We start from the raw sequence: 57,671 nt of genomic DNA on the forward strand, positions 1-57,671 counted from the left end.
CCTCTTTCGACGACTTGATTATTTTAACATGTTCAACTTTATCTGTCAAACACTTTTTTGAAGTTTTTAAAATCTTTCGATTTCTTTTGTTTGTCTTCTTTCGACGACTTGATTATTCTACCATGTTCAAGTTTTTTTTGTCAAACACTTTTTTTATTTTTTAAAAAATTTCTTTTCATTTATTTTAGTGTCTTAAATATTTTATCACTTAGTACTATTTACGTTTTTGCATTACCAATTGTAATAGTGAGTATGATAAACAACAAATCACAATCTTTGTTATAGAATAAAGTTACACGTAAGCTTCTTAACACGGATCTCATTTATGAATTATCATCTCAAAATATTTATTCTTGATTTTGAAAACAATACTCAAAGAGATGATACATTAAAATAACAAAAACATTGAACATTCAGCACGAATATTTTGTTACTATCCAAAACTATTTAAATCTAACTCAGTTCTAGAATAAATTTGTTATATCAGATTAAACACATTATCTCATTAAAAACAATTCATACTTAGATTTACGATGAAATAATTTTCTTGGTTTCTTTAAAAGAAAAGGAAACCCGCAAAAACCTCAAAAAATATGTAGCTACTTTAATTCATTATCATTCAAAGGAGTCTTTCAGACACTGGAGACACAATCATTCCATTCGTGACAAAGTAAAGGTTATTGAATACATTTCTATATTATTAAAATAAAAAAGGAACCACAATAGTGGTTCCAAAGAAAAATTAACGTTTTGAGAACTGTGGAGCACGACGAGCTGCTTTAAGTCCGTATTTTTTACGTTCTTTAGCACGTGAGTCACGAGTTAATAAACCTACTGGTTTTAATGTTGGACGGTATTCAGCATCAACTTGTAATAAAGCACGAGCGATTCCTAAACGAATTGCTCCAGCTTGACCTGTTAATCCTCCACCTTGTACATTAACTAATACATCATATTGGTTAGCTGTTTCAGTTAATGATAATGGTTGCATGATATCTAAACGAGTTGCTGCAGAAGGAATATAATCTTCAAATTCGCGACCGTTGATAATTACTTTTCCAGTTCCAGGTACTAAACGTACACGAGCAACTGAACTTTTACGACGACCAGTTCCTAAGTATTGTACTGTCATATCTTGTTACCTCCCTCTTAATTATCCGCGAAGTTCGTAAACTTCTGGTTTTTGTGCTGCATGTGGATGTTCTGCTCCAGCATATACAAATAATTTTTTACCAGTTGCACGTCCTAAACGTCCTTTTGGTAACATACCTTTGATAGCTAATTCTAACATACGTTCTGGTTGAGTATCACGCATTTGTTGAGCTGTACGAACAGTTAATCCACCTTGATATCCTGAATGACGGTAGTAGCATTTGTCAGCTAATTTATTTCCTGTTAAATTGATTTTTTCAGCATTGATTACGATTACATAATCTCCACAGTCTACATGTGGTGTGAATGTTGGTTTATGTTTTCCACGTAAAAGTGTTGCTACTTCTGTAGATAAGCGCCCTAAAGTTTTATCTGCAGCATCAACAACGAACCATTTACGATCTACTTCATGAGATTTTTGCATAAATGTTGTACGCATAGTCCTGCCTCCTACTTCTTAACTTATAAATTATTTTTTTTAATCCAATGAAAATTCGCTGGGGCTCAAATTTTCTCTCGAAAATAAAGAAAATGTACCGTTAACTATTTTACCCCAAATAAACTCTTTTTTCAAGTATTTTTAGAAAAAAATATTCTATTTTTTCTCTTATTTTATGTTTTTTGAAACAACACTTTTATGGTATTTCAAAAGAAAAAAAGAAAGAATATTTTCACTTCCTTCGTATTTGATTATAACATGGACGCTCTTATATATGAATCATCAAATTTTGGTTAGATTTCAGTATAAAAATGGATAGTAAGCGATTATGCCTACTATCCATTTTTATACTAAAACTATTTTAGTTAAAACATAAACTAATATAAATCCCGGAATGCCAAGAGTTCCCGTTATAAAAGAAGTAATATAATTTAAAGGAATCGATACATTAAAGTATACTCCGATTATATTAAAAAGATATAAGGCAAATACTCCAATTATGAATCTTTTAACTAACCATCCTACTGTCTTCATATTATTTTTGTTATTGAAATACTATCATTCCAATAACAAAACACCTCCCTTCCTAAAATCTATCATATGCAATTAAAAATGTTGATATAACTAAGTTTTATATTAGGAGGAAAGATTAAATTATTAAAATATCCCGCTTCTAAAATATACCCAAGCAATGGTTAAAGCTTAAATACGAAGCTATGATGAAATTCTAACGAATATTTTATACTAACATCAATGCTCTCCTTAGAGTAACACTAATGGTAATCCTAATTGTCAAGATTACGTACTCAATTCTTTCTGAAATTACAGTTAAAATGTTGTATTCATACTGGTTATAGAATGCCTTAGCTAAAACTAAGGTGATCAAGTACACCTAACATAATAATAAGAAAATAATTGTAATTAGCGCAATCTCAAAGGATAGGATTAGTTCACGATTGTACCATCGCTCAAATATTAAATTTTATAAAGTAAATTAGATAATAAATAACCTAATTCTATTTCGTAATATTCATTTTTCTTATATAAATTCATAAACTAAGCATCTTTTTAATTTCTCACAAAAAGTAAAAAAATATCACTTCATCTCTTAAATCTATAAAAAATAGCCATCGTTATATGATTTTACGATGGCTATTACATTATTAAAATAGTTCACGACGTCCTTCTAATGCACGAATTAAAGTAACTTCATCTGCATACTCGATTGAGCGCCCCATTTCAAGACCTCTTGCAATTCGCGTTACTTTAACATCTGTATTTTTTAATAACTTAGCAATGTATTGTGAAGTAGCATCCCCTTCAAGAGTTGCACTTAAAGCTAATATTAATTCTTTTACATTCTCATCTTTTAAACGTTCGATTAATGCCGGAATCCCGATATCTTCAGGTCCCATGCCATCAAGTGGAGACAGTACTCCATTTAATACATGGTATAACCCTTTAAACCCACGCATGCGTTCTATAGCGATCACATCTTTCGGATCTTGTACAACCGCAATCAATGAACGATCACGATGTGAATCTGAACAGATTGAACATGGGTCAGTATCTGTAATATGCCCACAAATTGGGCATTTAAATAACTGACGTTTGCTATCGATTAAAGCTTTAGCAAATGTTGTTACATCATCCTCTTTCATAGAACTTATAACATAAAAAGCAAGACGTTCCGCAGTTTTATTTCCTATACCTGGAAGTTTACTTAAGCTTTCAATTAATTTTGTAATAGGTTGTGGATATTGCATAATATCTCCTTAGAATAATCCAGGAATATTCATTCCTTTTGTGAATTGTCCCATTGTTGATTCAGTTTTTTCATCAACTTGGCGGAATGCATCATTTAATGCTAATAAAATAACATCTTCTAACATTTCTACATCTTCTGGGTCAACAACTGATGGATTAATGTTTACTTTGTTAATTTCTTTTGTACCTTTAACCTCAATTGTTACCATTCCACCTGCAGCAGAACCTGTGAATACTGATTCTTCAATATCCTTTTGTGCTTTTAACATATCTTTTTGCATTTTTTGAATTTTTTTCATCATCATTGGATTCATAATCATCACTACTCCTACTCGTCTATTATATTCACTAAGTCAGCCCCATATAAATTGACAATATTATCAATAAAATCATCTTTCTTAGACTGAACTTCCTCATTATAATTTATCACATTTTTAATATCCTGACTATATTGTTTTAGTCTAGGTTCAATACCTTGTTTCTTTTGTTCTAAATAACTTTGTCTTTGTTCAAGCCAAAAAGACTCTGGCATGACATTAAAAGCATACGGACGACCAAATAGATAAGCCACAATTTGTTCAGCAATTTTTTTATTATCTTCTCTTAGTAATCGTCTACATCCCGGTTCATGTTTGTAAGTTAAAATAAATCCTTCATCTGAAGCTGCGACAACACTACCATCTTGTAATAAGACAATAACATCTTTGTACTCAGGCATTTTAATGGGATTTAACTGGGACCATTTTTCTAAGACATTATCTCTTGCTTGTTTACTTGCATGAGATAAAACTTGTTCAATGGTTAACATTTCTGGTGTGATATGTTCAGGTAAGATAATATGGTCTTCTGTGGCTGGAAGTTTGAAATCTGATACTTTAGTGTCTTCTTGAAATAAATTCATTTTAAATTGAGAATCATCTTGGTTAATGATTTTTGTATGATTAGATGCAACTGTAGTTGGTATACTCTCAACTTTTTTAACTAATCTTTTTAATACCTCAATTTCTTTTTTCAAATCATTGATTTCTATCTCATAGTCTGCCTTATTCCCTGTCATTTCTGAGTCAGTTTCAGTTAAACTTAATAGCCCAACTTCGAGCATTAATTCAGGATGATTCGCAAATCTCATTTCATTCTGTAATTTATTTAATTTAAATAAATATTGTACAATTTGTGCAGAACGTAATTCTTCCGTTAATGGGATAAATAGTTCGTCAGAGATTAGTAAATTAGAGATGTTAGAAGAATTTCCTATTTTTTGATACATCAATAAATCTCTATAAACATTAATTAATCCATCTATAATACGGATTGCTTCTTTTCCTTGGTCAATCATATCCTGGATTAAATCAATGATTGTTGAAAAATCTAAATCCTTTATTCCTCTAATAATTTGTAACAACTGATGATTTGCAATTGTTCCACTTAAAGCATGAACATCATCGATGAGAATCTTATCGTACGAATATGAAATAACCTGATCAAGTAAACTTAAGGCATCACGCATTCCACCTTCAGCTAATTCAGCAACTAATTGAACAGCATCTTCTTCAAACTCAATGTTTTGACTAGTTAAAATTTCTGATAAATGTTGTGTGATTTCTTTAGTAGAAATCTGTTTAAAATCAAAGCGTTGACAACGAGAAATAATAGTAGGTGGGATTTTATGTGGCTCTGTTGTAGCTAAAATAAAAATAACATGTTTAGGGGGTTCTTCTAACGTTTTTAAAAGTGCATTAAAAGCCCCTGTGGATAACATGTGCACCTCATCGATGATATATACTTTATATCGCCCCATTGTCGGTGCATATTTAACTTTATCTCTAATTTCACGGATTTCATCTACACCATTATTACTAGCTGCATCAATTTCAAATACATCTGAATTAGAGCCGTTTGTAATGGTTGTACAATTAACACACTCATTACAAGGTTCATCGGTTGGATAATTCACACAGTTTACAGCTTTTGCGATAATTTTAGCAATTGATGTCTTTCCGGTTCCGCGTGGTCCACAAAATAAATACGCATGTGATAAACGTTCATGTTTAAGTGCATTTTGAATCGTTCTAACGATATGAACTTGTCCCACTACATCGCTAAATTTTTGGGGACGATGAGCACGATATAATGCATTGTATGACATAAAAGATTTCCTACTCTCTAGTTTCAAAGTTAATTTGATTATAACATAAAAACTTTAGATAGATTTATTGGTTTTCACATTTATTTTCATTTTATAATCATTTTTAAATCAATTGATTAATATTCCAAATTGTGTAAAATATTATAAATAGACATTAAACTGAGCTAAAGGTTTAAAAACAATCAGATTTTAAATTTTACTATGAGGGATAAGATATGATGGAGAAAAAAACTAATTTGATGACTGAGGGAGTTATTTGGAAGCAACTTTTATTATTTTCGATTCCCTTATTAGTCGGGAACCTATTTCAACAGCTCTATAATACAGTTGATTCAATTATTGTCGGAAACTATGTCGGAAGCCAAGCTCTGGCAGCAGTTGGGGCAAGTACCCCAATTATTAATTTATTAGTGGGATTTTTTATGGGAATTGCAACAGGTGCTGGAATTATTATTTCCCAATTTTACGGAGCGAAAGATGAGAAGCGTTTAAGAGAATCTGTTCATACGGCGCTAGCACTTAGCATTTTAGCCGGTATTTTTTTAACGGTTGTGGGGATGATGTTTTCTCCATGGATTTTAAGAATTATGGGAACACCTGATGAGGTGTTGCAAGATTCGGTGTTGTATTTGAGGTTGTATTTTGTTGGGAGTTTGTTTTTGCTTGTTTATAATATGGGCGCTGGAATTTTGAGGGCAGTTGGAGATTCGAGGCGACCTTTATATTATTTATGTATTTCATCTGTAATAAACATTGTACTTGATTTATTATTTGTAGTTGGATTCAAGATGGGAGTTGCAGGCGTAGCTCTGGCAACGTTACTTGCTCAAGGTGTTTCGGCTATTTTACTAGCGATTCATCTGATAAAGACGTCTGAGAGCTATCGTCTTGTTATTAAAGAAATCCGTGTTCATAAGCTTGTATTTCAGGAGATTGTGATGGTTGGAATTCCAACAGGCTTGCAGTCAGTTATTGTTTCATTATCTAATGCCATTGTCCAAAGTAGTATTAATGGTTTCGGAGCGGCGGCTATTGCGGGATGTAGCGCCTATATCAAATTAGATGGTTTTATGATTTTGCCAATTATGAGTTTTGGGATGGCGTCTACTACCTTTATTGGTCAAAATTTAGGGGCACGTCAGTATGATCGTATGAAACAAGGGTTGAAGACAACATTGTGGATGACTTCGATTTACACAATCATTGTATCTTTATTAATGTATGCATTTGGTAGTGAGGCACTAAAAATCTTCTCTCAAGAACCTGATGTTCTCAAATATGGGCGTAGTATGTTACAGTGTCTGATTCCCGCGTACATCATGTTAGCAGTTATGCAGTCGTTAGTTGGATCGGTGCGTGGAGCTGGGAAAACAATGATTACTATGATGATTTCGATTGTTAGTTTATGTGTGGTAAGGGTTTTATGGATTATGGGTGTTTTGGCATTTAATCCGAGTATTGAAGGGGTGTTTCTTGGATATCCTATTTCTTGGACGATAGGCGCTATTTTGATGATTATTTATACGGTAAAAGGAAAATGGATACCTCTTGATTAGAGATATCCATTTTTTCTATTGACTTGGAGTTAACTCCAAGGGGTATGTTAGTATGGAGGGAGGGATTTTGATGAGGGTTTTAATTTTATCGGGTAGTCCAAGAAGACATGGAAATTCAGATTTGTTATGTGATGAGTTTATGCGGGGAGCAATTGATGCTGGACATGAGGTTTTGAAGGTTTTTTTAAGAGATAAGCAGATTAATTATTGTATGGCTTGCGATGGTTGTCGAGGAAATGGTGGACGTTGTGTGATTAAAGATGACATGGCGGATATTTTGACTCAGATGATTTTGTCTGATGTGATTGTGATGGCTTCTCCTGTTTATTTTTATTCGATGGATGCCCAGATGAAGACATTGATTGATCGAACAGTAGCTAAATATATTAAGATTATTGATAAAGATTTCTATTTTATTGTGACGGCTGCTGATAGTAACCCACAAGCATTAAAACCGACAGTTGAAGGGTTCCGAGGTTTTATAGACTGCTTAGAGGGAGCTAAGGAAAAAGGTGTTCTTTATGGGACTGGGGTTTGGCAAAAAGGCGATGCTTTAAAAACTGATTTGATGATACAAGCTTACGAAATGGGAAAAAGTTTATAAGATAGCATATATTTCATTAGATAATAACTATTAATAAGGACTTTTATTGGAGGATTTAGCAATGAATATTAAAGAGGTTAGCGAGCGACTTGGGTTATCGGCGGATACGCTACGTTATTATGAACGGATTGGGTTGATTCCTCCAGTACAACGAAATAAGAATGGGATTAGAAATTATTCTGAAGATGATTGTACATGGATTGAATTTATTAAGTGTATGCGTGCTTCTGGGCTGCCTATTGAGGTTTTAATTGAGTATGTGACATTATTCCAACAAGGTGAGGAAACAAGCTCTGCCCGCAAGGAAATACTAATTGAGCAGCGCGATGTATTACTTGAGAAGATTGCAGAGTTACAAAAGACAGTTACACGATTAAATGGCAAGATTGAATTTTATGAGCAACATGTGATTCCAAGAGAAGAATCGTTTAGAAGAAAAAAATAAAAGCTCCCGGTTGGGAGCTTTTTAATTTAAGTGATAACGGCGACCTTTTAATGCGTATAATACTTCTTCTGCAATATTTGTGACGTGGTCCCCTGCACGTTCGATATACTTATTAATTAGAATAGCATAAGCTGTTCCGAATACTTTGCCATCAACAACTTGGATATGTGTAATTAAAGAAGCTAATAGTTCTTGATAGATTTCATCTACTTGTTTATCCATATCAGCTGCTTCTTTAACTTTTGTTTTATCTTCTGTTCTTAATCCTTCGATGACAAGTTTTAACATATTAATTACAATTTCTAACATTTTTACTAACTTATCTACATTTTTCTGATAATGCTCAATTGATTCATTCTGTTTAATTAAGATGATGTATTCAGCTAGGTTTTTCGTATAGTCTGCAATACGTTCATACTCATTGGCTAATCGCATAATCATTAAGATTTTACGTAAATCACTAGCGACTGGTTGTTGACGAACAATTAAAATTGTTGCTTCTTCTTGAATTTCTTCTTGTAAGTCATCAATGTTTTGGTCGCTTTTTATAATTTGTAAAGCAATTTCAACATCTAATGTTTTTAAAGCATTTAATGTGTTTTGGTATGCTTCTACTGTTAGTGATGAAAGTTTGCTAATTTCACCAAGTAGAGCATCATAATCTGATTCTAACTTTGTTTTTTTCATTCCATGTCACCCTCTTTTTTATCCGAAACGTCCTGTAATATAGTCTTCAGTACGCTTGTCTTTTGGATTTGTAAAGATTTTATCTGTATCATCAAACTCAATTAGTTCTCCCATTAGGAAGAAAGCAGTTTTATCAGAGATACGAGCCGCTTGTTGCATTGAGTGTGTTACGATAACGATTGTATATTTCTCTTTTAGTTCTTCCATTAATTCTTCAACTTTTTGAGTTGCAATTGGATCAAGTGCTGATGTTGGTTCGTCCATCAGAATAACTTCTGGTTCCATTGCAATGGCACGAGCAATACATAAACGTTGTTGTTGTCCACCTGATAATCCTAATGCTGATTTATTTAAACGATCTTTTACTTCATCCCATAATGCAGCACCACGTAATGATTTTTCAACAATTTCTTCTAATTTCTTTTTATCTTTAATCCCTTGGCAGCGTGGTCCGTAAGCAATGTTATCAAAAATACTCATTGGAAATGGATTTGGTTTTTGGAATACCATTCCAACGCGTGTTCTTAATTTCATCACATCGATATCAGAATAGATATCCTCCCCGTCTAATTTTACAGATCCAGTAATTTTAACTGTTTCAATTAAGTCATTCATACGATTTAAGGTACGTAAAAACGTTGACTTTCCACACCCTGAAGGTCCAATAAATGCAGTTACTTTACGTTCTGGAATTTCGATATTGATATGATGGAGAGCCTGGAAGCTTCCATAAAATAAGTTTAAATCATTAACCTGAAATTTGTTTGACATCTTCGTCACTCTCCTAGTAATTTGCCTTACTGAATTTTCTTGAAATTAGTCGTGAAACTAAATTTAATGTGAATACGATCACTAAAATGACAATTCCAATTGCAGCCGCCATCTGAATATTACCTGATTCTTTTACTTCCACATAAGCACGGACTGTTAATGAAGTTCCTGTTTCAAATAATGATAATGTCCCACTGCTTGGATTAACCGGTAATTTTGCAAATGTTCCAATTGTAAATAATAAGGCTGCTGATTCCCCGATTGTACGTCCGATTGATAAGATAACTCCGACCAAGATACCAGGAATAGCACTTGGTAATACAACTTTTGATAGTGTTTGAATTTTGTTAGCTCCAAGTCCATAGGAAGCTTCACGGTAACTCATCGGCACTGATTTTAAAGCCTCTTCCGTCGTTCTCATCATCGTTGGCAATAAAAGAATCATCAATGTTAATCCACCCGATAAAATAGACATTCCTAATTTAAAGGTATTAACGAAGATCAACATCCCAAAAAGTCCAAATACGACTGATGGAATTCCTGAAAGAACTTCTGTTGCAAAACGAATCATGTTAACAAGTTTACCTGGTTTAGCGTACTCAACCATGTAAATTGCAGCCAAAATTCCGATTGGTGCAGCAAATAATAAAGCAACTGCGATTAGCATTAAAGTTGAAACAATCATTGGGAATATTCCGCCACCTGGTGATGTTACTTTTAACATTAATTCATTGCTGCTGTTTAGTGTATTGATAATATCTTCTGCCGGTGTATTAGCTTTAATTTTTAAATTTCCACCGTCTCCATTGATTTGTGATAATTCATATCCTACTTTGACTGGGAATGCTTCATCAGCGTTATTGATTGCATGTTTTACTGGAGAAGCATCATCTACATAGACGATTTCATACCCTTCTTCTGTCTGTTCAATAGCAATACCTAAATTTTCAGAGAAATATTCATCACTTGAAAGGTTTGTTGGTGCTATAAATGTTTTATCTGTCACCACATTTACATATTGTGTCTGTGATTCATAATCGTTAGTTAAGAAATCCCAACTAATTAAAGACCATCCATTTGAGAAAATAAAGTAAACGATTGAAACTAAAAGTCCCACCGATACTGCTGCAGATAACCAAATTAATCCGTTTAATAAGTTATCTTTTACTTTACGACTAACCATTAACGGTCACCTGCCTTTGCTTGAATTCTAGATAATACTAGATTGATAATCATGATAAAGATAAATAAGATAACAGCTGTTGAGAATAACATTTGTTCATGAAGTTCTGCTGCATATCCCTGTTCTAATGCAATATTTGTTGTTAATAGACGAACACGATCGAAAATTGTTTGTGGAATGCCTGATTCCGGATTTCCCGCTACTAAGATAACAGCCATTGTTTCCCCAATCGCGCGCCCTACTCCAAGAATGACCCCTGTTAAAATTCCTGATTTGGCAGCAGGTAAGATGACTTTGAAAATAGTTTGCATTTTTGAGGCTCCAAGCGCAAGAGATCCTTCTTTATAACTAGACGGAACTGCTCTAATAGCTGTTTCAACAACGGCAACAATTGTTGGCAAAATCATAATTGTTAAAACGATAATAACAGCTAATAATGAATCCCCTGTTGGATAAGGAGAAATTGATTTAACCATGGGTGTAATGACAGCAAACCCAAAGACCCCATATAATACAGACGGAATGGCAGCTAATAATTCCACCGCAGGACGCACGATGTTTGCTAACCATTTTGGCGCAACTTCTGCAATAAAAATTGAAGTTAATAAAGCAATTGGAACTCCAATAACGATAGCACCTAATGTGGCTACAATCGAGCTAACAATCATATATCCAATTCCATAATCTCCTATTTTAGGCTTCCACTGTAAGCCGGTGATAAAGTCGATAAAGTTATAGGTTCCGAATTTATTATTTGGGAAAAACGTAGCCAACCCTTTACCAAAAATAAAGATAATAATTAATGCAACACTGATGACCGCAAATAGCGCAGCTACTAGGAATACGATATGAAAGAATCGTTCTAGAAAGACGCGTTTACGATTAATAGCCATATCCTTTTTCAATCTCAACACCTCATTTTTAAATTTAAAAAGCTGAATCGAGCGCTTAGCTCATCGTAGAAATGAAGAGAAAGTGATCGAAGTGGTTTTTGCTCCAATCAACTTTATCGAATTTCATAGAGGAGCTGCTCGATGAAGCTAGATTACACCAAAAGCTGAGATAAACGTTTAACCCCGAACAAAAATGAAGAAAAAACGAAAGGAGTGTTTTTTTACTCCTGTAGATTTTTTCGAATTTTGTGGAGGAGTGGTTCATCGAAGCTAGATTACACAAAAAGCTGAGAATAGCGATTTTTCACTACTCTAAATATAAATTACTCTCAGTTATACGTCGTTATTGTAGCATCCTTTATATAAAAAATTAGCTTTCTTAACAGAAAGTTAACGGTTGTTAACAAAAACTTAACAATTCTAAAACATCCCTATATTATGTTTAAAAAAAAAGAAGAACATAGTTATAAAAAAGCGAAAAACAGCGGTTAACCTTCTCGTAAAAGTCGTACTCGATTGTCGATGACATGTTTTTGTCAACGTACAATTGAGCGACTTTATAGAGAGATTGCTGTTTGGAGCTAGATTACACAAAAAAGCTGAAGCGAGCGCTTAGCTCATCGTAGAAATGAAGAGAAAGTGATCGAAGCGGTCTGGGCTCCAATCAACTTTATCGAATTTCATAGAGGAGCTGCTCGATAAAGATACGTTACCTAAATGGATTTACAATTGTTTTGATACTAAAAATACAAATATTTCTTTTCATTAAATTTATATCTATTTAAAAGCATAAAAAAAACGAGACTCTCGTTGTCTCGTTTTTTTGTTGTTATTTTACTTCATTCCAGTCAGTAATTTTTCCTGTGTATACTTCTCGAATTTGTTCTAGTGTGATATCGTTTGTTGAGTTTTCTTTATTAACAACAACTGCGATTCCATCCATACATAATGTTGAGTATGCTAAACCACTTTCGATTTCTGATTCTTTTAATTCACGAGATGCGAATCCTAATGTGTAAGTTCCATCTTGTGCATTTTTAACACCTGTTCCAGATCCTGTTCCATCATAAGTGTAAGTTACTTTTGGGAATAATGCTGTGAATTCATCCGCTGCAGCTTTTACTGCTTTTTCAGTTGAGGTTGATCCACCTAATGTCATATTTCCTGTTAAGTTATCATATTTAGACATATCAAAATCTTCTGCATTGGCAGTATCAACAATTGTTCCCGTTGACTCTAAGACTTCTAATCCATCTTTTGAAGCTAAGAAGTCGATGAATGCACGTTCAACATCTGTTAGGTTTTCATCCTTATATACCATCATAAATGGACGAGACACACCGTAAGTTCCTTCTAATACATTGGCAGCTGTTGGTTCAACTCCATCAACTGTTAATCCTTTTAATTCTGATGCTTTTTCTTCTAATGTTACGAATGATACGTATCCGATTGCTGATTCGTTTCCAGCTACATATGTTGCAACTACACCGTTTCCATCTTTGATTGTTGCATTACTAGTCATTGGATCTTCACCGTCTACGTTAAATCCGATAATTTCTTCGAATGCGCTACGAGTCCCTGAACCTTCTTCACGGCTCACAACATCGATGACACCTAGGCTTGTTGTTTCAGTATTAGAACCTTCTGTTGATGTTTGCGGCTGTTCTGATGTTTCAGTTTTTGATCCACATGCAGCTAGTGAAAAAGTTAAAGCTGCCGCCGCCATAATAGACATTAATTTCTTCATTATGTTCATTCCTCCATTTTTTAAATCTGTTTCCTTATGTTGTTATTGTAATATAAATCTGTTTTAGAAATATTAATTTTCTGTTAAGAAACGGTTAAGATAAAATTAACTAATGTAGAAACAGAAGTCTGGTATATATTTTTTAATTAGTCATTCTTGGTCCTGCTAAGATTTTTAAAAATCTATCTCAATTACAAGGGATTATCTAGTTTTATTCTGTATCTAACCATGTTCTTCATGCATAAAAAAAGAAGTAGTTTATTTTAAACTACTTCTTTTTCTTAGGTAAAGAAACGGTAAATGTTGTTCCTACATTTAGTTCACTGTTAACCATTATACGGCCTTTATGTGCTTCAATAATAGACTGAACAATCGATAATCCAAGTCCAGTCCCCCCCGTATGACGAGATCTTGCTCTATCCACACGATAAAATCGTTCAAAAATATGAGGTAAATCTGCGCTTGGAATCCCGATGCCTTGATCAATAACTTGAATTTGATAATATTCCCCTACTGCTTTGGCTTTAACAGTAATCGTTGTATTTTCACCTGAATAATGAATAGCATTTGTTAACAAATTAAGAAAACAATGTTTAAGTTGAATGTAATCTCCTTCTATTTGATATTGCTCCGGTGCTTCAAGTTTAATTTTTTGGTGTTTTAACTTCGCAACATTTAAAGGTTGAACAATACAATCGGTCAACAATTCATTTAAACAAAATACTTCAGTTTTCATTTTAATCTGATCAAATTCATATCGATTAATCAATAATAAATCTTTAACAAGTTGTTCCATTCGATTATTCTCATCTGAAATCATCGTTAAAAATTCATCTAATGCCGCCGGGTCATTTTTCGCTCCATTTAATAGAATTTCTGTACATCCCTTAATTGCACTAATTGGAGTTTTTAATTCATGAGAAACATTTCCGAAAAATTCTTTTTGAAGATTTTGATATTTTTGAAGATCAGTAATATCATGAAAAATAATAACCGATCCATTAAAATCATCATGTTCGTTGTAAATTGGATTAGCAGTAGAAATATAAAATTTTTGATCAATTTCTAATGTTTTTTTTCGTGTTGTTTCACAAATTAATGCATCTTCTAATACTTTACGAAGTTCTGGTTGTTTAACTTCATTAAACGAAACAGTTTTTAATGCGGATAAATCAACCCATTTTTTGAATCGATTATTGGCATACTCAAGTTCACCACTAATGTTTAAAATAACCATCGGATCCTCAATGCTATTTGTAATAATACTAATAATTTGCATATTTCGACGATTTCGATATTCCTGTTGTTGAATAAATCGCATCAACTTATTATATTTAATTCCTAAAACCTCTTGCTGTTCAATCACAAGAGGCGCAACCATACTCCATTTTTTTTGAGACTGAATACTTTCAGCTACTTTATCATATTTTCTTAGTTGCTCTAAATATTTCATAGCTCGGCGATATTGCATAAACATTAGGATCAATAGCACTAATAAAAAAACAACTGTCACTGGAAAACTTGGTTCACTATGAACATTAACTATGAGTAAGGTAATAAAAACAATGAAGAGGGCCAGTAATTCGTGGCGACTACTAATCATGGACTTCATCCTCTAGCATATAGCCAATTCCACGAATCGTTTTAATTTTAATTCCATAATCTTTTAATTTTTCACGAATCTTAAAAATGTGAACGTCAACGATTCGCGTATCCCCATCGTATTCAAATCCCCATAGGCGATCAAGTAACACATCCCGAGACATGGCTTGCCCTTTATGTTGAATTAAAAACTCTAACAATTCATATTCTTTCAACGTAAAATCGATAACTTGCCCATTTACTAATACTTCAAAGCGACTATTATCTAATTTAATACTTCCGTATCCTAAATAATTTTTATTTTTTTCACTAGATAAGACTTCTTTACGGCGAATAATGGCTTTAATTTTTGAAACCACTTCTCTTGATGAGAATGGTTTTGTCATATAATCATCTGCTCCAAAATCAAGTCCTGATACACGGTCCAATTCATCATCACGTGCTGAAAGCATGACGATGTACGTTGAAATATTTTGGGCTCGTAACTCTTTACAAACTGCAAATCCATCTTTTTTAGGCAACATGATATCGAGTAAAATGACATCATAATCATTAACCAGCGCCTTTTTTAATCCTTCCTCACCATCACTAGCTAAGTCAACTAAAAAACCTGATTGTGTTAAATCGTATTGTAAAATTCGTTGAATAGAAAACTCATCCTCAACAACCAATATTCTCTTGCTCATGTATTCAACCCTCCAAAACCATCTAATTATGCTCATTTTATCATATTTAAATCTTTGGGTTTGTTAAAATTCTGTTAAGGAATAAAAAAAACTCCCCTTTGGTACCCTTACCCACATAAAACTAATTGCTTAAGGCTGCTACATTCCTGTCCTGACCTGGTTCACAACGTCCTATTGAATAAGGGTACCAAAAGAGAGTTTCAATTGATACACATTTAGTATATCAATTTGAAGTCTCATTGTCAACACGCTGCTGCTTTTTTTTCTGGCGTAAATTTCTGAAAAAATCTGACAAAAGTTGTCCACATTCTTCTTCTAAAACACCGGATACTAGCTCACAACGATGATTAAATTTCGACTCATCAAGTAAATTATAAATAGTTCCGCAGCATCCACCTTTAGGATCATGGGCTCCGAATACCACGGTTGGAATTCGCGATTGTACGATTGCACCTGCACACATTGGACAAGGTTCAAGTGTAACATATAGTGTACAATCTTCAAGACGCCAGGAACCAACCATTTCATTAGCCTTTGCAATAGCAATCATTTCAGCATGGGCATTTGAAAGTTGACTTGTTTCTCGCAAGTTATAACCTCTAGCGATGATTTCTCCATCTTTGACGATAACAGCTCCAATAGGAACTTCACCAAGGTTTTGCGCTTTTTTAGCTTCTTCTATTGCTGCTTGCATATATGTTATGTGCTTCATAAGTCACCACCTTGTTAGTTTATTCTTTTCTTAACGACTTTATTCTCTTTAGATAATCTTTAATCAAAGTCATTAAATTTTTTCGTACAAAAATGAATGATTCTCATCTATTCTATGATAAAATATTACTGTTATCAAGACTAAATCTTAAGAAAGTCTGAGGTGAGGATGATGGTTAAAACGTTCATGATTAACGTTGAAAATTTAAAAACGGATGAGGATGTTAAAAAAATCGAGAGTTATTTTGAAACAAATTTAGATGGGGTTGAAAAATTAGATATTAATCTTTCTCTTAAACTAGTATCAGTTCGTTACAACGATAGTATCGGTTCGCCAAAATATATTTTAGATGCATTTAATCGTTTAGGATACACAGTTCGATAATTCGAACTTCTTTTTTTTATCGTAGCAGGAGTGACAGATATGAAGAACAAACCTTATTTTATAGCCATTGAAGGTCCTATCGGAATTGGGAAAACCTCTTTAGCGACCTTACTTTCAAAGCATTATAATTATCATCTTTTAAAAGAAATTGTTTATGAAAATCCTTTTTTAGATAAATTTTATGATGATATTGATTCTTGGGCATTTCAAACAGAAATGTTTTTCTTAACGAATCGTTATAAACAGTTAACAGATATTCAAAAAGATTTTTTAGATAATCAGAAATCTGTTGTATCTGATTATCATTTATTTAAAAATGTGATTTTTAGTAAGATGACGCTCGACGTTAATAATTTTAATAAGTATCAAAAAATTTATCATATTCTAGAGGAAGATCTTCCTAAGCCAAATGTTATTATTATTGTAAATGCGACGCTTGAAACGATTATGAAGCGTATTAAAATGAGAAACCGTCATTTTGAACAAAATATTGATCCCAATTATCTTCAGACTTTAATCGATTCTTATCATGAATATACAGCATTGTTAAAAGAAAATCATGAGGAAATTAAGGTTATTGAACTGAATGGTGATGAGCTTGATTATGTAAATAATCCAAAGCACTTACAACAAGTTATCAAGAAAATCGATGAAATGATTGGTCAGGAGGATTAAGAATGTACGAGGCATGTGAAAAATACGGAATTCCACGCGATGCGATTATTACGATTGCAGGAACTGTTGGAGTTGGTAAATCAACGTTAACAAAAAAATTAGCAGAAACTCTAGATTTTAGAACTTCTTTTGAAAAGGTAGATGGAAACCCTTATCTTGAAAAGTATTACCAAGATTTTAATCGTTGGTCTTTCCACTTACAAATTTATTTTTTAGCAGAGCGTTTTAAGGAACAAAAAAGAATGTTTCAATACGGTGGTGGATTTATTCAGGACCGTTCAATTTATGAAGATACTGCAATTTTTGCTCAAATGAATTACGATAATGGGAGTATGAGTAAGGAAGATTTCGATACTTATAACTCATTATTTAACGCTATGGTGATGACTCCGTACTTTCCTCATCCTAATTTAATTATTTACCTTGAAGGAGATATCGATGAAATTGTAGGACGTATTGGAACACGTGGACGCCAAATGGAAATCGATACACCTGTTGAATATTGGTACAACCTACACCGTCGTTACGAAGACTGGATTGAAAACTTTACATCCGCACCAGTCCTTCGTCTAAATATTAATGAATACGACCTCGTAAACGACGAAAAATCAATCGACTACATCCTAGCAAAAATCGGAAGAGTATTAAACACAAAAAGCTGAAAGAGGCGATTAACATCCGCTGAAATTTGATGAGAGTCCGTAGTGGCATAGCCACAAGTGACTATCGAGAATTTGCCAGGATGTTGCCCCTTGAAGCTAGATTACACAAAAAGCTGAAAGAGGCGATTAACATCCGCTGAAATTTGATGAGAGTCCGTAGTGGCGTAGCCACAAGTGACTATCGAAAATTTACCAGGATGTTGCCCCTTGAAGCTAGATTACACAAAAAGCTGAAAGAGGCGATTAACATCCGCTGAAATTTGATGAGAGTCCGTAGTGGCGTAGCCACAAGTGACTATCGAGAATTTGCCAGGATGTTGCCCCTTGAAGCTAGATTACACAAAAAGTTGAAAGAGGCGATTAACATCCGCTGAAATTTGATGAGAGTCCGTAGTGGCATAGCCACAAGTGACTATCGAAAAATTACCAGGATGTTGCCCCTTGAAGCTAGATTACACAAAAAGCTGAAAGAGGCGATTAACATCCGCTGAAATTTGATGAGAGTTCGTTGTGGTGTAGCCACAAGTGACTATCGAAAAATTACCAGGATGTTGCCCCTTGAAGCTAGATTACACAAAAAGCTGAAAGAGGCGATTAACATCCGCTGAAATTTGATGAGAGTTCGTTGTGGTGTAGCCACAAGTGACTATCGAAAATTTACCAGGATGTTGCCCCTTGAAGCTAGATTACACAAACCTACATTGATTATTTCTAATTCTCACATTCATTCAAATAGAAATATTAATAATTTAGAATAAAATGCTCTAAAAATTCGCAAGCTCAGTTAGAGAGATTTAAAAGGCTAAGAGTTACCTAAATAAATAAAAAAAGGAGTTGATTCTACTTTGAATCGACTCCTTTTTTTGTGATTTGTTTAATGCGTTCAAATGTTTCAGGACTGATAACATGTTCAATACGACAAGCATCTTTATCAGCCAGATCTTCATCGATATTTAAGGTCATCATTAAAAATTCTTTTATTAAGCAATGGCGTTCAAAAATTTCTGTTGCTTTTTGATGTCCAGATTGTGTGAGTTTAATTTGTCCACTCTTCTCTATTGTAATAAGCTCTGCATTTTTTAAAATTCCCATTGCACGGCTAATACTCGCTTTTGAAAAGTTGAGTTCATTCGCAATATCTATAGAGCGTACAACCCCATTTCTTTGTTCGAGAATTAAAATGGTTTCTAAGTAGTTTTCTCCTGACTCTTGTAGCTTCATAGGTATCCCCTTTTTCATTTTATAATCATGATATAAATATAGTTAATCTTAACATATTGAGGTCATTTAATTCAACTTTGATACTTTTTTCTCAAAATTGAATTGACATCATTATCCAAACATGGCATACTACTATTATCAGTTAGCAAAAGCTAACTTGTTTTTTTCACGCGAGTTAGCATAGACTTACTTAAAGAGGGGGACTTATGATGCCACTTACGATGGCGGATATTGGAACACAATTATTGATTAAAAAGATTAATGGTCGTGATGATACGAAGCGATTTTTAGAAAGTTTAGGTTTTGTAACAGGAAGTCAGGTTATGGTTATCTCTAAGTTTGGTGGGAATTTCATTGTTAATGTAAAAGATACACGCGTTGCAATCGATGAATCGATGGCTAAACGTATTTTTGTTTAAGGGGGATGAAATAATGAGAACATTAAAATCAGCTACAATTGGTGAAACCGTCAAAGTTTTAAAGTTTAATGGTGAAGGTGCAACGAAGCGTCGTCTTATGGATATGGGAATTACAAAAGGAACATCTATTTATGTTCGTAAAGTTGCCCCACTTGGTGATCCAATCGAGGTAACGGTTCGTGGGTATGAGCTATCCCTTAGAAAATCTGATGCTGAAAATATTTTAATTGATTAATTTTTTTATAACGCAGTTAGTTTAGGCTAACTAATATAGGGGGACTAATGATGAGTTTAACTGTTGCACTTATAGGAAATCCAAACTGTGGGAAAACAACTACATTTAATGCTTTAACAGGAAGTAATCAATATGTTGGAAATTGGCCTGGAGTTACGGTTGAGAAAAAAGAAGGTCGTTTAAAAGGTCATAAAGATGTTACTATTGTTGATTTACCGGGAATTTATTCTTTATCACCTTATTCGCCTGAAGAAATTATTACACGAGAATTTTTAATTCATGAAAAACCAGATGTTGTTTTAAATATTGTGGATGCTTCTAATATTGAACGTAATCTTTACTTAACCACACAATTAATCGAATGTGGAATACCAGTAGTTATTGCATTAAATATGATGGACATTGTTGAAAAAAATGGGACAAAAATTAATATCAAAGCTCTTTCTAATCATCTAAACTGTCCTATTATACAAATGTCAGCTTTAAAAAACAAAGGATTAAAAGAATTAGTCAAGGCAGTCATTGAATCAAAATATTCTACGGTTACTTTAAAGCCGATTTTCAACCATAATGTTGAAGCAATTATCGATAATATTACGAATTTAATTAAAGCTCAGGTTAAACCATTTCAATCACGTTGGTATGCAATTAAGTTATTTGAGCGTGATCAAAAAGTTTTGAATTCCTTAAATTTAACTCAGTCAATTACAATGGAAATCGAATCAATGCTTGTATCATGCGAAGATTTGCTTGATGATGATAGCGAAAGTATTATTACGAATGGGCGTTATGATTTTATCGGGAATATTGTGAGTAAATGCGTGAAAAAAAATAATCATTCTACTTTAACACCATCAGATAAGATTGATCAAATTTTGACAAATCGTTGGCTGGCACTTCCCATATTCGCATTGATTATGTGGGGAATTTACTATATTGCGATTACCTCTGTCGGTTCGATTGCAACGGATTGGATTAATGACACGTTCTTTGGAGAGATTGTTCAGGGAAATGTAGCAACTTTCCTAGAAAGTATTAATACGGCTGATTGGTTAACAGGCCTAATTGTAGATGGAATTATTGGTGGGGTCGGGGCCGTGTTAGGATTTGTTCCTCAAATCATGATTTTATTCTTCTTAATCGCGATTTTAGAAGATTGTGGATATATGGCGCGTGTTGCCTTCATTATGGATCGTGTCTTTAGAAAATTTGGTCTATCTGGAAAATCATTTATTCCAATGTTAATTGGTTCTGGTTGTAGTGTACCTGCTGTTATGGCGAGTCGTACAATTGAAAATGAAAAAGATCGTAAGATGACGATTATGTTAACACCATTTATTCCTTGTGGTGCTAAGTTACCCGTGTTCGCCCTAATGGCAGGTGCTTTCTTCCCTACCATGTCTTGGGTTGCACCTTCAATGTATTTCTTAGGAATTACAATGGTTATTATTTCAGGTATCTTATTAAAACGTACTCGTTTATTTGCAGGAGATGCAGCTCCATTTATTATGGAGTTACCCGCTTATCACTTCCCTAGTATTAAAGGCTTATTTATCCACATGTGGGATCGTGCTAAGGCATTTATCTATAAAGCCGGAACTATTATCTTTGTAGCCTCTGGTTTAGTTTGGTTCTTACAATCATTTAACTGGTCGCTTGAAATGGTTGATGCCAGTGAAAGTATTTTAGCTTCAATCGGACGTATTATTGCTCCTATCTTCACTCCATTAGGGTTTGGAAATTGGCAAGCTGCTGTTGCAACATTGACTGGATTCTTAGCAAAAGAAAATGTGGTTGCAACATTCGGTGTCTTATTCGGATTAGGTGAAGAGATGAATGAGGAGTCAGTTGAATTACTTGGCACAATCCACTCATTATTCACTCCATTAAGTGCTTATGCATTTATGGCATTTACTTTACTTGCTGCGCCATGTTTTGCAGCAATTGGAGCTATTAAACGTGAAATGGCATCTTGGAAGTGGACATTAATCGCGATTGGCTACCAAACTGGTTTAGCTTACGTAGTTGCCTTCCTAATCTATCAAGTCGGAACAATCATTATCAATCATAACATCTCACCTTCAACTATTATCATTTCACTAATCGTTTTACTAGCACTGGGATTTGCTATCAGTAAGATTCGCCGTGATCATAAAGAAAGTAGTTGTGGATGTGGATGCTCAGGATGTAAATCCATTAATAAATGTTCTAAATAATCTAAATTTGGTTAATAGCTAAAGATAAAAACACGATAACCTCCCAAACTTTTATCTGTATATTCTATCTGATAGCTTTAACAATATATAAAAAGAGAACTCGAAACGAAGCCTGAGTTCTCTTTTCTTTTTACTTTATATAACTGTGAGTTTTAAAAATAAAAAAAAGCCGCACATTCCTGTGCGACGTTATGTCAATTTATGGCGGAGGAAGAGGGATTCGAACCCCCGCTACGCTCTCACGTACTGTCGGTTTTCAAGACCGATCCCTTCAGCCGGACTTGGGTATTCCTCCGTATCAACAAAATTAATTATACATGACTCAAAACCTATTGTCAACAAAAGTTAATAATTTTTTTATTTTTTTTACTTCTAAATGATCTAATTCCTCATCTATAAACAACACATAGATTATACATATAAAAATTTCCTTCGTCTTTAATGATTCTATTTGCATAGAACCATTTGACGTAAGATTTGTTTCACTCAGTTTCGCTGAGCTTAACCACTCGATTCAGCCTTTTAGATATCTCTAACTGAGCTTGCGAAGTTTTAGAGTATCTTATCCTGTGTCACTAATGATTCTATCCGAGAATAGGAGGATTAGAATCATTAGTGACATAGGGTTTGTGTAATCTAGCTTCATCGAGCAGCTCCTCTATGAAATTTGATAAACTTGATTGGAGCAAAAAACGCTCCTGTCACTTTCTCTTCATTTCTACGATCTTCTAACCGCTTGTCTCAGCCTTTTTATTTATTTCTTAAATTTAGTGGATCTGGTAAATCTCTTACTTCATGGCAGTGACGACAACGTGGTTCGTATGCTTCTTTTGCCCCAACTTGGATGATTGGATCATGGTATGAAGCTGGTTGTCCATTAATTAGACGTTGTGAACGCGTAGCTGGTGCACCACAAACGCTACAAATTGATGTTAGTTTTGTTACGAATTCTGATTTTGTTAGTAGAATTGGCATTGTTCCGAATGGTTCCCCGCGGAAGTCTTTATCTAATCCTGCTACAATAACTCGAATTCCACGATCCGCTAGGTATTCTACTACGTCTACTACATTTTCTTCAAAAAATTGCACTTCATCGATTGCCACAGCATATGTTTTATCTGTGATGTGGTCTAAAATTTGAATCGGATGTTCAATTGGAATAGACGGCATTTTTAATCCACTATGTGATACCACTTCATCTTCACTATAACGATTATCAATAACCGGTTTAAATAAACAATATGGACGACGAGCAAAATCTAATCGTTTTAAACGACGAATTAATTCCTCTGTTTTACCTGCATACATACTCCCACAAATAGCTTCAACCCAACCCTCTTGACGGAAATCATACATTCTAAAAACCACCTTTCATCCTTCTGCATAATCAAACAAATTTAGTTGAATTTTGACACCCAACTAAAGCAACCTGATAATTATAACAGATATATATTTTAGGATTCAAGATAGATGCAAAAATGAAATTTTTTTCAGTAAAAACAAAAAAAGAGGAATTTCCTCTTTTTAATTTTATCCAATTTTTACCCGATGTTCATTCGGATTTAAACAAACTTTTGCTCCCATAGGAAGTGTTAAAAGGGGACTACAATGCCCGCTTTCAATCCCATAAGCAACTGGCTTCCCAAGCCCTTTTAACATTTTTTTTAATAATTTAGCTGAAGCCTTCTTATCAAAAACATTAAAATCACCAATCATGATTCCCGCTGCATCTTCAAGTTTGCCACTGTATTTGAGTTGAGTTAACAGTCGATCAATTGCATAAACCGGCTCATTCACTTCCTCAATAAATAAAATCTTATCCTTCGTATCAATCTCATAAGGTGTTCCAAGCGTCGAGCAAATGATTGTAAGATTTCCACCAACTAATATTCCCTCCACTGAATCTTTGGTATCATCATAGTAAGAAATATCCGTTAATTCTACAGGTTTAGCTTCTATTATCACATGCTTAGCACTTTGTAGAGTCACCTCATCCTTTAACATCAAGTCTTTCAACATCGGACCATGATAAGTAATTAGATTATGACATTGATTTAAGTAAATATGTAGATAGGTAATATCGCTATATCCTACAAATGGTTTTGGATATTTTGAAAATTTAAAATTCTTCAAATATGGGATGATTCGATTACAGCCATAACCACCTCGCATGCACAAAATCGCATCAACCTCATCATCAGCAAACATCATAATCAAATCCTCTGCTCGTCGACGATCTGACATGCCAGCTAGGTATCCTTTTCTTTCATAACAACTCGGTGCAACCACTACATCAAATCCCAATTCTTTTAACGTCGCTTCCCCCTTAAAAACTGTTTCTACTTCTAGGGGCCCCGCTAATGCTACAATTCCTATTTTTCCTCCTGGTAACAAGGCTTTTGGTTGAATCATCCCCATCCATCTCTCTTTCTTAGTTTTGTAATAGTTTAAGAGTTGATAAAACTTGTAAGCAAACCCCTACTTTAATTGCTTCCTCATCAATATCAAACGTATTTTCGTGTAATGTTGCCTCAATTCCTTTTTTCTTATTTGAAGTTCCTAAACTGTAAAAACAAGATGGAACAGCCTGTGAAAAATATGCGAAATCTTCCACTCCAAGACTTGGATGGTCAAAGATAACAATATTCGTCTCACCTAATAAATCAGTGGCGACTTCTTTTACTTCATCAACTATGTAATTATCATTAATTAATGGCGCATACCCTTCTTCAATTTCAACGAAGGCGTTCCCCCCATAAGCTTTACCTGTACTTTCAACGACTTCCACAATTCGTTTTTTCATAAAAGTTCTTGTTTCAAGATCGAGTGTTCTTAGCGTCCCTCTAATGGTTACGTCATTACAAACAATATTTCCTGCACTACCACCTTCAATCATTCCAAGGCTAATGACCGCAGAATTAAATGGGGATAAGTTACGACTTACAATTGTCTGTAGTGCTAAAATAATATTAGAAGCTATTACAATGGCATCAATTCCATCTTGTGGATAAGCCCCATGAGCTTGTTTTCCTTGCACCTTAATCGTTAGCGTATCACTTGCCGCATGACATTTTCCATAATGGAATCCAATTTCACCAACTTGTAGTGTCGGGCGTACATGTAATCCAAGACAATGTTCAACATGTGGATTTTCTAAACATCCCGCTTCAATCATCGTCTTAGCCCCACCTACTGTTTCCTCAGCAGGTTGGAAAAAGAGTTTTACATTTCCCTTAAACTCATCTTTCAAACTTTGTAAAACAAATGCTGTTCCAAGTAAAATAGTCGTATGAACATCATGTCCACAAGCATGCATCTTCCCCGGATTTAACGATATGTAATCCGTTTTATTGACCTCTTGAATCGGAAGTGCATCAATATCCGCTCTTAACCCAATTGTTTTCCCGTCCGATGCACCTTCAATCAATCCTACAATTCCTGTTTCTCCAATTAACTGATCTATTTTAATTCCTGTTTCTTTCAAATAACTTTTAATTTTCGATGATGTTCGATATTCCTCTAATCCTAACTCAGGATGACGATGAAAATCTCGTCGAATTTCAACTAACGTCGGATAAATGGCGTCCACCATTTCTTTCACCTTTTGCTTCACATTTAAGCGCCTCCCCTAGTTTGAATACAGTACATCTCATTATATGTAAGTAGGGGCTTATCTTATGAATATAAAAAAAGCCCATCCTATAGGATGAGCTTTAGTTTAAATTAATTTTAATGCTTCTTCTTCACAGACTGGTTTTGAAAAATAATAACCTTGAATATAATCTATCTTCAAAGACTGTAACAATTTTAAATCTTCTTCATACTCTACTCCCTCTGCTACAACTGGTAAAGATAAAGTATGTGCTATATTAACGATCAATTTGACTAATCTAATAAATTCCTCACCTTGACTCATTCCTCTAACAAAGCTTTGATCAATTTTAACCTGAGATAATGGCAAATGAACTAAATAATTTAATGAAGAATATCCTGTCCCAAAATCATCGAGTGAAATCTTTACGCCTAACGCTTTTAACGCTTTAAGTTTCTTCGTATTTTCCTTCATATTTTCCATTAAAACTGTCTCAGTAATCTCAATTCCAATGAGACTTGGTGAAACACCAACTTTTTCAATCAATGATTTAAACTTATCCACAAAATTATGATTCATAATTTGCAAAGCAGAAATATTCATCGAAACAACCAATAGTTTAGTTGAATATTCATTTACCTTTTTTGCAAAGCGACATGAGTGTTCAATGATATAATCGCCAATTTCATCAATCATACGACACTCTTCAATCATTTTAATAATATCAATAATGGATACGTGCTGATATTTTGGATTATCCCATCTAAACAACGCCTCAAATCCTTGTAGTTGTTTATCACAAGTATATTGAGGTTGATAAAATAACGTAATTTCATTATTTTTAATAGCATCTCGTAAATCCATCTCGAGTTCGAGTGCAAATAACCGCTCCTTCTCTAAATCATCAGTGTAAATGACGAATTGATTTTTACCTTTTTCTTTTGCTCGGTAGAGTGCTAAATCACCTTGAAGTAATAAGTGATCCACATCAATATCACGCCCTTTGCTATTTACAATCCCCATACTAACTGAGATGATATTTGTCTTATCTCCTTTGCTAAACTCTGTTTTCATTTCTAATAAGATTTCATTAATCTTATTCATTAAATCAGTTTCAGAATTTAGATTTTTCCACACAACGACAAACTCATCGCCTCCAATACGAGCAACAAAAGCATCTTCACAAAGTGAAATTAGTTTTTTAGAAATCAGCAACAAGGCCTCATCTCCATAATGATGTCCAAAACTATCATTTAATTTTTTAAAGTTGTCTAAATCCATAAACATAACTGTTAAATTTAATTGAGCTTTTTCTGATTCAATATATTTGTATAAACTACGTCTATTATGCAGCCCAGTTAAAAAATCAGTATAAGCTAATCGTTTAATATGCTCTTGTGTTTTAATATCTTCCGTCACCTCACGCATCAGTGCGACAATCCCAATCATTTTATTTGCAATATCAAAAACAGGTGCCTTATAAATTTCAGCAATTCGTTCCTCACCCCGTAACTCAAACTGACGGATAAATTTTTGACTACATCCTTCTTTGATGACAGTCTGATCTTCATAAGCAATGACCGCATTAAATGACTTATCTAATTCTGAAATTTTATATCCCACGATTGATTCTCGTGATTTGTTGTAATATTCCATAAACTTAGAATTTACATCAATGATTGTTCCATCTAATTCTTTTAAACATATGGCAAATGGAATATTTTCTAAAATCATTTGAAGTTTGGCATCTTTGTTTCTAAGTTCTGTGACATCTCGTGCAATCCCTATTGTTCCAATGACTTCATCCAATTCATCAACGACCGGGGCTTTGTAAATATTAAATTCACGATATCCTTTTTTCCCGGGAATCACTTCCTCAAAAACAATTTGTCGTCTTTCATTCATGACAATCAAATCATACTCTCGACATGTCTCTCCAATTTTTCCATCCCATACAAAGGAATCATCCCGCCCAAAAATAACATCATCGTCTTTACCTGAATGTTCTCTAAACTCACGATTCACTTTAATATATTGACTATCTGTATTTTTGAACCATGCCATATAAGGAGTATTATTTAATAAAGCATCAAATTGTAATTGACTATTTTTAGATTCTCTAAGCACAGATATATATATCAAATAACTTTTAACTTTCAACTTAAGTTCTTCTATATGAAGAGGTTTCACAAGATAATCATGAACTCCCATCTCAATAAATGATGCTAAATTTTTCTTTTTCTCAACAACAATTAAAACAGGTTTGTTATCATATAATGAACAATTCTTTAACTCTTTTAAGTGTGATAGGGCATGTTTATCATCCTCAATAATGATGAAATCAAATTCTTTTATTATAATCTCACGATGTGTTTCAAATTTTAAAGCATATTGTTGAAGAAATTCGTATGAAACTTTTTTTAACATTTTTTCAATGTCATGATTAGCACTAATAATTAATACCTGGATGTCTCTTTGTTTCATGATATTTCCCTCAAATCTTAAACGAATTTTGTCAATTAATATTATTATAATCAAAAAGAGGTGTAACTTATATAAAAACTCGATAATTTTATCCACAAAAAAAGCTATTATCCATTATAGATAATAGCCTATCTCTATTTTAATTGTTCAATGATTTGAGTCATCATTTGATTAATAAGTGTCAGTAAATCGTTAATCTCATTAAAAGTAATATCCTTAATATGAATTCCACAAGTTACAACAACAGTTACACCTAGCTCTTTTACTAATCGTTTCGCACATTTTAATACCACATCATCTTCTTTGTGTCCCGGAACTGTTAGTAAAGAAACCGAGGTTGTCTTTTTAGAAATATCATGTGGCATATCAACAGGAATTCCTAACGCTACAGCTCCAATATGAGGAATATCTCCACCTTCGATTGTGATATTTAAATCGTTCCCCATTTTAATGATTCGGCATTTAATGTTGTGTTCTTTAAATTTTTCACTAATAACTAACATCTTAACTCACCTCAAATTAATTTCGTTTATAGCGACAGCAAATACTTTCTAAATAATCAATTAAGATGAACAATATTAGACCAACTAAACTTAACACGACAATTCCTGAATACATGTCTATATAGTTGATACGCGACCATGAATCTTGAATAAAGTAACCTAATCCTTGCTTTGTTCCGTAGGCTTCTGCAAAAAATAATACAGAAAAAGCCGTCCCAATTGATAGACGAATATTCGTTAACACCTCTGATAAAATAGCCGGGAATGTAACATGTAAAAATAGCTGCCAACGATTCGCTCCAAGACTGATGAGTGGATTATAAAGTTCACCCTCTACATTTAAAACAGCGTCGCGTACCGATACGATGACCTGAAATACGGTAATTAACACGATAATCACGATTTTAGAGTTATCCCCAAGTCCATATAATGTCATTACCACAGGCAATAAAGCCGTTTTGGGGACAGGATAAACAAAATAGACGAGTGGGTTTAATAATTTATTACATCGCTTAGAATATCCCATCAAAAGTCCAACAAGTGAGCCAATAGTAAAAGAGATTAAGAGTCCGACAAAAATGCGATACAGACTCGCAAGGATATGAACATAAAATCCATTTTCAAAAAGGGTTGGTAAATTCAAATAAACTTTACCTGGCATCGGTAAGCTTCGAGTATCCATCAAGAACGATCCTATGATCCAAATAATATTTAACAAGATGAACCCTTTGATAAAGCTCCATAATTTTTCTAATGAAGTCAATTCGCCCACCCCTTTTTAATTAATTTTTTCATATGATCGTATAATGTTAAATATTCAGGGTGTTGTCTGAAATGATTGTTGTTGAAAAGTGGATTTTCAATTATTTCTGTAATTTGTCCTGGAGTATTCGACATGATGATAATTTTTTTTCCCATATATAATGCTTCATCGATACTATGTGTGACGAAGAAGGTGTTAATCTGATTTTCTTGCCAAATTTTTAAGAATAGTTCCTGTGCATCTTCTTTGATAATGGCATCTAGTGCTGAAAAAGCTTCATCCATTAAGAGTAAGTCAGGCTGCATTAGGAAACTGCGTACCATTGAGACACGTTGCTTTTGTCCCCCCGAGAGTTCACTTGGATATCTTTTGTTAAGAGCATCAATATTTAATGTCTTCATCATCTCATTCATTTTATTCAATGTTTCATTTGTTACTTTTTCGCGTTTAATTTTAAAAGATAATAAACAATTTTCTTCGACTGTTTTCCACGGTAAAAGCCCAAAATTTTGAGGAATAAATCCTATCTTATGAAGATGAGGGTTAAGCTCCTCCCCGTTTAGAAGAACTTGACCCTCATACTCTTTGATTATTCCAGATAAGACATTTAGAAGTGTTGACTTCCCACACCCAGATGGTCCAATAATGGCACAGATATCATGACTATCTGCTGTGAAATTAATATTTTCTAATGCCTTAACCTCTTTATTTTTGCTTTTATAGGAAACAGATAAGTGATTTACCTGTATCATAAAAGCCTCCTTATTGCATCGCGATGTTGTTGATTACATCAGCTGCTTTAATGTCTTTAGTTAATAAACCCTTATCTTTTGACCAGTCTAATACTTTTTGGACATTTTCTTCAGCTGGTAAGTAGTTGTGTAAGTACTCAGGTAAAATGATATTTCCACGCATTTCATCTGAATAATTTGCTGCATTGATGATTACATCTTCAAATTCAGCGATATCTGTGTTGTTAATATAATCGATTGCTTTATTATACGCCTTGTAGAATCCTTGAACAGCTTCTTTATTTTCATCAATTACTTCTTGTAAGAAAGCTGTCACTGAAATCATGATATCTTCATTGTAGATTTTATCTACTTCTTTTGCTCCATTTGCAATAGCCGTATCATTAAATGGTGTTGGTAAAATAGCTGCATCCACTTGGTTGTTTTGTAATGCTTCTAAACGAGCTGGCATAGCAGGAATTGCAATTTTTTCAATATCAGCTACTGTCATTCCGTTACTAATCGCTAAATAATCTGATAAATAATCAATCATTGTATTTTCTGAAATCGCCATCGATTTTCCTTTTAAATCAGCTAGCGTAGAAATTCCTGATTCAGGTGTTGCTACTAATGTCCAAGAACCATTTGTCGTCCCTGTGATTTGCATGTTAATATCAGAATTTTGATAAATTGAAATCGCAACTTCATCGCATAAAACTCCGTCTAATTCCCCTGCTTGTAAAGCCGCATCGCGATCTTTTGCTGCTGCGAATACTTGTAAATCAAGATCAATCCCCTCTTCAGTGAAATAACCTTGATCTTGTGCGATGATTAATGGAACAACATCAATCGAACTCATGACTCCAAAGCTTAATTTAGTTAATTCTGTTGTCTCAGTCGTTTCTGATCCTTCAGGAGTTGGTGTTACTTGCTCCTCTTTTTGATCACCACATGCAGCTAACATTGTTGTGGCCATCAAAGCTACTGCCATTAGTGAAAATTTCTTAATCTTCATAGTTTGTATCCTCCCATTTTTTAAATAAATTATGATTTATATTAAGATAGCTTAATACCTTTCCTACAACGAAATTAACTAAGTCTTCTAAAGTTTGTGGATGGTGGTAAAATCCAGGCATCGCCGGAATAATAGTAGCACCTACTTTTGAAAGATGACACATATTTTCAAGATGAATCGTATTGAACGGAGTCTCTCTCGGTACAATAATTAATTTACGTCCTTCTTTTAGTGCAACATCTGCTGCACGACATAGTAAATTTCTAGATAATCCATGGCTAATTTCTGCTAAAGTCCCCATTGAACAAGGCATCACAATAACAGCATCAAATCCATGTGAACCACTTGCCACTCCAGCAAATAAATTCTGATTATCTTCTAACTTAACAGTTGGTTGATTTAGTTCTCGGATCCATTGCTTTAAATCTAAAGAGAGCTCATATTTAAAGACTTGCTTTCCTTTATCCGTCGCAATAACATGAACCAAGTAACCCTTTGATGCAAGTTCTTCAATCAATCGTTTGGCATAAATACTACCACTTGCTCCTGTGATTCCAACAACAATTTTTTTCATGATTAATCTCCTAAATTAAACAATCAAGTAATCCTGTCACTAAAAAGACAATACTGATAACTTGATTAATACTATAAGAAGCGATTTTAACATTTGTTAAATTATCTGGCTTCACTAACCTGTGTTGAATTACAAATAATACCATATTTATTAATAAACCGCCATAATAAATTATACCCAATTGCGGAGCTAATAAGCCAACCATAAGTAAGAAAATGACAGCTAAAACATGAAATACCGATGAAATATGTAAGGCATTTTTCACTCCAAAGCGAGCCGGAATGGAATGAATTCCATTTTTCGTATCAAAATCATAATCTTGAGCACCGTAAATGATATCAAACCCTGCTACCCATAATGTATTAGCAGCTCCCATCGCAAGTGGAATTAATGAAATTTTTCCTGTTACGGCAAGCCATGCTCCAACTGGTGCTGCTGCCGAAGTAATTCCAAGGACTAAGTGACACATCCAAGTAAAACGTTTCGTGTATGAATAAATCGTCATTAAGAATAACGCGATTGGGGATAAGATAAAACAAATGGTATTTAACTGCCATGCTGCAAAGACCATAATAGCAAAACAGATCACAACAAAAATTAAAATTTCTTTTTTATTCATTAATCCCTGTGGTAATTGACGTGTTGCTGTTCGTGGATTTTTGGCATCAATTTCAGCATCAATGACACGATTTAAGGCATTCGCTCCTGTTCGGGCTGACATAAATGCAACTAAAATCCAAAAGATAACTCTAAAATTTAACTTTCCATTTCCTGCAAGTAACATTGAAATTAAAGCAAATGACAATGAGAAAATGGTATGTGAGAACATGACTAGTACTCCGTAGTCATTAATTTTTTTTCCTATTTTCTTAATCAATTCCATACTCACTCCATCTACGTGTGACTTTTTCTTTTACATCATCTGACATGACAATATCATCTGGCCAAACGCGTTGATGACCATCCATTGCTAACTTTTTCGTTGCATCGATTCCTAAACGATGCCCAAACTGTTCAGATGGAACCTCACGAATGACTAAATCACGCATAGCATCAATATTATTAAAGACTTTCCATGCAACTTTTGATGTATCTGTTGAATCAACATCCTCGTCAACAACAATTAAGAATTTATTATATTTCATAGCATCTTGTGACCATAATTCTTCCATTAACTGACGCACATCATCCTTGCTTTCTTTTTTGATTGAAACAACTAGGCATCCTTGTAAAACGTCTGACATTGGATAATCAAAATTTAATATTTTTTCATGAGTTGATAAGTATGCCGTCATATCGTCTTGGATTTTAATGTCCCATTTCGATTCAGTTCCTTCAACGTCAAATTTACGAGTCGCATCGACTCCTAATCTATAACCATAATGATCAGTTGATGAGGCATGATCTAGGGCATCAAGCGGACCTTGCGAGAAGACTAAATCTTTTGTCATGTCCAAACTTTCAAAGACTTGTTTAGCAACAGCTTTAGTATCATGTGGATTAATGTCAGCATCAACGACGATAATCATTTTAGCGTACATCATTTGCCCCATTCCCCATAAAGAGTTCATCACTTTTTTACCATGACCTGGGAATCGTTTTTTGATTGAAACGATGACACAGTTATGGAATACCCCTTCAAATGGTAATGAGTAATCCACAATTTCTGGATAAATCATTTTTAATAACGGTAAAAATGCACGTTCTGTTGCTTTACTCATATAGCAATCTTCCATTGGTGGACGTCCAACAATCGTCGCTGGATAAACTGGATTTTTCTTATGAGTTATGCATGTCACGTGGAAGGCTGGATACATATCTGCTAATGAATAGTACCCCGTATGATCCCCAAATGGACCTTCTAAACGTAACGCTTCATTTACATCCACATATCCCTCTAATATAAATTCGGCATCTGCTGGTACGTAAATATCGTTTGTAATCGATTTAACCATCTTAACTGGACGCTTACGTAAATATCCTGCAAACATCATTTCATCAATCATTTTTGGTAATGGTGAAATGGCTGAGAAAATTAAGGCTGGATCACATCCAATCGCGACTGAAACTGGCATCTTACCACCTAATTTACGATACTTATCATAAATTTCTCGACCATCTTTATGCCAATGCCAGTGCATTCCTGTCGTGTTCTTATCAAAGATCTGCATGCGGTACATCCCCGTGTTTTGAACACCTGTATCTGGGTCTTTTGTCATAACTAAAGGTAACGTAAAGAATTTTCCTCCATCATCTGGCCAACACTTTAAAACTGGAAGTGTGGATAAGTCAGGATCATGCTCAATTACTTCCTGACACGCTCCTTTAATAGGTAATTTCCAAGGTAAAACAGCTAACAAACGCATTAAGTTTGGCACTGATTTAATCAGACTTGGAATTTTCATATAATTTTGCATATTAATTAAATCTGCAATATCTCGCTCAACATCTTCTAATTTTTCAACGCCAAGTGCCCAGCTCATTCGCTCTTCACTTCCCATTGAATTAATTAAGACAGGATAATCAGATCCTTTAACATTTTCAAATAATAAAGCCTTACCGTAATTTTTAGACACTCGATCCGTAATTTCTGTAATTTCTAAATCGGCATCGACTTCGGCTTTAACGCGGACTAATTCCCCTCTATCTTCTAAAAATCGCATAAAATGCTGAATATCTTTAAAAGCCATCCGTATATCCCTCCTCAAATATGTGATATCTTCTTCTAGCTTTGAGCTTATCGATACTTTTTCACTATATTATCGTCAAAATTCTTCAAAAATTTTGAACCATTCTCTATTATAAATTGTTTCATATGAGGATGGCTATATAAAAATGATATCTTGTTAAGATTTTAACAAAAAAACATAAAATATTTCTTATATTTATATTTAAAAGGGACATCTCAAATGAAATGTCCCTCTCTTATTATTTTGTATATACCAGGATAGCATCGCATAAAAATTGTGCAGCTCCTGGTTTTATTTTTTCATCATAGTAAGCTGTAAATCGTGGGTCCGCTACATACATTTGGGCCAAGCCTGCGTGGGCTTCTTTACTATATGATGGCCATGTATACCCTAACCATTCATGATGTTTTTTAGCTAAAACTTGAGCGAGTTCACTTTCTGGATTATTAGTCTCCATCGCCTCTTCAAGTAATGCTAAAATTTCATATGATAATTGGTTCATTGCTTCATATTGTTCTTTTGATAAGTTTTTGAATTGTTTATTAGAATGATTAATGACATCTTCTCCGTATTTTTCACGAAGTTCCTGTCCATATCTTTGTTCGTTTTCTTCAATTAATTGTTTTTTTAATCCTTCAAATTTTTGTTTATCTGTCATTTTTATCTCTCCTTTACGAGATTGAATCGTTAATTGTACGGTTTCAATCATAGTATCAATCTGTTTTCTTTTTTCAAGGAGTTTTTGATAATGGTCTTGTAAAGCTTGCATATCATCAAACTGTGGATTGTTGATTATCTGTTTAATCTCATCAAGTCCAACGCCTAATTCTTTATAAAATAAAATCTGTTGAAGTTGATCAACTTCTTTTTGTGAGTAGATACGATATCCTGACGAACTCATTCGAGCCGGCTTTAACAAATCAATTTCATCATAATAACGTAACGTTCTCGTACTAATCCCTGCAAGATGTGCTAACTTTAAAATAGTATATTCCATCTTCAAATTCCTCCTTTCATCTTTATCATACAGGTTAACGTTGCGTAAAGGTCAACTACTTTTTTGACTATTGTAAATAAAATCTTGTAAATTGTTTAGGGCTAGTTTTTCTCATCTGAACTATATTTCTCACTATAATCTATTTTAATGAATTAAAGTTTTAATTTCGTGAATCATCTTTTGTTTTATCTATCATTACTTTTGAAAATTTCACAAACTATTTCCTTTATTAAAAAGAGGTGTCCACTCTGACATGGAAACCTCACTTCAAACATAGAAATACTGAAAAAATAAGTTTACGATAGACATAGACTATCCAATGATCAAACTTTTATACAGAAGATTTTTAAAATTTCATAGAGCCTCGACGATAGGAATTTAAAAGTAATTTCAAATCATCAATCTGATCCATTAATTCAAGGCCAACATCAGTGTCCCTTACCCGCTTTCTTACTAATATTTTTTCGACAACGACTCTTGTGGATAAAATATCTAATTCAAGAGCGATGGCTTTTTCCGTTGATTCGAAAGGTTCGTGAGCGACAATTTGTAGCCCGTATGAATTATAAATCAGCGTATAGCCTGCAATCCCCGTTTTCCGTTGATACGTCCTCGAAAATCCACCATCAATGACAAGCAATTTTCCATTTGCTTTAATCGGACTTTCACCATCCTTTTTTTTAACGGGAACATGTCCATTAACAATACGAGACTCGCATTGATCAAGTCCAAATTCTTCAAAAATCAAGTTACACATTTCTTCATCATCACGAAACTTATAATAGGCATTCTTTTTCTCAACCATGAGCTTTTTATCTTCTAAAAAATAGCGTTCAAACATTGTCATTGATTCTTTTCCAAATAAAGAGGATTTTGCCCCACACCATAAATACCACATGATATCCATCCCATACTGCTTATCTTCAAGATTATTTTGATTAAAATAACCCTCTCTTGCCATAACTTCAAATTGATCTAGTAGTTTTTTTCCTTTATACCGTTTATTTTGAATCGTCATTTCTTGAAATGTTTTATCCTCATTCATGGGAATGCATCCATGAAATAAGAGATTCGAATTATATTTTAAATACATGCTGCCACACTTAAACAAAAAACGCACATGTTTTTGTAATTTGTCACTGTTAATAAAAGAAATCGTTAGGCGTTCAATAACATTTCTCTCTTCATCTGTTAGCTCATATGGCTGATGAGGATTAATCGTTGGAAAATGGGTATCAGTCAGTGGATAAGTTTGTCCGTTTAAATCAATTGTTCCTGCTTCATAATTGATTTTATGTAATAAAAGTCGATGTGTCATTTCAAATTCTGGATGTTTCGTGATGATATCATACTCTAATTTTAATTGAATAATTGTAATTGCTTTATGCATTTTGGAAATTAGTTCAAATTCTCCCATCGCATAATCTTCCTTACGATTATCTAAAATTTGAAAGGCATGACATGGATCATCTTGATAGGCATGCATAGCAAAAGTTGCAAGTGGCAATAAGTTGATACCGTAGGCATCTTCTATAACATCTAAATTATTATAACGTGCTGAAACTCTTAAAACGTTGGCGATACAAGCCTGATGACCAGATGCAGCGCCCATCCACACAATATCGTGATTTCCCCATTGGATATCGACGCTATGATAGTTCAAAAGAGTATCCATAATAATATCGGGCCTTGGTCCACGATCGTAAATATCTCCGATAATGTGTAGGCGATCAATAACAAGACGTTGAATAAGATTAGATAAGGCAATAATAAACTCCCGTGCCTTTCCGACTTCAATAATCGTATTAATGATTCCATCATAGTAATCATGCTTATCAATGCCATTTTCTTGCTCATGTAACAATTCTTCAATGATATATCGAAAATCCTCTGGTAAAGCTTTTCTAACTTTAGACCGCGTGTACTTACTTGAAGCATTTCGACAAAGTTCAATGAGTCGATATAAATTAACTCGGTACCAGTCATCCATCTTGTCAAATTGCTTTTCAACCATCTCAATTTTTTGTTCTGGATAATAGACCAACGTAGCTAGTGACTTTTTCTCGCTATCTAGCAAGGTATTTCGAAAAACTTCTTCAATCTTAACCTTTACAACTCCTGAACCATTTTTTAAAACATGTATAAAAGGTTCATACTCCCCATGAATATCTGTCAAAAAATGTTCTGTTCCTTTCGGTAAGTTCAATATTGCTTCTAAATTAATAATTTCTGTAGCAGCACTATCAATACTTGGAAAACTTTTACCAAGTAATTTCAAATGTTTTTCTCGTGTACTTTTCTGATCATCCCTCATTGTTTTCCCCTACTTTTCAGACTTATCCCCAATTATGCTGATTTTACATTATTCTCAATTTTTTTAAGTGTTAATTCAAGTATCATTTCATTTATATTATAAAAGTTTCCTAATTCATCACGATAAAACCAAGGTGCTTTTAAAGTTTCAATATGGGAAATTGAATCATAGACGGTAATCCAATGCATATATTCATCTTTGCATTGTTCTTCAATTAATTGTTGTAATTTTTGTTGTGACCAATAATGATTGACTACAATATTGTTTGCCCCCGTTTTATCCGCATAGTCCATTAATTCCTGAATAGCTAAATCTAATTTATTTTGTTTGATTAGATTTTTGATTACAATCACTTCACATTTCATATTTTATTCATCCCCTTCATTTTATAAGATTAATAATTAAATTAACCTTTTTCCTTCCCCCTAATCCGTTTTTTCACAAATTGTCTTTCTTATCAAAAAGAGACTTCCGATTCATTCGGAAGCCTCTTTTCAATTAGGGTAAAAAACATTTTAACAAGAATAAACGGATTGTTATCGCTTGGCAATTTAACGTTATAATCTTTTCTTGTACAATTTGGATTCTATCACAGTTCCTTACCAAAAGAAAGCGTTATTACTATTTTCACAAATTAAAATAATTTGCTAAATTTTACCTTGCAACTTTACTTCTATTGATTCTAAAAAAAATGACGACTTGTTCATGCTGTATTGTTTTTTATGCTTTCACACATCAATGATAAAGCAGTCTCATTATCAGATACATTTTTAATTTTATGATTTTATTTAATAGTACGGTAACAAAAATCCAGATTATATCCTATCAAAAGAACGAAATGAAAAAATATTCGAAAAATAAGATAAAAATGAGTAAAAGAGAAGATATTCATTTTTATAAGTATAAAAAAAACACCACACAAATGGTGGTGTTTTAGTATCAAAACTATTTAGAATTGATTCCGTATTTTTTGTTGAAGCGTTCGATACGTCCGTCAGCTTGAGCGAATTTTTGACGTCCTGTATAGAATGGGTGACAGTTTGAGCAAGTGTCAACACGGATTTCTTTCTTAACAGATCCGCTTTCGAATTCGTTTCCACATGTAGTACATACTACGTTAATACGGTTGTATTCTGGATGGATTCCTTGTTTCATTTCTTTCACTCCTTCGGCCCTGATTAATTTTTAAATCAGAGAAAGTCTATATAACAATAGAATTATACTAGATTTATAGTTATGGTGCAATATAAATTTTACGAATCCGGCAATAAAAATATTCCCAATTTTCTAATTTTTTCACCTATATCCTATAAAGCTTTTCAATTATGTTCTATTGATTTTTTTATTACTCATTTACATCTTCACGCCATACTTTGGCACCGATGTTATTTAATTTTTGTTCAATGTTCGAGTATCCTCGATCAATATGATATGTGTTTGAGATTTCAGTTACACCTTGTGCAACTAATCCAGCGATAACAAGTGATGCTCCTGCTCTTAAGTCCGTTGCTTTAACGCGTGCTGCATATAATTTGCTAGGACCTTGAACGATAGCTGAATTGCCTTGTACCTTGATATTAGCTCCCATTTTATTTAACTCAAAGCAGTTTTTAAAACGGTCAGAGTAGATTGTATCTGTCACCATTCCAACTCCTGTTGATTGAGTTAATAAAGTCACTAATGGTTGTTGTAAATCTGTTGCTAGTCCTGGATATGTGCTGGTTTTAAAATCTACAGCTTTCATTGATTTTAATCCACGTACAATCACATGATCGGTGAAAACATCGATATCAACACCCATTTCACGTAATTTAGCAATTAATGCTTCTAAGTGATGAGGAATGATATTATCAATTTTCACTTCTTCTCCCGCTACAGCTGCTAATGTAATATAAGTTCCCGCTTCAATACGGTCTGGAATAATTGCATGACGAGTTCCATGAAGTTTTTCAACCCCTTGAATACGGATTTCTCCTGTTCCTGCTCCTTTGATTTTTGCTCCCATACTATTTAATAAGTTTGCAATATCAACAATTTCAGGTTCTTTTGCTGCATTTTCAATCACGGTTGTTCCCTCAGCTTTTACAGCTGCTAACATAATGTTAATTGTCGCCCCTACTGATGGGAAATCTAGATAGATTTTTGCCCCACGTAAAACATCCGCTTTTAATTTGATAGCCCCTGCTTCTTGAGTAATGGTTGCCCCTAACGCTTCAAATCCTTTTAAATGTAAATCAATCGGACGAGGTCCAAGATAACAACCTCCTGGCATTCCAATTACCGCTTCTTTAAATTTTCCAAGCAAAGCTCCCATGAAATAATATGAAGCTCGTAATTTATTGACTGCACCCTCAATTAACGGTGTATTTATTAAGTTTGTAGGATCTATAATTAATTCATCATTTTCTAACTTATATGTACCATTTAATTGTTCAATCATCATTCCTAGATGATCGACGTCAACAATTTGTGGAACGCCTTCTAATATAACTGAAGAATCCGCTAAAATGGCCGCAGGAATTAAAGCAACTGTACTATTTTTAGCACTGTCAATTCGGACTGTTCCTCTTAAAGGACGTCCTCCTTCTATTTTAATCACTTCCATTGACGCTCTTCCTTTCTGTTCTACACGAATACCTATTGTATTATATCAAACTTTGGCCTAAGTTGTTAAAGATATTTTACCTTTTATAGTGCTTCTCTATTATTTTTTTCAAAATTTAATGATAATTGTAATCAATTACAAAATTAGACATTTTTCCACCCTAAAATAAAAGAAATTTTGTACCAAAAATATAATTTTGTGGTTATTTTGGAATATTATTTCTTATTAAATCTCTACTATCAATGAAAGACACTCTAACAAAATTTATAAGCTCGTCGTTTCCCTTTTATTATATTCTATATTACTGTAAAATATTAGGTAATAAGGAGGGATTTTATAGATGAAAAAACTTGAAGTCTCAAGTATTATTCCAAAAATTGAACAAATGTGTATTGAAGCTAATTATTATGCCAGTCACTCATTATTTAACACATTAAGAATGGCAAAAGATGTCGAAACCTCTACTCTAGGAAAAACCATCCTTTCTCAAATTATAGAAAATGATGAAATTGCATCAAAAGATCACGTTCCAATGTGCCAGGATACAGGAATTGTCGTTGTATTTGTAGAAATTGGCCACGAGCTTCAACTCATTGGAAATCTTGAAGCTGCGATACATGAAGGAATTCGTCGTGGATACGAAAAAGGATATTTAAGAAAATCGGTCGTCGCTCACCCGCTTCACCGTATTAATACAAAGGATAATACTCCCGCTATTATCCACTATAATTTTACAGAAGGGGATCAATTAAAAATTACCATTGCTCCTAAAGGTGCCGGAAGTGAAAACGTCAGCGCAATTTCAATGTTAAAACCATCAGATGGATATGAAGGAGTTAAACGGTTCGTTATTGATACTGTCTTAAAAGCAGGTGGAAATCCATGTCCTCCGATTATTGTTGGGATTGGAATCGGTGGTAACTTTGAAAAATGTGCCCTTCTTTCAAAACAAGCTTTAATGCGTGAAATAAAAGACCAGTCGCAAGATGAGATTGCCGCTAAATTAGAAACTGAACTATTAAAAGAAATTAACGAATTAAATATTGGTCCAATGGGATTTGGAGGGGTTACAACAGCGTTAGCCGTTAAAGTTAACACCTATCCATGTCACATCGCATCGCTTCCCGTGGCCGTAAACATCCAATGTCACGCTTCTAGACATTTAACAGAAATTTTTTAGGGGGCCGTCATGATAAATTTACAAACACCTTTAACAAAGGATATCGTTAAAACATTAAAAGCTGGAGATATGGTTAAAATAACAGGTGTTATTTATACGGCACGTGATGCCGCTCATAAACGTTTAATTGAATTAATCGAACATAATGAACCTCTTCCTTTTGATTTAAAAGATAATATCATCTATTATGTTGGTCCAACACCTGAAAAACCTGGAGCCGTTATTGGTTCTGCAGGTCCAACAACCAGTTATCGAATGGATGCCTACTCTCCAACTTTACTAGAACTTGGGTTAAGTGGAATGATTGGAAAAGGGCCAAGAAATGAACTAGTTATTGAATCAATGAAACAAAATACTGGTATTTATTTTGCTGCAGTAGGTGGAGCCGCTGCATTACTTGCAAAACAAATTAAAGAATGCGAAGTCATTGCATTTGATGATTTAGGTACAGAGGCCATTAGACGCCTATATGTAGAAGATTTCCCTGTTATCGTAGCAACGGATTGTTACGGTAATAGTCTATATTCAACTCAAAACTAAAAAACATTACTATTTGGAGGAAACATCATGAATGTATTTGAAAAATCGTTAGCACTACACGAATCAGCTCGTGGAAAAATAGAAATTAATTCAAAAGTTAAGGTAGAAACAAAAGAAGATTTAAGTTTAGCATACTCGCCAGGTGTGGCCGAACCTTGTCGTGAAATCGCTAAAAATGAAGATGAAATTTATAAATACACAAGTAAAGGGAATATGGTTGCCGTTATTACCGATGGTTCAGCCGTTTTAGGGCTTGGAAATATCGGTCCTAAAGCAGCTCTACCTGTTATGGAGGGAAAATCAATTTTATTAAAACAATTTGCAAATGTTGATTCTTTCCCATTATGCCTCGATACTCAAGATGTAGAACTTATCATTCAAACTTGTAAACTACTTGCCCCATCTTTAGGTGGAATCAACCTTGAAGATATTTCAGCACCTCGTTGCGTTGAAATCGAACGCCGTTTAATCGAAGAAATGGATATTCCAGTTTTTCATGATGACCAACACGGAACAGCCATTGTTGTGAGTGCCGCATTGATTAATGCGTGCAAATTAACAAATAAAGAACTATCATCTTTAAAAGTTATCGTCAGTGGAACAGGAGCAGCGGGAAGCTCTATTATTAAAATGTTACATGCTTTAGGCGTTAAAAATATTATTGGATATAATATCGATGGAATTGTCCACAAAAGTAAAGCAGACCGTTATGACTTCTTAACAAAGGAATTACTTGAAATTACAAATCCTGAAGATTTCATCGGGGATGATACATTAGCAAGTGCCTTAGTTGGAGCCGATGTATTTATCGGTGTCTCTGTTGCTAACATTGTAACAAAAGAAATGATTGCTAAAATGAACAAAGATCCTTTTATCTTTGCAATGGCCAATCCAAATCCTGAAATCATGCCAGATTTAGCAAAAGAAGGTGGCGCACTAGTCGTTGGTACCGGACGCTCAGACTTCCCGAACCAAATTAATAACGTCTTAGCCTTCCCAGGCATTTTCCGTGGAGCACTTGACGCTCGTGCTAAAAAAATCAATGAAGAAATGAAAATGGCAGCTGCAATCGCCATCGCCTCTTGTGTAAGTGACGATGAATTAGCACCTGATTTCATTATTCCGTCGCCATTCAATCCTGATGTTGCTAAAAAAGTCGCAGAGGCTGTTAAAGAAACAGCTAAAAAAACAAATGTAGCTCGTATTTAAATTTATAAATCTGTCTACTATGAATTAAAACTGATTCTTAAAATGTAGGTTCGCTAGCATTTTACGTAAAAAATAATCCTGAACTACTAGGCAAAAAAATAGATATAATTTTCTGAAAAAATCACTCATCACGTATTATTATATATATTAGTTTTAGAAATCTATAAATGACTCAATATTGCGTATCAAAAAAACAGAACCCCCTCATGCATGTTTAGCATGAGGGGGTTCATATTCTATAGTATAAACTAGTGGGAGGTGATGATTTGAACCGCTTTGAATTTTATTCTTATTATAAGGAAGAACATTTACAACATTATTATGATTATGCCCTTAAAAATCCACAGCTTCAAACATCTGATGTGATCTGGCAAGTCAACGCTGGACTTTATCGACCCTTTTATGAAGGGATTGAAGAAATTAAAGATACAAGTGTATTTCCGCTACTCGTTAATAAGTATAAAAAATTGCCATCTCACTTTATCCCTTCCACTCTCACTTATTTTCCTAACTCGACATATCAGGCCTGTCAAAATACAGTAGAAGCTTTTTTACAACTACAAGAAGATGCTCGTGTAGCAGGTTGTCATTTATCCGTTGTGTCCGCCTATCGAACATTTGATTATCAAGAAAATCTTTATCACGACTACTTAAAAAAAGATTCCATGCAAGCTGTGGATACTTATAGTGCAAGAGCAGGACACAGTGAACATCAAACAGGCTACGCTATTGATATTTGTGAAACAGACCATGAATCAGATAAATTTGAAGGGACAAAGGAATCAAACTGGATTAATAATCATGCACATGAGTATGGATTTATTATTCGTTACCAAAAAGGACTGAGTCATTTAACCGGATATAGGTATGAACCCTGGCATATCACCTTTGTAGGAAAAAGAGTGGCAAGACTGATGCATTATTATCAGATTGGTACGCTTGAAGAGTTTATGACAAAATTTATCGAACCATACAACCAATAAACAAGAAAAAACTCGTCTAATCGACGAGTTTTCTTTATTTTAGATGTAAATCTTTATATACTTCTCCATCAAATGTTTTGACTTTAAAATGATCCCCAACTAAAGTTGCGTAAGTGTTGGGATGATTTTCTTTTGGAAGGGTAGCTGAACCAGGATTTAAGATATAAATTCCTTCTAGTTGTTTTAAAACAGGAACGTGAATGTGTCCAAAAATGAAAACATCACCTTGTGCAAGTGAAATCGGAAGTTTATTCTCATCATAAATATGTCCATGGCTCGCCATTATCTTGCGATGTTTAAATGGTATGATATTATAGTCTGCCATGATTGGAAACTCTAAAACCATTTGATCGACTTCGCTATCGCAGTTTCCACGTACGGCAATAATTTTATCTTTAACGCTATTTAATAATTTAATGACAACCTGTGGATTATAATCTTGAGGCAACGGATTACGTGGCCCATGATATAAAATATCTCCAAGTAATACTAAGTAATCAGCTTCTTCTGATTCAAAGCGTTCAAGAATTTTTTTAGCCCAATACGCCGAACCGTGAATGTCGGATGCAAACATTAATTTCATCTCTTTCACTCCTTTTTCATATCTATCCTTATTATAAAACAGATTACTAAAAAAACACTATGATTTAATAAAGATTCGTGTTCGACCTGAATTCAGCGATGGATATTTTGACTGAATTTTAGGATGTTTAAATTCATGTAAAACTAACTCTTTTAAAGAAGTACCTTGATTAAATCCATGAATAACAATCACTTCCTCGATCCCTGGCTCTAATTTATTGAACGTCTGAAGTAAAAAACTTTTGGCCTGCATCACAGTCATCGAATGAATATCGACTGTCTTAACTCTCACCTGACTCCACCTCCACTTCAACCGATCATTCATATTTTTCACACTTATCCACAATATCTTTAAAAGCTTCATCATCAGTTCCATCAGTTGATGTAATGTTAAAATCTAACGCCCCTTCTTCTGAAACAACGTTCACTTTTAAAATTCCACTTTTTACTTCTATTCCTAACTTAACATATTTTCGACTAAATAACATGTTAGATATCTAATTTTTTTTGCGTTTATTTTTATACGCTACAATAACATCAGTTGTTTTAACTTTCTTTTCTAATACGTCATCAAATTGTTCTTTAATCATTTCCGTGTAAATGAGATCGAGCATAAACATTTGAGCTAGTTTTGAAGTAACTGAGCCTGTTTCAAATGTTGTTTCATTTGACTGATATGTTAAAAAAACATCGGCTAATTGAAGCAATGGACTGTTGTAATTTTCAGTTAAAGCGATAATTTTTGCTCCTTGCTGTTTTGCCAGATGAACGGTTTCAATCACTTCATCTGTATTTCCTGAATGAGAGATTGCTAAAATAATATCATCTTGATGCATAATAGAGGCTAACATTAACATCGTATGACTATCTATGATGGGAAAACTATTAGCTCCAATTCTCATTAATTTATAATTAAAATCTGTCGCAACAATCCCTGAGTATCCTATTCCAATGATATAAATTTTTCGTGCTTTTGTTAACATTTGCACACACTGTACAATCATATGTGGATTAATTTTTTCAAGTGTTTGATGTAATACCTCTGATGTGGCCTGAAACAATTTCATAGCTGTTTCTGTTACTTCTTCATTACAACTTATATTAGGATTCATAATCACTTTTTCTTCTTGAAGCGTTAATTCTTTCGTTAAATTAATTTTAAATTCTTGGAAACCACTATATCCTAATTTTTTTGTAAATCGAGTAACCGTCGCTTCTCCAATACCTGATTCTTTAGCTATTTCAGATATTGGCTTATAAACCACCGTATTCAGTGTGTTTTTTATGTATTCGATTAAAATTTTATCCGATTTTGTTACTTTGAACGTTGGATTACTAAGTTCCTCTAATATCCCCATTATTGATCACCCATTTGAAAAATTTCACTAAAATTATAACATCCCTTCTCACCTATTTATAGATGAAAAGGGATACTGAATCAGTTACTATTTGCAACTGATTCAGTATCCCTTTGATTATTCTTTTTTGTTTCCCCCCAAAAAAGAATGATTATATTTGATACTCCCTAAAATCGAAAAGATTTTATTATAATAAGCTCATGTAACGTTTTAATTCCCAATCATGAACAGCTAAACGATATTCATCGTATTCTTGATGTTTAGCTTCAACAAATTTTTCAAAAATGTGTGATCCTAATGCAGCTTTAATCACTTCATCTTGCTCTAATAAAGTTAAAGCATCGAATAAAGTTCCTGGTAAAGCTGTAATTCCATGAGCATCTAACTCTTCTTGGTTCATTTCAAAAATATTTTCTTCAACTGATGCAGGAGGAGTTAATTTGTTTTTAATTCCATCAAGTCCAGCTGATAAAATAGCTGCTAATGCTAAGTATGGATTTGCAGATGGATCTACTGAACGAACTTCCAAACGAGTTCCCATCCCACGAGATGCAGGAACACGTACTAGTGGTGAACGGTTAGATGGTGACCAAGCTACGTATACTGGTGCTTCATATCCAGGAGTTAAACGTTTATATGAGTTAACTGTTGGATTTGAAACAGCCGTAAAGTTACGAACATGTGTTAAGATACCAGCTAAGAAGTGATATGCTGTTTCACTTAATTGTAAGTCTCCACTTGGATCATAGAATGCATTTGTTCCATCTTCATTGAACAATGATACGTTACAGTGCATTCCTGAACCGTTGATTCCAGCGATTGGTTTTGGCATGAATGTTGCATATAATCCATGTTTACGAGCAATTGATTTAACTACTAATTTGAATGTTTGGATTTTGTCACATGCCGCTAATACGTCATCATATTTGAAGTCGATTTCGTGTTGTCCTGGAGCTACCTCATGGTGAGATGCTTCAATTTCGAATCCTAATTTTTCAAGTTCAATTACGATATCACGACGGCAGTTTTCAGCTAAGTCAAGTGGCGCAAAATCGAAATATCCTCCGTGATCATTTAATTCACGAGTTGGCATTCCATTTTCATCTAATTTGAATAAGAAGAACTCAGCTTCTGGTCCTAAGTTAAAACGAGTAAATCCTAAATCGTTCATTTCTTTAATGACACGACGTAAGTTTGAACGTGGATCTCCAGCAAATGGTTCTCCATCTACGTTGTGAACATCACAGATTAAACGAGCAATTTTAGCTTCACCTGGATTCCAAGGGAATACTAACCAAGTGCTATAATCTGGATATAAGTACATATCAGATTCTTGGATACGAGTGAATCCTTCAATTGATGATCCGTCAAACATCATTTGATTGTTTAATGCTTTTTCTAATTGAGATAATGGAATCTCAACATTTTTTAATACCCCAAATAAATCTGTAAACATTAAACGAATAAAGTTTACCCCTTCTTCATGTGCAAGACGTAAAATTTCTTCTTTAGTGAAAGTTGCCATAACACAATTCCTCCTCATAAATTCTTAATACTCTCTGTTTACTATCTAATGATTGATTAAATACTGAACATTTTCCATTCTCCGTTGAATGCCTAAAAGTGTCATCTTTATAAGATTTATTCGCATCTCATTAAAAGCACTAGTGAAGACACCTCAAGGTGTATAGTTTAACTACATTTTACTTCGTAAAATGAGTTAAACTAACAAAAAAAGGGTCACTAAGCTAACACTATATAAGTGTTTCACTTAATGAACCCCATTGTTCACCATTTATTAGTTTATTTATTTGCTACTTAAAGACGCCCTTGTCTATATTTCCATTATATGAGATGCCCTTTGAAAAATCAACTCTTTTTCTGATAACTTTTTAAAATTCTTTCAGAAAGTTCTAGTTTACTAATCCTAAGCTCCATACTCCTCTTTTGAATATAACGATGTGCTTCGTCCTCTGTCATATTTTCATTTTGTTGAAGAGCTCGTTTCGCTAACCGAATAGCTTTTTCCGTTTTTTGTGCTTCTTCTAATTGATTTACTTTAGATTCTAACTGTCTGACAGTCTGACCATACTTCGTCAATACACGTAACATCGTTACTAAAACAATGGGTTGTACTGGCTTCTCACAAAATTCAAAATAAGGATCCTGACGATAATAAAATTTCTGATACGATTTCCCCAATAATAAAACAGCTTGACGCTCAAAAATGAGTGTTTCTACAAGTGATACAATGCTCACTCCTCCTAAGTCTTCATCAATGATGACAACTTCTGGCGATAAAGCTTTAGCACGACGAATTAATTCATACCCATCTGTACTAACTCCCACAACTTCATAGCCATTGCTTACAATTTGTGATCTAATACTTGAAACTAACTTCTCTGATTGTGATGCAATAATAACACGTTCTCCCATAACTTCACCCTTTTCTAAATCAGAAAGATTATTCACTATGTTGTAGCCTATGTCAAAACACACTTCTACATATTTATCATGCCTTCTATTAGTTCTTTTGTCAACTTTTAATATGGATAAAAATGGATTTTAATGAGAGAAATTTATCAAAATTTAACGAATATTTTGATTATCGTAAGTGTCCACCACCACTAACGCGAAGAATCTCTCCTGTAATAAATGAAGCTTGATCACTTAATAAATATAAAATAGCTGGCGTAACGTCTTCAATGTATCCAATACGTTGCAGCGGATAATTGGCTACTAGTGCCTGACGCATTGCATCCTTTTCTGGTTCTCTTCTCGTCATTGGAGTATCAATATAAGAAGGTGCCACAGTATTTACACGAATATTAGGTGCTAATTCAAGTGCTAAATTTTGAGTTAACTGACAGATTGCCGCTTTAGCAGGAGAATATCCAATACAATTTTTAACAGGTTTCGTACCAAGACTTGAAGACAACGTTACAATTGCACCATTTTGTAAGTAAGGTAATGCTGCACGAATTGAATTATAGGTTCCCATCACATTAACATTGAACAATTCAGCAAAACGCTCTTCTGTTGTCCCATAAATATCTTCAGCAACTCCACAAACACCTGCACTCGTCACAATCCCGTCAATTTTTTCAAATTGATTCTCTGTCATCACTTCTTTTAACTTTAAGGTCAACGACTGCCAATCAGTAACATCAGCTTGGAAATAACAGAAATTAGGATGCTTAAAATCTGTCTCTTCTTCTAATCCACATCCTATGACCTCATAATTCGATTCAATCAATTTTTTGGTCACATCTTCTCCAATTCCACTTGATGCCCCTGTGATAAAATAACGTTTAACATTCATCATTCTTTCCTCCTGTTGATTGCTTATAATGTATTAATCATAATCTAAAGCATCATTAGATACAAGAAAAGGATGCATTTGCATCCTCGATGTTTAAAATTATTTTGTTAACCAACTTTCATCTGCTGGGTTTTGACGCCATGCTGATAATTTAGCGATAGAATCTTCACTAATTTCTCCAACTTCAGCAGCTACCTCAACTAATGTTTGATAATTACATAAAGAAACATTTTTACAAGATGCAGCCTCTAAATTTTTAAGTCCTGATTCTAACTCATAAGAGAAGATAGAAACGATTCCTAAAACATCGCATCCTAATTCGCGTAATACTTCTACTGCTTCAATTGAAGATTTTCCTGTTGAAATTAAATCTTCAACAACAACTACTTTCATCCCTTCTTTAACTAATCCTTCAACTTGGTTTCCACGTCCGTGTTTTTTAGCTGATGAACGAACATATCCCATTGGTAAGTCTAAAATACCAGCCATAATTGCGGCATGAGGAATCCCAGCTGTCGCTGTTCCCATTAACATTTCACATTCTGGATATTCATTTTTAATAATTTCGCATAATCCTGCTTCAATATCACGACGAACAGCTGGGTAAGATAATGTTAAACGATTGTCACAATAAATTGGTGATTTGATTCCTGAAGTCCAAGTAAATGGATTTTCTGGGCGTAATAATACAGCATGAATATCTAATAAGTGTTTAGCAATTGTACGTTTCATAAAGAAATCTCTCCTCATCGTTATCATTTTATATTTTTATTTTATAATCCTAAAAATTGTTTATTAATTAAGCGATATGTTTCAACTGGATTTTCTGCTTTGGTAATTGAGCGTCCGACTACAATATAGTCTGATCCTAATTCACGTGCTTTTTCTGGCGTTACAACGCGTTTTTGATCATCTACAGAGTCACTAGCTTGGCGAATTCCTGGCGTACATGTTACAAAGTCTAATCCTAATTTTTCATGGATTTCCTTTGTTTCTAAAGCCGAACATACAATCCCGTCTAGCCCTGCTTCTTTTGTATTTGTTGCATATTTTAAAACTGTATTAGGTAAAGTTTCATTAATTAAAATTTGTTCTTGCATAATTTCTTCAGTTGTTGAAGTTAATTGGGTAACAGCAATACATAAAGGACGATTCATTCCTTCAGGTGTTCCTTCAATTAATCCTTCCATTGCAGCTTTCATCATCGGAATTGTACCTGCTGCATGAACGTTAACCATATCCACACCTAGACGCGCTAAGTTTTTCATGGCGCTTTTCACAGTGTTTGGAATGTCATGTAATTTTAAATCTAAGAAAATTTTATGATTTTTTTCTTTTAAGTATTTAATGATTTGAGGACCTTCAGCATAAAACAGCTCCATCCCTACTTTAACGTATAAAGACTCTTCAAATTGATCGATGAATGCTTTTGTTTCTTCAAAATTTTTAAAATCTAATGCGATGATAACTGCTTTATTCATAAAATACCTCCCAATTAACTTTATGCTTTAACCCGCGTCTGTATAAAAAAATCCCCTTTCAGCCTGTAAGTATGCTAAAAGAGGATACACGAATTCCATTAAATAATCGGAATATTTTTTTATTTTAAACGTGTTCTTCTCAGCCTCACGGGACCGAATTAAAGCTATCTCAATCATTATAGAAGATAAGGTGTTTTTTGTCAACTATCGAAAAATAAGTAATTTATTGTTTTCGGTTTGATTCTCCCCAGTGACATATTTCTTCTAAAATCGGCATTAATGATAAGCCACGTGGTGTCAACGAATATTCAACTCTTGGAGGAATCTGTGGATATTCTTTTCGAGTAATAATTCCGTCTCGTTCTAATTCTTTTAACTGAGTATTTAGTACCTTATCACTAATTTGACCAACCAATCGTTTCAACTGTCCATAGCGTAAAATCTCATATTCAACTAGCCAAAACATAATAATCATCTTCCACTTTCCACCAATAATCGAAAGTGTATATCCAAATGGTGTCGCTTTAATATCTGTTAAATCTTTATCTTTAAACTCGCTCATACTCATTATCGTTTCTCCCCCACTTTCCTAACAGTTAGTACCTTACTTTAAAGTGCATTCTTGTTCAAGTATAAAACATGGATTATATTAGTAGCAACACAAAGATAACTAAGTGAGGAGTGCTAAGATTGAAAAAGTGTAAGATTGAAGTTTTAAAAACAACATTTCACGAAGATTTAGCAAAAGAATATGGATGCAAAGATCTGGGAAAATGTCCAATGCATAAAGTTGGGGATATCTTTTATGGTGACTATGCTAAACCAGAAGGATTATGCGATGAGGCATGGAAAGCCATGTATCAATACGTCTTTGCCTTATCCCATGAAAGTGAAACCTTCTACTATGGAGATTGGATTGATAAAAAAGGAGTCGCAATCTGTTCGTGCAACGATGGGATTCGTCCTGTTATTTTCAAAATTATACGTACCGATGAAGAATCACAAATCAACTATACACCGATCAAATAAAAAAGTCATCTCGCATAGAGATGACCCTTTTAAGGTTCTTCATATATCGTTGGACCCATACTATTATAGTCACTATAATTAACTAAAACTTCGCCTGTTAATTTATCCACAATTAATAATTCAACATACATTTCAACCGGAACAGTTGATTCATTTTGTCCCCCTATATTTTCTGTCCTTTGATTTAATGGCATAAATTCAGAAGCTAAATAAAGGATTCCCTCATCTTTTAGAGACCATTGCAACGAAACAATCTCATCATTAATGTTCAATCTCACCTCATAATCATCAGGATTTAAATGCCCAAAATCAATTTTCATCGCCGCTACCCAAGGTATTCCGTCCATTTCTTCAAATAAATATTTATACGATGCAATCTTCAGCCCATTTACCTCGTCATGACCTGATAACGTACCTGTTGGATTAACAGCAAAATCTACACCTAACTCTTCACTATATCGTCCAATCACATGTCCCGTGTTTATCATATTGCCCGCTTCATCTAAATAAATAACAACCTCATACTCATCAATGGGCTCTGATGACCAAACACGTAATTGCATCTCTTTAAACCACAAATAATCCTCTAATTCTTTTTCACTCAATTCCCATGCATCCTGATTTGCCTCGACCCTGCACCAACCACCAGATTCAATCGTTATCTCATATGGATAAACCTTCACATTTTCTATGATTTCACGTATCTCACTTTCAAAATTAGAAAACTTTCGATCTATCATTTGCACAGACCTAGTATGCTCATCATAGTTATCCACATATAAATAACTGATGACTTCATTGCCTTTCATCATCTTCAAAAATAGGTATCCTTCAATTTCAATCGGCTCTAATTTAAATTTTGAAGTTAGATCAAAATACTTTTGAAATCCTTCATAGTAAGACGTCTCATCATTAATCAATATTTTATTTGGATTTTCCATCAAAGCATAAAATTTAAAATGAACTTTATCCCCAAAAATATTTAGCGTATATTCATTTGCATTAATTTGCGTAATTCCAAAAGAGCTTGATGAAGTTGAAAACAGTGGCATCATAAAAATTAATAAAACAGCGGCTACTAAAATCATCGGTTTAAAATTTTTACGTTTTTTATTCTCATAATTCTGAATCCGATTCATAATGATTTTCTTTTGTTCTTCTATGAGTTTATCTTTCATTAAAATCCCCTCCTAATTCTTGTTTTAACTTTTCTAAACTTCTATTAATAATCGTATAAATCGTTTTAGTTGGCATTTTTTCAAGAATAGAAATTTCCCCAACTGATAAATCAGCATAAAAGTAATATCTCATAATGCGTTCATGCTTGGGTTTTAAACAACGACGCATCAGTTCGTTCACTGTCTGCGTCTTTTCTTGCTGAATTAATGTTGTTAACACATCGTTTGAGTTATCAGCTATAGTCTTGATCGCTTCATCGAAAGAATCAGCTTGATATTTATAGGCTCGACTTCGTAGATAATCAATGCAACGATAATTCGCAATTTTGTATAGCCATGTTCTAAAACTCGCCTTTTTCTTATCATAACGTTTCAAAGAGCGATAAGTCTCAAAAAAGATATCCTGACAAAGCTCCTTCGTTACTTCCACATCCCCAATCTGTTTCAAAACATACTGATAAATATCTGTATAATAAACATCAATGATTTTCTCATAAGCATTATGATTGTTTAGCACTTCCTCAATGACTTGCTCAATCTCCACCTAAAAATACCTCCCTTAACACGTGTCACCCATATATCCGAAACAACTAATCCACATTCTTCATTTTTAAATAAATTTTAACATAAAAAAGATGAAGACCAGACTTAGCTTAGACTAGATTAAAAATAAAAAGACTTCATTCGAAGTCTTCAATTTAATAAGTTATTTCCTAATCCGTTAATATCGTATAACTATTATTCCCTCTACTAGATGTATTGATTAAGCGAAACGTCTGTGAGTAAGGTTCATAATCATCAAGCGGCTCCTGATTAACCATGAGTAATTCCACTCGAAACTCTTCATCAAATAATCGATTACTTGAACTAAACAAAAAATAATTTTGTCCATAAAAATTCATTTCGAATGCTTCTCTATACTCTAGATTTATATAAAGTGGACTTGTTGTACTCAACGTATAAATTCCTTTTTCCTCATCTGGCAGTGTTCCAACTTGAATCTTAATTATTTTGTATGGTACAAACTCCGAATCTTCTTCTAATTCCTTTTCCTCTACCGTTAATACATAAGAATACGTCCTGGTATTTTCGTTATAATACTCCTCAATACGTAAATCAATGTTATTTACTCCCGTATAAATACCACAATCACTTTCATAAGGAGTATATCTCACCTCATAAGGTTCTAAATTTTGTAAATTAAGAGTTTCCAACTTTAACTCAGGTATAAATTCGGCTAATACCTCTAACTGATTTTCATTATCCACAGTTTCTTCAATAACTTCTTGTTCAACTGGTTGCTGACTACATCCCATCATCATAAAACATATGATTAATAATAAACTCAACCTATATTTACGCATAGTAATCCCCTCCCCCACATTTAACTTTATTATACACTGCACCGATTCTCTTAATTTAAATTCGGCATCTTATAACAAAAAAGGAATAGTTCGTTTCCCACTAAACGAGCTATTCCTTTTATCTATATTTAATTAACCCTAGCAAACTAAAAAGACGTATTGCAAATTAGTAGGATCTTATTTATGAGCATATCCCGTTGCGTCACTTAATTTTTCGAATCCGTATTTATCAAGTACGGCTGGTAATTGCTCAATAATATCCACACATACATATGGGTTAATGAAGTTTGCTGTTCCAACAGCGACTGCGCTTGCTCCTGCATAGAAGAATTCTAATACATCTTCTGCTGTTTCAATTCCACCCATTCCGATGATTGGGATATTAACATTTTTGTAAACATCGTGAATCATACGAAGAGCTACTGGTTTAATAGCTGGTCCTGATAATCCACCTGTTCCATTTGCTAGTATTGGTTTTCCTGTTTTCATATCGAATCGCATTCCAAGAAGTGTATTAATCATCGTAATTCCATCAGCTCCTGCTGCTTCAACTGCTTTTGCGATTTCAACAACATTTGTTACATTTGGAGATAATTTAATGTAAACTGGTACCGTTGAAACTTCTTTAATTGCTTTTGTTAATTCTGCGGCTACTGTTGCATCAGTTCCAAAGGCAATTCCACCTTCTTTAACGTTTGGACAAGAAATATTAATTTCAAGTGCTGCCACATTTGGAGCCTGACAGATTTTTTTAGCAACTGTCACGTACTCTTCTAACGTTTTTCCTGCTACGTTTGCGATAATTGGTAAATCATATTGCTCTAAAAATGGTAATTCACGTTCAATAATTACATCAACACCTGGATTTTGTAATCCGATGGCATTTAACATTCCACCTGGTGTTTCAGCAACTCGTGGAGTTGGATTCCCGACACGCGCTTCATCAGTAGCCGCTTTAATCATAATTGATCCAAGACGAGACAAATCATAATACTCTGCAAACTCACGTCCAAAACCAAAACATCCAGATGCCGGAATAACAGGATTTTTTAATTCTAATCCAGGTAAATTAACTGCTAAACGATTCATTATAGTGCTACCTCCCCAAGTTTAAAGACTGGTCCTTCTTTACAGACACGTGCCATTTTTCCGTTATTTAACTGGCAAACACAAGCGTAGCAAGCTCCAATTCCACAAGCCATACGCTCTTCAAACGATAAATATCCTTTTTTCGTTTGACCGTATTCTGTTTCGATTGCTTTTAACATCACCTTTGGTCCACATCCAAAAATCCAATCAAATTCTAAATTTTCAGACTTCATTAACTCCACAACATTTCCTTTAAATCCATGGCTTCCGTCCATTGTTGCGATATATACTTCTGCAAACTTCTTAAATTCTTCTTCATAAAAAACATCGGCACTTGATGCAAATCCAAGCACACTGATTACTTTAACGCCTTTAGCATTTAGACGCTTAGCCATTTCATACATTGGCGGAACCCCAATTCCACCTCCGACTAACACAACTGTCTCAGAAGTTTGAACTTCATCAATTTCAAATCCTGTCCCAAGAGGACCTAAAATATCAACTAATTCACCTGCAGTTTTTAAAGATAACAGTTTTGTTCCTTCACCCTCAGCACGGTAGATGACAGTAAACTGATTTAATTCATAATCAATATGACAAATTGAGATTGGACGTCTTAAAAGTGGATAAGCCACCTCATTAATTTTAATATTAACAAACTGCCCAGCTTGTAACATGCACTCAACTAAGTCACCACTTAATACTAATTCAAAAACATTTTTTGCAATCATTTTTTGACTGACAATCGTCATCTTCTGTACTTTACGCATGGTTTAGTTTCTCTCCTTATATATAAGAAGCGTTAAGTTTTTCACAGCGTAAAAACTTTTAACGCTTCTATAGAATGTCTTAATATCCGTCTCAAATACGTGCATCCAAGACTGACTGAAATATGAAAGATTTATCGTTTTCTATATATAACAGATTTATTGAAATCTTGCTTATTGAAACCGACATCTTGTGATGTCGGTTTTATAAACAATGAAGTTTATCTAAAGTTCAATTAGAGCTATTTAGCCCGACTCCTATTTCTCTTTCATGGGGACAAATGGCGCTGGACAACATAGTCTAAATCTCTCTGATGCTCGATTAGAGCTATTTAGCCCGACTCCCATTTTTCTTTCATGGGGACAAATGGTGCTGGACAACATAGTCTAAATCTCCCTGACGTTCGATTAGAGCTATTTAGCCCGACTCCTATTTCTCTTTCATGGGGACAAATGGTGCTGGACAACATAGTCTAAATCTCCCTGACGTTCGATTAGAGCTATTTAGATGCATCAATGGCGAAGCTCATTGATTCTAATACTTTGTATACGGCTTTAGCAGTATCAAGTGATGTTAAACATGGAATGTTGTTTTCTACCGCTTCACGACGAATTAAGAATCCATCTGTAATTTTATCTTTTTTACTTGTTGAGAATGTATTGATAACGAATTGAACTTTTTGCCCACGAATCACATCTAAAACAGTGCGTCCCTCTTCTCCAATCTTACCGATTGGTGTCGCATAGATTCCGTGTTCATGTAACATTTTACAAGTTCCTGCTGTGGAGATTAATTCGTATCCGATTTCTGTAAAATTACGAGCTAATTCAACGGCTTCTTCTTTATCTCTGTTACCGATTGTGAATAGAATACGTCCATGCATTGGCATTTTCATTCCCGCTGCAACTAATGCTTTGTATAAAGCTTTCTCTAATGTTTTATCTTTTCCGATTGCTTCTCCTGTTGACTTCATCTCTGGGCCTAAAGAGATATCTACTTTACGTAATTTCGAGAATGAGAACACTGGAGCTTTTACATAAACACCTTCAGAATGTGGATGATATCCTGTCTCATACCCTTGTTCTACTAATGATTTTCCAAGGATTGCTTTTGTCGCA

Annotated in this window: 61 protein-coding genes, 1 tRNA gene and 1 other RNA gene (1 of these 63 cut by a window edge); 14 read left to right on the forward strand and 49 right to left on the reverse strand. The window is 33.9% G+C overall.

Translation table 11 applies throughout. From position 1 onward, the window contains the following. Nucleotides 1–742: 742 nt before the first annotated feature. From rpsI to dnaX, 6 genes are all read right to left on the reverse strand, one after another. Complete coding sequence (gene rpsI / locus HLK68_RS03410; RefSeq protein ID WP_009607235.1) at nucleotides 743–1,132, reverse strand: 30S ribosomal protein S9; 390 nt, start codon at nucleotides 1,130–1,132, stop codon at nucleotides 743–745. A 21-nt stretch (nucleotides 1,133–1,153) separates the two neighbouring features. Continuing rightward, a complete protein-coding gene (rplM, locus tag HLK68_RS03415) occupies nucleotides 1,154–1,591 on the reverse strand; it encodes a 50S ribosomal protein L13 (RefSeq protein ID WP_006783976.1) in 438 nt (145 codons plus the stop codon). 345 nt (nucleotides 1,592–1,936) lie between these two features. Further along, nucleotides 1,937–2,125, reverse strand: a complete 189-nt coding sequence (locus HLK68_RS14790) for a pro-sigmaK processing inhibitor BofA family protein (RefSeq protein ID WP_081448221.1) — start codon at nucleotides 2,123–2,125, stop codon at nucleotides 1,937–1,939. 629 nt (nucleotides 2,126–2,754) lie between these two features. Further along, on the reverse strand, nucleotides 2,755–3,357 hold the full coding sequence (recR, locus tag HLK68_RS03425; protein WP_006783975.1) for a recombination mediator RecR: 603 nt from the start codon (nucleotides 3,355–3,357) through the stop codon (nucleotides 2,755–2,757). A 9-nt stretch (nucleotides 3,358–3,366) separates the two neighbouring features. After that, a complete protein-coding gene (locus tag HLK68_RS03430; RefSeq protein WP_006783974.1) occupies nucleotides 3,367–3,678 on the reverse strand; it encodes a YbaB/EbfC family nucleoid-associated protein in 312 nt (103 codons plus the stop codon). 8 nt (nucleotides 3,679–3,686) lie between these two features. Next, on the reverse strand, nucleotides 3,687–5,504 hold the full coding sequence (gene dnaX / locus HLK68_RS03435) for a DNA polymerase III subunit gamma/tau (RefSeq protein WP_009607233.1): 1,818 nt from the start codon (nucleotides 5,502–5,504) through the stop codon (nucleotides 3,687–3,689). Nucleotides 5,505–5,719: 215 nt separating this feature from the next. Between dnaX and HLK68_RS03440 the strand changes: the two genes are divergently transcribed. The 3 genes from HLK68_RS03440 (at nucleotide 5,720) to HLK68_RS03450 (ending at nucleotide 8,109) form a co-directional block, all read left to right on the forward strand. Next, nucleotides 5,720–7,060 (forward strand): MATE family efflux transporter, encoded by a 1,341-nt coding sequence (locus HLK68_RS03440; protein ID WP_006783972.1) that lies wholly within the window; start codon nucleotides 5,720–5,722, stop codon nucleotides 7,058–7,060. 70 nt (nucleotides 7,061–7,130) lie between these two features. Continuing rightward, a complete protein-coding gene (locus HLK68_RS03445; RefSeq protein ID WP_229040134.1) occupies nucleotides 7,131–7,664 on the forward strand; it encodes a flavodoxin family protein in 534 nt (177 codons plus the stop codon). A 61-nt stretch (nucleotides 7,665–7,725) separates the two neighbouring features. Continuing rightward, nucleotides 7,726–8,109 carry a MerR family transcriptional regulator gene (locus HLK68_RS03450; protein ID WP_006783970.1) on the forward strand — a complete coding sequence of 128 codons (384 nt, stop codon included), beginning with the start codon at nucleotides 7,726–7,728 and terminating at the stop codon, nucleotides 8,107–8,109. Nucleotides 8,110–8,130: 21 nt separating this feature from the next. Here HLK68_RS03450 and phoU read toward each other — a convergent pair whose 3' ends face one another. From phoU to tadA, 9 genes are all read right to left on the reverse strand, one after another. After that, a complete protein-coding gene (phoU, locus tag HLK68_RS03455) occupies nucleotides 8,131–8,796 on the reverse strand; it encodes a phosphate signaling complex protein PhoU (RefSeq protein WP_009607234.1) in 666 nt (221 codons plus the stop codon). A gap of 18 nt (nucleotides 8,797–8,814) precedes the next feature. Then, nucleotides 8,815–9,567 carry a phosphate ABC transporter ATP-binding protein PstB gene (gene pstB / locus HLK68_RS03460; RefSeq protein ID WP_006783968.1) on the reverse strand — a complete coding sequence of 251 codons (753 nt, stop codon included), beginning with the start codon at nucleotides 9,565–9,567 and terminating at the stop codon, nucleotides 8,815–8,817. 13 nt (nucleotides 9,568–9,580) lie between these two features. Next, on the reverse strand, nucleotides 9,581–10,750 hold the full coding sequence (gene pstA / locus HLK68_RS03465) for a phosphate ABC transporter permease PstA (protein WP_009607232.1): 1,170 nt from the start codon (nucleotides 10,748–10,750) through the stop codon (nucleotides 9,581–9,583). Beyond that, nucleotides 10,750–11,655: a phosphate ABC transporter permease subunit PstC gene (gene pstC / locus HLK68_RS03470; protein ID WP_132942730.1), complete on the reverse strand. Its 906-nt coding sequence runs from the start codon at nucleotides 11,653–11,655 to the stop codon at nucleotides 10,750–10,752. Before pstC ends, pstA begins: the two co-directional genes overlap by 1 nt. An 817-nt stretch (nucleotides 11,656–12,472) precedes the next feature. Next, the gene (locus tag HLK68_RS03475; protein ID WP_006785789.1) at nucleotides 12,473–13,390 is read right to left on the reverse strand and encodes a substrate-binding domain-containing protein; all 918 of its coding nucleotides are present in this window, start codon (nucleotides 13,388–13,390) and stop codon (nucleotides 12,473–12,475) included. Between the two features lie 268 nt (nucleotides 13,391–13,658). After that, the gene (locus HLK68_RS03480; protein WP_006785790.1) at nucleotides 13,659–14,993 is read right to left on the reverse strand and encodes a sensor histidine kinase; all 1,335 of its coding nucleotides are present in this window, start codon (nucleotides 14,991–14,993) and stop codon (nucleotides 13,659–13,661) included. Next, nucleotides 14,986–15,678: a response regulator transcription factor gene (locus HLK68_RS03485; RefSeq protein WP_009607494.1), complete on the reverse strand. Its 693-nt coding sequence runs from the start codon at nucleotides 15,676–15,678 to the stop codon at nucleotides 14,986–14,988. The genes HLK68_RS03480 and HLK68_RS03485 overlap by 8 nt, the downstream gene beginning before the upstream one ends. 95 nt (nucleotides 15,679–15,773) lie before the next feature. Continuing rightward, an RNA gene (gene ffs, locus HLK68_RS03490) (signal recognition particle sRNA small type) lies at nucleotides 15,774–15,869 on the reverse strand. A 32-nt stretch (nucleotides 15,870–15,901) separates the two neighbouring features. Next, nucleotides 15,902–16,390, reverse strand: coding sequence for a tRNA adenosine(34) deaminase TadA (tadA, locus tag HLK68_RS03495; protein ID WP_006785792.1), 489 nt, complete (start codon nucleotides 16,388–16,390; stop codon nucleotides 15,902–15,904). Nucleotides 16,391–16,561: 171 nt separating this feature from the next. Between tadA and HLK68_RS03500 the strand changes: the two genes are divergently transcribed. From HLK68_RS03500 to HLK68_RS03510, 3 genes are read left to right on the forward strand one after another with little or no spacing between them, the layout of a single operon-like run. Further along, nucleotides 16,562–16,774 carry a heavy-metal-associated domain-containing protein gene (locus tag HLK68_RS03500; RefSeq protein WP_006785793.1) on the forward strand — a complete coding sequence of 71 codons (213 nt, stop codon included), beginning with the start codon at nucleotides 16,562–16,564 and terminating at the stop codon, nucleotides 16,772–16,774. A gap of 39 nt (nucleotides 16,775–16,813) precedes the next feature. After that, nucleotides 16,814–17,449: a deoxynucleoside kinase gene (locus HLK68_RS03505; protein WP_006785794.1), complete on the forward strand. Its 636-nt coding sequence runs from the start codon at nucleotides 16,814–16,816 to the stop codon at nucleotides 17,447–17,449. A 2-nt stretch (nucleotides 17,450–17,451) separates the two neighbouring features. Further along, nucleotides 17,452–18,111: a deoxynucleoside kinase gene (locus HLK68_RS03510; RefSeq protein ID WP_129821395.1), complete on the forward strand. Its 660-nt coding sequence runs from the start codon at nucleotides 17,452–17,454 to the stop codon at nucleotides 18,109–18,111. 840 nt (nucleotides 18,112–18,951) lie between these two features. On the opposite strand, the gene HLK68_RS03515 is transcribed toward HLK68_RS03510, so the two are convergent. Further along, complete coding sequence (locus HLK68_RS03515) at nucleotides 18,952–19,332, reverse strand: metal-dependent transcriptional regulator (protein WP_006785078.1); 381 nt, start codon at nucleotides 19,330–19,332, stop codon at nucleotides 18,952–18,954. A 209-nt stretch (nucleotides 19,333–19,541) separates the two neighbouring features. Here HLK68_RS03515 and HLK68_RS03520 point away from each other — a divergent pair, with 209 nt between their 5' ends. From HLK68_RS03520 to feoB, 3 genes are read left to right on the forward strand one after another with little or no spacing between them, the layout of a single operon-like run. Next, nucleotides 19,542–19,751 (forward strand): FeoA family protein, encoded by a 210-nt coding sequence (locus tag HLK68_RS03520; RefSeq protein WP_039931031.1) that lies wholly within the window; start codon nucleotides 19,542–19,544, stop codon nucleotides 19,749–19,751. Nucleotides 19,752–19,764: 13 nt separating this feature from the next. After that, nucleotides 19,765–19,986, forward strand: a complete 222-nt coding sequence (locus HLK68_RS03525; RefSeq protein ID WP_006785076.1) for a FeoA family protein — start codon at nucleotides 19,765–19,767, stop codon at nucleotides 19,984–19,986. Between the two features lie 47 nt (nucleotides 19,987–20,033). Then, nucleotides 20,034–22,202, forward strand: coding sequence for a ferrous iron transport protein B (feoB, locus tag HLK68_RS03530; RefSeq protein WP_006785075.1), 2,169 nt, complete (start codon nucleotides 20,034–20,036; stop codon nucleotides 22,200–22,202). Nucleotides 22,203–22,404: 202 nt separating this feature from the next. Here feoB and HLK68_RS03535 read toward each other — a convergent pair. The 17 genes from HLK68_RS03535 to HLK68_RS03615 form a co-directional block, all read right to left on the reverse strand. Then, nucleotides 22,405–22,497 (reverse strand) — tRNA-Ser (locus HLK68_RS03535). 455 nt (nucleotides 22,498–22,952) lie between these two features. Further along, complete coding sequence (locus tag HLK68_RS03540) at nucleotides 22,953–23,558, reverse strand: thymidine kinase (RefSeq protein ID WP_006785074.1); 606 nt, start codon at nucleotides 23,556–23,558, stop codon at nucleotides 22,953–22,955. A gap of 174 nt (nucleotides 23,559–23,732) precedes the next feature. Next, nucleotides 23,733–24,614, reverse strand: coding sequence for a S66 peptidase family protein (locus tag HLK68_RS03545; RefSeq protein ID WP_229040133.1), 882 nt, complete (start codon nucleotides 24,612–24,614; stop codon nucleotides 23,733–23,735). A 19-nt stretch (nucleotides 24,615–24,633) separates the two neighbouring features. Continuing rightward, on the reverse strand, nucleotides 24,634–25,815 hold the full coding sequence (locus tag HLK68_RS03550) for a M20 metallopeptidase family protein (RefSeq protein WP_006785072.1): 1,182 nt from the start codon (nucleotides 25,813–25,815) through the stop codon (nucleotides 24,634–24,636). A gap of 105 nt (nucleotides 25,816–25,920) precedes the next feature. Continuing rightward, nucleotides 25,921–28,278: an EAL domain-containing protein gene (locus tag HLK68_RS03555; RefSeq protein ID WP_055165263.1), complete on the reverse strand. Its 2,358-nt coding sequence runs from the start codon at nucleotides 28,276–28,278 to the stop codon at nucleotides 25,921–25,923. A gap of 134 nt (nucleotides 28,279–28,412) precedes the next feature. Next, nucleotides 28,413–28,781: a proteasome assembly chaperone 4 family protein gene (locus HLK68_RS03560; protein WP_009607445.1), complete on the reverse strand. Its 369-nt coding sequence runs from the start codon at nucleotides 28,779–28,781 to the stop codon at nucleotides 28,413–28,415. Between the two features lie 16 nt (nucleotides 28,782–28,797). Next, complete coding sequence (locus tag HLK68_RS03565; RefSeq protein WP_229040132.1) at nucleotides 28,798–29,463, reverse strand: ABC transporter permease; 666 nt, start codon at nucleotides 29,461–29,463, stop codon at nucleotides 28,798–28,800. 77 nt (nucleotides 29,464–29,540) lie between these two features. Continuing rightward, nucleotides 29,541–30,296: an ABC transporter ATP-binding protein gene (locus HLK68_RS03570; RefSeq protein WP_006785067.1), complete on the reverse strand. Its 756-nt coding sequence runs from the start codon at nucleotides 30,294–30,296 to the stop codon at nucleotides 29,541–29,543. Between the two features lie 10 nt (nucleotides 30,297–30,306). Then, nucleotides 30,307–31,290, reverse strand: a complete 984-nt coding sequence (locus HLK68_RS03575) for an ABC transporter substrate-binding protein (RefSeq protein ID WP_006785066.1) — start codon at nucleotides 31,288–31,290, stop codon at nucleotides 30,307–30,309. Then, the gene (locus HLK68_RS03580) at nucleotides 31,280–31,864 is read right to left on the reverse strand and encodes a UbiX family flavin prenyltransferase (RefSeq protein WP_006785065.1); all 585 of its coding nucleotides are present in this window, start codon (nucleotides 31,862–31,864) and stop codon (nucleotides 31,280–31,282) included. Before HLK68_RS03580 ends, HLK68_RS03575 begins: the two co-directional genes overlap by 11 nt. A gap of 10 nt (nucleotides 31,865–31,874) precedes the next feature. Continuing rightward, entirely contained in the window at nucleotides 31,875–32,747 is an 873-nt protein-coding gene (locus HLK68_RS03585; RefSeq protein WP_006785064.1) for a UbiA-like polyprenyltransferase, read from the reverse strand. Next, entirely contained in the window at nucleotides 32,734–34,554 is a 1,821-nt protein-coding gene (locus HLK68_RS03590) for a menaquinone biosynthesis decarboxylase (RefSeq protein WP_006785063.1), read from the reverse strand. The genes HLK68_RS03585 and HLK68_RS03590 overlap by 14 nt, the downstream gene beginning before the upstream one ends. 238 nt (nucleotides 34,555–34,792) lie before the next feature. Then, the gene (locus HLK68_RS03595) at nucleotides 34,793–35,551 is read right to left on the reverse strand and encodes a MerR family transcriptional regulator (RefSeq protein ID WP_006785062.1); all 759 of its coding nucleotides are present in this window, start codon (nucleotides 35,549–35,551) and stop codon (nucleotides 34,793–34,795) included. 346 nt (nucleotides 35,552–35,897) lie between these two features. Then, nucleotides 35,898–37,865 carry a fructose-bisphosphatase class III gene (locus tag HLK68_RS03600; protein WP_006785061.1) on the reverse strand — a complete coding sequence of 656 codons (1,968 nt, stop codon included), beginning with the start codon at nucleotides 37,863–37,865 and terminating at the stop codon, nucleotides 35,898–35,900. Nucleotides 37,866–37,897: 32 nt separating this feature from the next. Then, nucleotides 37,898–38,230: a hypothetical protein gene (locus HLK68_RS03605; protein ID WP_006785060.1), complete on the reverse strand. Its 333-nt coding sequence runs from the start codon at nucleotides 38,228–38,230 to the stop codon at nucleotides 37,898–37,900. Between the two features lie 580 nt (nucleotides 38,231–38,810). Then, entirely contained in the window at nucleotides 38,811–39,020 is a 210-nt protein-coding gene (gene rpmE / locus HLK68_RS03610) for a 50S ribosomal protein L31 (RefSeq protein WP_006785302.1), read from the reverse strand. 190 nt (nucleotides 39,021–39,210) lie between these two features. Then, the gene (locus HLK68_RS03615; protein ID WP_006785303.1) at nucleotides 39,211–40,470 is read right to left on the reverse strand and encodes a UDP-N-acetylglucosamine 1-carboxyvinyltransferase; all 1,260 of its coding nucleotides are present in this window, start codon (nucleotides 40,468–40,470) and stop codon (nucleotides 39,211–39,213) included. Between the two features lie 340 nt (nucleotides 40,471–40,810). Between HLK68_RS03615 and HLK68_RS03620 the strand changes: the two genes are divergently transcribed. From HLK68_RS03620 to HLK68_RS03635, 4 genes are all read left to right on the forward strand, one after another. Further along, nucleotides 40,811–41,650 (forward strand): fumarate hydratase, encoded by an 840-nt coding sequence (locus tag HLK68_RS03620; RefSeq protein WP_006785304.1) that lies wholly within the window; start codon nucleotides 40,811–40,813, stop codon nucleotides 41,648–41,650. A 9-nt stretch (nucleotides 41,651–41,659) separates the two neighbouring features. Beyond that, nucleotides 41,660–42,190, forward strand: coding sequence for a Fe-S-containing hydro-lyase (locus tag HLK68_RS03625; protein ID WP_006785305.1), 531 nt, complete (start codon nucleotides 41,660–41,662; stop codon nucleotides 42,188–42,190). A 27-nt stretch (nucleotides 42,191–42,217) separates the two neighbouring features. Then, nucleotides 42,218–43,399 (forward strand): NAD(P)-dependent malic enzyme, encoded by a 1,182-nt coding sequence (locus HLK68_RS03630; protein WP_006785306.1) that lies wholly within the window; start codon nucleotides 42,218–42,220, stop codon nucleotides 43,397–43,399. A gap of 266 nt (nucleotides 43,400–43,665) precedes the next feature. Beyond that, nucleotides 43,666–44,382 (forward strand): M15 family metallopeptidase, encoded by a 717-nt coding sequence (locus HLK68_RS03635; RefSeq protein ID WP_006785307.1) that lies wholly within the window; start codon nucleotides 43,666–43,668, stop codon nucleotides 44,380–44,382. A gap of 34 nt (nucleotides 44,383–44,416) precedes the next feature. On the opposite strand, the gene yfcE is transcribed toward HLK68_RS03635, so the two are convergent. The 10 genes from yfcE to HLK68_RS03685 all read right to left on the reverse strand — a co-directional run bounded on the left by yfcE (nucleotide 44,417) and on the right by HLK68_RS03685 (nucleotide 51,693). Continuing rightward, nucleotides 44,417–44,965 (reverse strand): phosphodiesterase, encoded by a 549-nt coding sequence (gene yfcE, locus HLK68_RS03640; RefSeq protein WP_006785308.1) that lies wholly within the window; start codon nucleotides 44,963–44,965, stop codon nucleotides 44,417–44,419. Nucleotides 44,966–45,022: 57 nt separating this feature from the next. Beyond that, a complete protein-coding gene (locus HLK68_RS03645; protein WP_006785309.1) occupies nucleotides 45,023–45,256 on the reverse strand; it encodes a hypothetical protein in 234 nt (77 codons plus the stop codon). Between the two features lie 25 nt (nucleotides 45,257–45,281). Beyond that, the gene (locus HLK68_RS03650; RefSeq protein WP_009607435.1) at nucleotides 45,282–45,452 is read right to left on the reverse strand and encodes a hypothetical protein; all 171 of its coding nucleotides are present in this window, start codon (nucleotides 45,450–45,452) and stop codon (nucleotides 45,282–45,284) included. A gap of 9 nt (nucleotides 45,453–45,461) precedes the next feature. Continuing rightward, entirely contained in the window at nucleotides 45,462–46,322 is an 861-nt protein-coding gene (locus tag HLK68_RS03655; protein ID WP_006785310.1) for a MurR/RpiR family transcriptional regulator, read from the reverse strand. 187 nt (nucleotides 46,323–46,509) lie between these two features. After that, nucleotides 46,510–47,847: a type I glutamate--ammonia ligase gene (gene glnA / locus HLK68_RS03660; RefSeq protein ID WP_006785311.1), complete on the reverse strand. Its 1,338-nt coding sequence runs from the start codon at nucleotides 47,845–47,847 to the stop codon at nucleotides 46,510–46,512. A 344-nt stretch (nucleotides 47,848–48,191) separates the two neighbouring features. Next, nucleotides 48,192–48,758, reverse strand: coding sequence for an ANTAR domain-containing response regulator (locus HLK68_RS03665; protein WP_006785312.1), 567 nt, complete (start codon nucleotides 48,756–48,758; stop codon nucleotides 48,192–48,194). A 169-nt stretch (nucleotides 48,759–48,927) separates the two neighbouring features. Continuing rightward, entirely contained in the window at nucleotides 48,928–49,644 is a 717-nt protein-coding gene (locus tag HLK68_RS03670; RefSeq protein ID WP_238843632.1) for an SDR family NAD(P)-dependent oxidoreductase, read from the reverse strand. Nucleotides 49,645–49,743: 99 nt separating this feature from the next. Next, complete coding sequence (gene pyrE, locus HLK68_RS03675) at nucleotides 49,744–50,376, reverse strand: orotate phosphoribosyltransferase (protein WP_006785314.1); 633 nt, start codon at nucleotides 50,374–50,376, stop codon at nucleotides 49,744–49,746. A gap of 41 nt (nucleotides 50,377–50,417) precedes the next feature. Then, nucleotides 50,418–51,125: an orotidine-5'-phosphate decarboxylase gene (pyrF, locus tag HLK68_RS03680; RefSeq protein WP_006785315.1), complete on the reverse strand. Its 708-nt coding sequence runs from the start codon at nucleotides 51,123–51,125 to the stop codon at nucleotides 50,418–50,420. 223 nt (nucleotides 51,126–51,348) lie between these two features. Then, a complete protein-coding gene (locus HLK68_RS03685) occupies nucleotides 51,349–51,693 on the reverse strand; it encodes a winged helix-turn-helix transcriptional regulator (protein WP_006785316.1) in 345 nt (114 codons plus the stop codon). Nucleotides 51,694–51,806: 113 nt separating this feature from the next. Here HLK68_RS03685 and HLK68_RS03690 point away from each other — a divergent pair, with 113 nt between their 5' ends. Next, nucleotides 51,807–52,154 carry a TIGR04076 family protein gene (locus HLK68_RS03690; protein WP_237701285.1) on the forward strand — a complete coding sequence of 116 codons (348 nt, stop codon included), beginning with the start codon at nucleotides 51,807–51,809 and terminating at the stop codon, nucleotides 52,152–52,154. Nucleotides 52,155–52,183: 29 nt separating this feature from the next. Here the strand turns inward: HLK68_RS03690 and HLK68_RS03695 are convergent, their stop codons facing one another. From HLK68_RS03695 to carB, 6 genes are all read right to left on the reverse strand, one after another. Further along, nucleotides 52,184–53,332 carry a hypothetical protein gene (locus HLK68_RS03695; protein ID WP_132942732.1) on the reverse strand — a complete coding sequence of 383 codons (1,149 nt, stop codon included), beginning with the start codon at nucleotides 53,330–53,332 and terminating at the stop codon, nucleotides 52,184–52,186. After that, complete coding sequence (locus HLK68_RS03700) at nucleotides 53,322–53,876, reverse strand: RNA polymerase sigma factor (protein ID WP_055165272.1); 555 nt, start codon at nucleotides 53,874–53,876, stop codon at nucleotides 53,322–53,324. The genes HLK68_RS03695 and HLK68_RS03700 overlap by 11 nt, the downstream gene beginning before the upstream one ends. A gap of 169 nt (nucleotides 53,877–54,045) precedes the next feature. Continuing rightward, nucleotides 54,046–54,696 carry a hypothetical protein gene (locus tag HLK68_RS03705; RefSeq protein ID WP_006785320.1) on the reverse strand — a complete coding sequence of 217 codons (651 nt, stop codon included), beginning with the start codon at nucleotides 54,694–54,696 and terminating at the stop codon, nucleotides 54,046–54,048. Nucleotides 54,697–54,873: 177 nt separating this feature from the next. Further along, entirely contained in the window at nucleotides 54,874–55,785 is a 912-nt protein-coding gene (locus HLK68_RS03710; RefSeq protein WP_132942733.1) for a dihydroorotate dehydrogenase, read from the reverse strand. Beyond that, nucleotides 55,785–56,555 carry a dihydroorotate dehydrogenase electron transfer subunit gene (locus tag HLK68_RS03715; RefSeq protein WP_006785322.1) on the reverse strand — a complete coding sequence of 257 codons (771 nt, stop codon included), beginning with the start codon at nucleotides 56,553–56,555 and terminating at the stop codon, nucleotides 55,785–55,787. The genes HLK68_RS03710 and HLK68_RS03715 overlap by 1 nt, the downstream gene beginning before the upstream one ends. A gap of 497 nt (nucleotides 56,556–57,052) precedes the next feature. Next, nucleotides 57,053–57,671: the end of a carbamoyl-phosphate synthase large subunit gene (gene carB / locus HLK68_RS03720; protein ID WP_009607439.1), read on the reverse strand. 2,567 nt of this gene lie beyond the right edge of the window; only the last 619 of its 3,186 coding nucleotides appear in the window; the start codon falls outside the window, past its right edge; it ends in the stop codon at nucleotides 57,053–57,055.

It is taken from the genome of Turicibacter sanguinis, assembly GCF_013046825.1.
GTDB classification, from domain to species: domain Bacteria; phylum Bacillota_I; class Bacilli_A; order MOL361; family Turicibacteraceae; genus Turicibacter; species Turicibacter sanguinis.

What these genes read in the sequence shown, in the direction of transcription:
- rpsI (WP_009607235.1), bottom strand. Translation starts at nt 1,132, where the DNA reads ATGACAGTACAATACTTAGGAACTGGTCGTCGTAAAAGTTCAGTTGCT.
- rplM (WP_006783976.1), bottom strand. Translation starts at nt 1,591, where the DNA reads ATGCGTACAACATTTATGCAAAAATCTCATGAAGTAGATCGTAAATGG.
- HLK68_RS14790 (WP_081448221.1), bottom strand. Translation starts at nt 2,125, where the DNA reads ATGAAGACAGTAGGATGGTTAGTTAAAAGATTCATAATTGGAGTATTT.
- recR (WP_006783975.1), bottom strand. Translation starts at nt 3,357, where the DNA reads ATGCAATATCCACAACCTATTACAAAATTAATTGAAAGCTTAAGTAAA.
- HLK68_RS03430 (WP_006783974.1), bottom strand. Translation starts at nt 3,678, where the DNA reads ATGATTATGAATCCAATGATGATGAAAAAAATTCAAAAAATGCAAAAA.
- dnaX (WP_009607233.1), bottom strand. Translation starts at nt 5,504, where the DNA reads ATGTCATACAATGCATTATATCGTGCTCATCGTCCCCAAAAATTTAGC.
- HLK68_RS03440 (WP_006783972.1), top strand. Translation starts at nt 5,720, where the DNA reads ATGATGGAGAAAAAAACTAATTTGATGACTGAGGGAGTTATTTGGAAG.
- HLK68_RS03445 (WP_229040134.1), top strand. Translation starts at nt 7,131, where the DNA reads ATGAGGGTTTTAATTTTATCGGGTAGTCCAAGAAGACATGGAAATTCA.
- HLK68_RS03450 (WP_006783970.1), top strand. Translation starts at nt 7,726, where the DNA reads ATGAATATTAAAGAGGTTAGCGAGCGACTTGGGTTATCGGCGGATACG.
- phoU (WP_009607234.1), bottom strand. Translation starts at nt 8,796, where the DNA reads ATGAAAAAAACAAAGTTAGAATCAGATTATGATGCTCTACTTGGTGAA.
- pstB (WP_006783968.1), bottom strand. Translation starts at nt 9,567, where the DNA reads ATGTCAAACAAATTTCAGGTTAATGATTTAAACTTATTTTATGGAAGC.
- pstA (WP_009607232.1), bottom strand. Translation starts at nt 10,750, where the DNA reads ATGGTTAGTCGTAAAGTAAAAGATAACTTATTAAACGGATTAATTTGG.
- HLK68_RS03475 (WP_006785789.1), bottom strand. Translation starts at nt 13,390, where the DNA reads ATGAAGAAATTAATGTCTATTATGGCGGCGGCAGCTTTAACTTTTTCA.
- HLK68_RS03480 (WP_006785790.1), bottom strand. Translation starts at nt 14,993, where the DNA reads ATGATTAGTAGTCGCCACGAATTACTGGCCCTCTTCATTGTTTTTATT.
- HLK68_RS03485 (WP_009607494.1), bottom strand. Translation starts at nt 15,678, where the DNA reads ATGAGCAAGAGAATATTGGTTGTTGAGGATGAGTTTTCTATTCAACGA.
- tadA (WP_006785792.1), bottom strand. Translation starts at nt 16,390, where the DNA reads ATGAAGCACATAACATATATGCAAGCAGCAATAGAAGAAGCTAAAAAA.
- HLK68_RS03500 (WP_006785793.1), top strand. Translation starts at nt 16,562, where the DNA reads ATGGTTAAAACGTTCATGATTAACGTTGAAAATTTAAAAACGGATGAG.
- HLK68_RS03505 (WP_006785794.1), top strand. Translation starts at nt 16,814, where the DNA reads ATGAAGAACAAACCTTATTTTATAGCCATTGAAGGTCCTATCGGAATT.
- HLK68_RS03510 (WP_129821395.1), top strand. Translation starts at nt 17,452, where the DNA reads ATGTACGAGGCATGTGAAAAATACGGAATTCCACGCGATGCGATTATT.
- HLK68_RS03515 (WP_006785078.1), bottom strand. Translation starts at nt 19,332, where the DNA reads ATGAAGCTACAAGAGTCAGGAGAAAACTACTTAGAAACCATTTTAATT.
- HLK68_RS03520 (WP_039931031.1), top strand. Translation starts at nt 19,542, where the DNA reads ATGCCACTTACGATGGCGGATATTGGAACACAATTATTGATTAAAAAG.
- HLK68_RS03525 (WP_006785076.1), top strand. Translation starts at nt 19,765, where the DNA reads ATGAGAACATTAAAATCAGCTACAATTGGTGAAACCGTCAAAGTTTTA.
- feoB (WP_006785075.1), top strand. Translation starts at nt 20,034, where the DNA reads ATGATGAGTTTAACTGTTGCACTTATAGGAAATCCAAACTGTGGGAAA.
- HLK68_RS03540 (WP_006785074.1), bottom strand. Translation starts at nt 23,558, where the DNA reads ATGTATGATTTCCGTCAAGAGGGTTGGGTTGAAGCTATTTGTGGGAGT.
- HLK68_RS03545 (WP_229040133.1), bottom strand. Translation starts at nt 24,614, where the DNA reads ATGATTCAACCAAAAGCCTTGTTACCAGGAGGAAAAATAGGAATTGTA.
- HLK68_RS03555 (WP_055165263.1), bottom strand. Translation starts at nt 28,278, where the DNA reads ATGAAACAAAGAGACATCCAGGTATTAATTATTAGTGCTAATCATGAC.
- HLK68_RS03560 (WP_009607445.1), bottom strand. Translation starts at nt 28,781, where the DNA reads ATGTTAGTTATTAGTGAAAAATTTAAAGAACACAACATTAAATGCCGA.
- HLK68_RS03565 (WP_229040132.1), bottom strand. Translation starts at nt 29,463, where the DNA reads ATGGATACTCGAAGCTTACCGATGCCAGGTAAAGTTTATTTGAATTTA.
- HLK68_RS03570 (WP_006785067.1), bottom strand. Translation starts at nt 30,296, where the DNA reads ATGATACAGGTAAATCACTTATCTGTTTCCTATAAAAGCAAAAATAAA.
- HLK68_RS03575 (WP_006785066.1), bottom strand. Translation starts at nt 31,290, where the DNA reads ATGAAGATTAAGAAATTTTCACTAATGGCAGTAGCTTTGATGGCCACA.
- HLK68_RS03580 (WP_006785065.1), bottom strand. Translation starts at nt 31,864, where the DNA reads ATGAAAAAAATTGTTGTTGGAATCACAGGAGCAAGTGGTAGTATTTAT.
- HLK68_RS03585 (WP_006785064.1), bottom strand. Translation starts at nt 32,747, where the DNA reads ATGGAATTGATTAAGAAAATAGGAAAAAAAATTAATGACTACGGAGTA.
- HLK68_RS03590 (WP_006785063.1), bottom strand. Translation starts at nt 34,554, where the DNA reads ATGGCTTTTAAAGATATTCAGCATTTTATGCGATTTTTAGAAGATAGA.
- HLK68_RS03595 (WP_006785062.1), bottom strand. Translation starts at nt 35,551, where the DNA reads ATGGAATATACTATTTTAAAGTTAGCACATCTTGCAGGGATTAGTACG.
- HLK68_RS03600 (WP_006785061.1), bottom strand. Translation starts at nt 37,865, where the DNA reads ATGAGGGATGATCAGAAAAGTACACGAGAAAAACATTTGAAATTACTT.
- HLK68_RS03605 (WP_006785060.1), bottom strand. Translation starts at nt 38,230, where the DNA reads ATGAAATGTGAAGTGATTGTAATCAAAAATCTAATCAAACAAAATAAA.
- rpmE (WP_006785302.1), bottom strand. Translation starts at nt 39,020, where the DNA reads ATGAAACAAGGAATCCATCCAGAATACAACCGTATTAACGTAGTATGT.
- HLK68_RS03615 (WP_006785303.1), bottom strand. Translation starts at nt 40,470, where the DNA reads ATGGAAGTGATTAAAATAGAAGGAGGACGTCCTTTAAGAGGAACAGTC.
- HLK68_RS03620 (WP_006785304.1), top strand. Translation starts at nt 40,811, where the DNA reads ATGAAAAAACTTGAAGTCTCAAGTATTATTCCAAAAATTGAACAAATG.
- HLK68_RS03625 (WP_006785305.1), top strand. Translation starts at nt 41,660, where the DNA reads ATGATAAATTTACAAACACCTTTAACAAAGGATATCGTTAAAACATTA.
- HLK68_RS03630 (WP_006785306.1), top strand. Translation starts at nt 42,218, where the DNA reads ATGAATGTATTTGAAAAATCGTTAGCACTACACGAATCAGCTCGTGGA.
- yfcE (WP_006785308.1), bottom strand. Translation starts at nt 44,965, where the DNA reads ATGAAATTAATGTTTGCATCCGACATTCACGGTTCGGCGTATTGGGCT.
- HLK68_RS03650 (WP_009607435.1), bottom strand. Translation starts at nt 45,452, where the DNA reads ATGTTATTTAGTCGAAAATATGTTAAGTTAGGAATAGAAGTAAAAAGT.
- HLK68_RS03655 (WP_006785310.1), bottom strand. Translation starts at nt 46,322, where the DNA reads ATGGGGATATTAGAGGAACTTAGTAATCCAACGTTCAAAGTAACAAAA.
- glnA (WP_006785311.1), bottom strand. Translation starts at nt 47,847, where the DNA reads ATGGCAACTTTCACTAAAGAAGAAATTTTACGTCTTGCACATGAAGAA.
- HLK68_RS03665 (WP_006785312.1), bottom strand. Translation starts at nt 48,758, where the DNA reads ATGGGAGAACGTGTTATTATTGCATCACAATCAGAGAAGTTAGTTTCA.
- HLK68_RS03670 (WP_238843632.1), bottom strand. Translation starts at nt 49,644, where the DNA reads ATGAATGTTAAACGTTATTTTATCACAGGGGCATCAAGTGGAATTGGA.
- pyrE (WP_006785314.1), bottom strand. Translation starts at nt 50,376, where the DNA reads ATGAAACGTACAATTGCTAAACACTTATTAGATATTCATGCTGTATTA.
- pyrF (WP_006785315.1), bottom strand. Translation starts at nt 51,125, where the DNA reads ATGAATAAAGCAGTTATCATCGCATTAGATTTTAAAAATTTTGAAGAA.
- HLK68_RS03685 (WP_006785316.1), bottom strand. Translation starts at nt 51,693, where the DNA reads ATGAGTATGAGCGAGTTTAAAGATAAAGATTTAACAGATATTAAAGCG.
- HLK68_RS03695 (WP_132942732.1), bottom strand. Translation starts at nt 53,332, where the DNA reads ATGAAAGATAAACTCATAGAAGAACAAAAGAAAATCATTATGAATCGG.
- HLK68_RS03705 (WP_006785320.1), bottom strand. Translation starts at nt 54,696, where the DNA reads ATGCGTAAATATAGGTTGAGTTTATTATTAATCATATGTTTTATGATG.
- HLK68_RS03710 (WP_132942733.1), bottom strand. Translation starts at nt 55,785, where the DNA reads ATGAATCGTTTAGCAGTTAATTTACCTGGATTAGAATTAAAAAATCCT.
- HLK68_RS03715 (WP_006785322.1), bottom strand. Translation starts at nt 56,555, where the DNA reads ATGCGTAAAGTACAGAAGATGACGATTGTCAGTCAAAAAATGATTGCA.